Here is a 57,671-nt window from a genome sequence, read left to right as displayed (position 1 = left end):
TTTCCTGACGAAGCATTTCCATACATCATGTACACTCATACTAACCATGGATCTATTCCTGAAGGCAGAGGAGTTAACGATCTACATTGGCACGAAGAATTACAAATTACTTTAGTGACCAAAGGGAAATTAACTATACAAGTCAACGGTATTGATTATGATTTAGGAACTGGCCAAGGGATTTTTATCAATAAGAGCGTTCTTCACATTGTTACGCATCTAACTCATGATGGTGAATACGTGAGCTTCAATTTTCCAGAGAAGCTGCTTGCCTTCTATTCAGATAGTGCCATGGAAAAAAACTATGTACTTCCCTATACGAATTCTTTCCTTTTATCATTAGAAATCAAAGGAAACACTGAGTGGCAAAACCAAATACTGCAAATCCTTTGGGAGATGAAGAAGGAATTTGAAATGAAAAAAAACTGGGGATGGCAGTATGAGATCTCCATCAAAACGGTTCAGTTATGGTTAATCCTAATATCCAATATTTCGTTATCTTTAGACGAATCCTCCAAATACATCAGACTTCAACAAGAGAGACTTCAGTTAATGCTGAGCTATATCCATCAAAACTTTTCAAATAACATAACTTTGAATGAAATTGCTGACGTAGCACATTTGAGCGTTTCGGAGTGCACTCGAAGCTTTAAAAAAAGTCTTCATATGACTCCCTACTATTACCTGATTAAGTACCGTATTAAAAAGAGTTGTGAATTATTAAACTCTAAAGAATATACGATAACCGAAATTGCCCGGAGAGTTGGTTTCAACCATGTAAATCATTTTATCCAGTCATTTAAAAAGCATCGAGATGTTACACCTAATGAATACCGTAAAATGAGAAAACAACACACAGCATTTTAAAGAAACAAACCTTAGCTGTTTAGCTCCATAGACTTTGTAAAAGCAGCGGAAACAGAAGAGAAAAGGAAAATTTTCATTTACCTATTGAAAAACTTATAATACCGAGTATAATACTTGGTATAAGAGAAAAAGCTTATTTGGGTGATCAATCATTATTTATTTAAACTTTTAGTGGTTGAATCAAAAAACCTTTGTTATAATGGATATGAAAAGCTTTTCATTACAAATATAAGGTGAAACAACATGAAATCAACCATTAAAGATGTAGCCCGAATGGCCAATGTCTCAATCAGTACCGTCTCAAGAGTGTTGAATAATCCGGATATTGTTGTTAAAGACAAGCGCGATAAGGTATTACAGGCGGTCCAGGAGCTGAATTATTCGCCTAATGCTTTGGCAATAGGCCTGATTCACAAACGCACGAAAACGTTGGGCGTTCTGATACCAGATATATCCAACTTGTTTTATGCGGAAGTGATCAAGGGTATGGAAGATGCGGCCCATGAAAGTGGTAATAACCTGATCATATGCAATACGGATAATAATGAAGAGCGAAGGCTGTCCAGTCTGAAAGTTTTAAGCGAAAAGCAGATCGATGGCATCGTGTTCACCAGTGAACCTATATTTCCCGATAGCTATGAAGTATTCAAACGCTTAAATATCCCTATTGTTCTTGCTGCAACCCACAGTCTGGAGTATGATATTCCATCGGTCAAGGTCGATGACGAGCAGGCAGCCTATGATGCGACTGATTATTTGATCAAGAAGGGTCATACGAAGATTGGAATGATCAGTGGTTCAATGCTCGATCCGATATCCGGTTTGCCAAGAATTCAAGGTTTTCTGCGTGCTCATAGAGTACATAACATCGAACTTGTTCCGGAGAATCGCATTGAATATGGCAAATACCTTTTTGAAGACAGCTACAAGGCGATGAAAGCCTTACATACGAAGTTCCCAGAGATGACGGCTGTTTTTGCGACTAGTGACGAAAGAGCGATTGCAGCAATTTCCTATCTGCATGAGCACAAGGTGAAAATACCTGATGAAGTTTCGGTAATCGGCTTTGACAACACGCGGATGGCGGGAATGTGTTACCCGAAGCTGACTACAGTCGCTCAGCCTCTGTATGAGATGGGGTCGCAGGCAATTAAAATGTTGGACAGCTTAATAAATGGCGTTCCGTTGGATGAAATGAGGTCCTATATGAATCACTGGATCGTGGAACGGGATTCGGTCAAACAATTAAACGGTTCTTAGCAATGGAGAACGGAAGCTGGAAAGGGGTTCTGATGAAGAACCTTGCATTTTCTGAAAAGCTTTTCAGAGAAGCTTTCATTCTTTTTTATAAAAAATGAACACAAAACTAATCTGGAGGTCTGAAAACAAATGATGAACAAATTATTGAACACAGCATTGATCGTATCGATATCTGCGGGGCTTGCTGCCTGCGGCGGTGAAGCTCCTGCCAAACAAGCTGCTCCTCAAGACAGCAGCCCAACCAAAGAAAGCAAACCATCAGCTGAAAAGGTGAAAATTGTATTCGGACAAGGTGCAGATCAAACCGAGGGAACGAAAAAGCTGGTTGCGGCGTTCCAGGCAAAGTTTCCTAATATTGAAGTGGAATTGCGCGAATTCCCGAATGACTCCTCGCAAACACATGATCAGCTCGTAACGATTTTGGGTGGCAAATCGGCGGAGGTGGATGTTATCAATCTGGACGTGGTCTGGCCAGCGGAGTTCGCACAAGCCGGATTTATCCTTCCGCTTGACCGGTTGATTAAAGACGATAATGTGGACCTAAGCAAATACCTTAAAGCAGGAGTCGAATCCGGATATTTCAACGGCCAGCAATGGGCGCTTCCACGTTATAATAACTCAGGGTTGTTGTACTACCGGAAAGATTTGGTGAAAGACGTACCAAAAACCTGGGATGATCTGATCAAGCAGGCAGAGCAGTTGAAGGGCCAAGGTGGTACTCAGTACGGTTTTGTTACGCAAGCGAAGCAGTATGAGGGATTATCGGTCAGTTTTACAGAGCTAGTTAGTGCTTATGGCGGTAAAATTATCGATGATAAAGGCAATGTAACTGTCAACAGTCCAGAATCACTAAAGGGATTGAAGCAGCTGGTGAAAATCGCCAAGTCTCCTGCAGTACCGTCGAATCTGAACACCTTTACGGAAAAAGAGACCTTGACCGCATTCATGGAAGGAAGTGCTGTGTTCGCCCGCCATTGGCCGGCATTATACGCACAAGCGAATGATCCAAAAGTATCCAAGGTAGCTGGCAATGTTGGCATCGCTCCACTTCCTTCAGGAGATGCGCGTTCAGCGGCTGCACTCGGAGGCTGGCTCGCAGCCATTAATAAATACTCCAAGCATCCGAAGGAGTCATGGGAGTTCCTGAAATTTATGGTCAGCGCTGAGGGAGAGAAAATAATTGCTATCAACAGCACGCAAACACCTACCTATCTGCCACTGTTTGACGATGCTGATGTGCAAAAAGCAAGCCCATTATTTGCGAATCGTGATTTTGTTAACGGTTTGAGCAGCGCGATTCCAAGGACAATTACACCGCAATATGCGAAAATCTCCGGCATTATCCAAGTGGAGGTGTCCAAAGCGATTGCAGGCGAGCAAACACCGGAACAGACTTTAACTAACCTGGAAGCACAAATCAAGCAGGCGATTGCTGCGAAGTAAGATAAAGAGGCGAAATATAATAGAATGGAGGGTCATACAGCAGGATGACTCTTCATTTTTTCCTGTTACGATACGGCTAAAGGCAGGTGACTCCGAAATGTTCAAACGAATCGGTTTAACGAAAGAAAGCAGGACGGCCTATGTATTGATTTTGCCAGCAGTGCTTTTAATTTGTGCTATTGCGATTTGGCCCGTTATGCGCTCCTTCTGGATCAGTTTATATGATATTCGGCTTAACGATCCGACTAAAAGCGAGATTCATACCCTGTACGCGTTGGATATGGAGAAATACGCAGAAACGTTACCGATATTATTAAAAACACTGGAGACCGAGGCGGGTGCAGGTGGCCAAGCAGGGATCGAATTAGAGCCGTTAAGATTGAAAACGGAACAAATCCGCAAGGAATTGGAGACAGACCCGGCGATAAAAGACAGGTATGAGAAGATTGATCGGCTTTTATATGATTTTAAACCGGTGCCAGCGCAGCTGAAGTACATGAAGCTTGATAATAACAAGGCAGAAAGCGTGAAATCTGAGCTAAGTGTCATTCACAGCAGCTTGGTGCAGTTGAAAGAAAAGGGAATGATGAAACGGCCCGACGATGCGATTGGATTAACGAATGCACTCCAAGGAACCTTTATCGAACCGAACTTTGTCGGCTTGGGCCATTATAAAAAATTTCTGACGGATAGTCGTCTATGGCAATCCATCGGGAATACCTCCTTGTTCACGGTGTATGCCGTTTCGATGGAAATGCTGTTTGGTCTGCTGATCGCACTCCTGATCAATCGTTCTTTCCGCGGGCGCGGTCTTGTGCGAGCGGCCGTTTTGATCCCTTGGGCTACGCCAACTGCTATTTCCGCTATGATCTGGCACTTTCTCTACGATGGTCAGAACGGTATTGTGGCCAAGCTGTTTGCTGAAGCAGGCTTTATACCGCAAATGAGTACATTGCTGTCTACCAAGTCGGGAGCGATGTTCTCTATAGTTTTGGCGGATACGTGGAAGACGTCACCCTTTGTCGCTCTGCTGCTGCTGGCTGGACTTCAAACGATATCCGGCTCCTTGTATGAGGCAGCCCAGGTTGATGGAGCGACTCGTTGGAAGCAGTTCATTCATATTACGCTGCCCTCTTTAAAAACCACGATCCTCGTTGCGGTCATGTTCCGTACATTGGATGCCTTCCGTGTATTTGACCTGATTTATGTGCTGACAGGTGGCGGACCCGCCAATTCGACGGAATCGATCTCCATTTATGCTTACAAAACAATGTTTTCCGAGCTTAACTTTGGCGCAGGCTCAGCATTGTCTGTTATCGTGTTTCTATGTATCGCCATCATATGTATGATCTATGTAAAAATATTAGGCGCCGATGCAGTCAGCAAACGCAGGAGTTAGGAGGTATGCATAATGGTTAAAAAAGCAGGCTTTCTTTTCTATTTAGGTGTCACGGTTTTCGTGGGGGCGGCCATGTTTCCTTTCATGTGGATTTTCCTGGCCTCCATTAAGCAAACTGCGTATCTGTATGGAACGTATGCTTTTGATATATTCGTGCCTGGTTATACATGGGATAACTATGTTCGCGTTTTCGTTAATCATCCGTTTGGCCGCTATTTGATCAACAGCTTTTCGATAGCAGGCCTGACTATGATTTACAGTCTGATCGTCGCGTCCTTTGCGGCATATGCGATTGCCCGGCTTCACTTTTGGGGGAAATCTGTCTTTTTGGGCGTACTGCTTGCTGTTTCGATGTTTCCGCAAATTGCTACGATTTCTCCGATTTTTTTGTTTATGCAGGCTACAGGTCTGCGAAATACTTATTTGGGACTTATCATCCCTTATACGACGTTCGCGCTGCCGTTATCCATTTGGTATATGACAACCTTTTTTCAAAAAATACCGTACGAGCTTGAGGAAGCGGCCAAAGTCGATGGGGCATCGATTATGCAAACCTTTTGGAAAATCCTGCTTCCTCTCGCAGCACCTGGGCTGTTTACGACTGCGATTATTGTGTTTGTTGACGCCTGGCATGAATTTCTTTTCGCTTTAACGATCAATTCCAAACAAGACATGATGACAGTGCCTGTAGGTATTGCGATGTTCCAGGGGGAATTTACTTTTCCATGGGGCGAGATCTCGGCAGCAGCCATAACGGTAACGATACCGATCGTCATCCTGGTGCTAATATTCCAAAGACATATTATTTCAGGCCTAACCTCCGGAGCAGTGAAAGAATAAAGCGCCGGAAGCCGCCAAGAGGAGACAAAACAATGAAAAAACCTAACATTTTATTCATGATATCACACGATACAGGTCGGTATTTGGGCTGCTACGGCCGAACCGTAGAAACTCCATCGATAGATGCTCTGGCGGAAAAAGGGGTACGCTTCGATCGATATTTTTGCCCCGCTCCCCAGTGCAGTCCGAGCCGTGGAAGTATATTGACCGGATTGTACCCGCATAACCATGGGATGATCGGTTTGGCCCATTTGGGATTTTCAATGCATCCGGGTGTAGCGACCTTGCCTAAGGAGCTCGGCAAACAAGGCTACGAAACAGCATTGATTGGCTTCAGCCATGAAACGATAGACGAACCGGACAGCCGCTTAACCTCGTCCACCTCCAAGCTTGGTTACGACAAGGTACTGCCGGTTCCTGGAGACAGAGGACCTCAAGTCGCTGACAGGGTCTTGGACTATTTACATGAAAAAGCTGAAGCCAAGGATGAAAAGCCTTTTTTCGCGTCAGTGGGCTTTTTTGAAACACATCGGGATTTTGATGAATATGAAGCGGTCGCTGACCCGGTGGATAGAGTAGTGCCGCCATCTTACCTGCCGGATACACCTCAGGTTCGGGAAGATTTTGCGCTGCTGCACGGCTCCGCCAAAGTGCTGGATCAAAGCATAGGCCGCATACTCCGTGGATTGGAAGAAAGCGGGTTGAGCGATAACACGCTTGTGATTTATACGACTGATCACGGCATTGCCTTCCCGAGAGCGAAGGGGACGCTGATGGATTCGGGCTTGGAAACGGCTTTAATTATGTATTATCCCGGACAAATAGCCGGGGGACTTGTCATGAATCAGCTGCTTTGTAATATAGATTTAATGCCCACATTGCTTGAATTTGCGGGGGCGGAAATTCCTCAGGGGCTTGATGGAAGCAGCTTTCTCGGTTTGTTTAAGTCGGACACACAAGTAAAGCCAAGAGACCATTTTTTTTCCGAATTGACCTGGCATGATCAATACCATCCGATGAGAGGCGTTAGAACGGAAAGCTATAAATATATTCGCAACTTTGAAGACGGGCCTTCTGTCTATCTTCCACTAGACATTCACCGCAGCCTTTCGGGGCAAGTCGTAAGGGAGGAATACTACACGCCTAATGTGCCGGAGGAGCTGTATAGCTTACAGGAAGATCCTCTTGAAACTAACAATCTTGTCCACGTTCCGGAATACCAGCAGGTATTGGAAGAGCTTCGAGACAAGGTGGATGTTTGGATGAAGACTACGAATGATCCTCTCCTGAATGGAAAGGTGACAGGCCTTGCAGCACCGGAATGGCAGGAGCAATTGGATAACGGTTCCGCTTATGGAGCTAAAAAGTAGCGACGAGAGTATACTACAACACAACATAATACGGTACGAACTAAAACCTCTGTAATTTCAGAGGTTTTTAGTTTGATCTTGTAAAAGGAGATTGACACATAAAATGAGATCCTTTGATATTATTTTGGGTGGATACATGACCATTGATAATGGTTTGATACAAATAGATTCCCGTTTAGCGCTGGAATTGGATATTGCTTTTATTTCAAAATTGATGGAAACAGATTACGGAAATTGTGGAAAGATCCTAATAATGTAGTTGGACAAGGGACTCCATCTAATTGTTGTTGGAAGAGTAATTTATTAAAGGAAATAACACTTCGGCATAGAATACATATTAAAATTAGCAGAAATCCATATTATTCCATTCCAGCGTGATGATTACAAGTAACTTCAAGAGATACTTATGATTTGACAAGGTTAGAATGAATAAACAATTGAAGGGATGATGTGGATGTCACAAATTTCAAATGTATTTCAAGGAAACGCCTTGAAGGGGATATGTTCGGTATACGTGCCTGTTAGCAGCCCGATCAAGTCAGCACAATGGTGGCAGCAGCATTTTGGATTGGAATATGCGGTACCTTTCAATCCTGCGGAAGCTCAAGCAATTATGAAGCTTGCTGATGGACAATGGCTGCATTTGGTCGAAACGGAGGATGAGGTTGATAGCCAATTCCGTAATAAATTGGGCAATGAAATGTTCAGGCTCACCTTTGAGGTGAGTGGCATAGAAGTGCTTCATGACCACCTGAGCTCAAGTGGCGTAAGGATCGAACAGCTTCATGACCGCGGCAGCTGCGGCTTCAACTTTGTATTTTTCGATTTGGATGGAAATAAGTTTGATGTTAACGAAGTTGTCCTTGTTCATGGAGCCTTTGAGGATGAGTTCATTGAATAGAGCGTGTGGCTGCTCATATATTCTCCTTAACCCAAGGGTTGAGGGGAATTAATACTTGCAAAATGCAAATAATTATTTTATACCCATTCATGAGGTGAGCTGCAATGGATAATACTCGTGAACTATTTCAAATCATGACACGTCGTTTTGGCTTTCTCAATAAAAATTGTTGTTCTGCTGGTGGTTTCGATATTTCATTAGTTCAAAGTCACATCCTGTACGAGATAGACCGTGAGCATAAGCCATCCATCCAGCAGATAGCAGAAGCATTGGGAACCGATATTACGACCTTCAGTCGCCAGATTCAAGCATTAATCAAAATGAATCTGGTAAAAAAGTTACCTGATCCTGACGACAGAAGGGTGTATGTTCTTTCATTAACGACAGAAGGCAAATACGTAGCAACGACGATTGACCAACAGATGAATGCCTATCTGTATGAAGTTTTTTCACACATGAACGATTTTGAAAAAGAGACCGTCATTCGCTCGATCCAGCTTTTAAATGATGCCATGGCCAAATCCAGCCAATGCTGCACAACCCCTTTGGGGTAATTTTTTTCGTTAATACTTGCAAAGTGCAAATAAAAGTTGGAGGGTCCATACGGTATGACAAAATAAAATAGAAATGAAAAAACAAATTCCGTGTAAAACAATGTGAATAAGGGGCTAGTATTTTGAGAATCAATGTGATATTGTAATTTTGTAATCAAAAATACAATATGTAAATGGAGGCGTATATGGCTAAGAAAAAGCCAAGTATCGTAATCTCCATAAGATTGGACGATACGGCACTTCAAGCGGTAGACCTGCTCGTTGATTCAGGATTGGAGACCAATCGATCGAGGGCTGTTTCTCACTTTGTCAATGTTGGTATTCAATCTTCGGAGGAGCTGTTGCGCAGGGCTCAACTACTTGCTGACCACGTTCAGCAATTGCGCAATGAGATGGTCGAGGCCGTTAAGCTGAATAATCTGGAGAAGGTTACCCAACTGATTCATCAGGACTCTACTCTTGTGAACGCTACGAATAGCAAGGGAGAAACAGCTGTTCTTATGGCTGCCTATATGCGTGCGAACGATATCAAGGAGCTGCTTATCGACAACGGTGCACAGCTTGATGTGTTTGAAGCTTCGGTGGTTGGCAATACAGGGAGGGTTAAGGAATTGCTCGAGCAATCGCCCGAACTCATCTCCGCATATAGTCCAGACGGATTTATGCCACTGTCAATGGCAACGCATTTTGGAAATGAGGAAATTGTCAAATTGCTTCTTGAACTGGGTGCAGACGTTAATGCCAGAAGCAAGGACGGAAGCCTGAACAACACGGCGATCCATGCAGCGATTCTCGGCAATTACGAGCATATCATCAAGCTGCTGATCAGCCATGGCGCCGATGTCAACGCCAAATGTGAAGGCAGTATCCGACTAGGCTACAGCGCACTTCATGTAGCAGCCTACTTCGGTCGTGAATCATTAATCAGAATATTTCTGCAGCACGGAGCAGACCGAACTGCTGTGAATGCGGATGGTCAAACGCCTTATGAGCTTGCTGTAAGTAAAGGACAACAAGCAGCAGCCGATGTGCTGAGAGAATAAGGAAACTTGTAGTATATGGACAATAGGATCACTCCATGCTATTATCCTACTAAATATATCGGAATAATAAATTTAATATATGAACTCTACCGGACAGCCGGAGAGACGCGAATGAGAACAAGGCGTCTTTCTGGCTGTTTATTATGTTGTTTAAGGAGCGTACTTACGAATGAATTATAGAAAATTAGGTCGAACTGGCCTCAAAGTGTCCGAAGTCAGTCTGGGAACGATGGCTTTTGGTCGCTGGATCGATGAGCAGGCCTCAGCAGCTGTGCTGGACCAGGCGCTCGAAGCCGGCATTAATCTAATAGATACCGCCGATGTATACGGATCTGGCATGGATCTTGATGATCCCAACCGGACTGGGGAATCGGAAGCGATCCTGGGCCGGCTTTTGAAGGGGAGAAGGAACGATATTGTGCTGGCTACGAAGGTGCAGGCACCGGTCGGTACGGGTGTGAATGACTCTGGCTTAAGCCGCTATCACATTTATCGTGCGCTGGAAAACAGCCTTCGTCGGTTACAGACCGATCATATTGATCTGTACCAGGTGCATGGATTTGATGCGGCTACTCCAATTGAAGAGACGCTTGGCGTTCTGGATGAACTGGTTAAGCAGGGGAAAGTCCGATACATCGGGTGCTCAAATTATGCGGCATGGCAGCTTGCCAAGGCACATGGAATCAGTGCGTTGAACCGGTTGAGCCGGTTCGAGAGTGTACAGCCCGAATACAGTCTGATCTCACGAGGTATTGAACAGGAGCTGGTCCCCTTCGCTGAATCGGAGAAGGTTGGCATGATTGTCTACAGTCCGCTTGGCCGTGGTATTTTGACCGGTAAATACAAGCAGGGAGAGCAACCGCAGGAAGGTACACGATTGGCAGCAGGAGAGCAGCGACTGAAGCTGCTTTTGCAGAAGAATCCGGCTTATGAACTCGTTGAAGCCATTCGCCCGCTCGCTGAAGCGCGGGGCTGGACATTAGCACAGTTTTCACTCGCTTGGGTACTTAGTCACAGCTATGTATCTTCTGCAATCCTGGGTGCTTCTAAGCCTGAGCAAGTCCGTGATTCGTTGCGGTTTGCAGATCAACGTCTGACTATTGAAGAATTGAACACGATCGACCAATTTTCACGAAATATTTCATTAATTCGTTAGGAGGATGAATCATTATGAGCAATTCCAATCAACCACGTCAACTTCATCTCGGTCTGTTCCTTTTCTCGACCGGTTATCATCCGGCAGGCTGGAGACTTCCTGAATCGGTAACCGATGGTGCTTTCGATCCCAAGTTCCTGCAAGCAGTGGCCCAACGTCTGGAGTCAGCGAAGTTCGACTTCTTTTTTCTTGGAGATGCGCTGGCATCCAGTGCGGATATGCAGTATCAATTCCCATCCCAGATGGTCAGGCTGGAACCATTCACCATGATTGCTCATTTAGCCGCAGTAACAGAAAAAATCGGCCTAATCGTGACCGCGAACACGACATATGCAGAGCCTTATCACATTGCACGGATGACCGCTTCACTTGATTATTTGAGCCGAGGACGAACAGCCTGGAACGTCGTTACGGGAGCCGATGCCCGTGCAGCGCAAAACTTTAGCCGGGACAAGCATTGGGATAATACGAAGCGCTATGATTACGCTGATGAATTCGTACAAATCGTGAAGGATTTGTGGGATACCTGGGAGGACGATGCTTTCGTAAGAGACAAGGCATCTGGCGTCTTTGTCGATGAAAGCAAGGTTCACGCGATTCATCATAAGGGTGACCACTTCTCTGTTGCTGGACCGCTTAATGTGGCGAGACCACCACAGGGACAGCTTCCACTCTTATCTGCTGGTACCTCAGAACGGAGTCAGGAGCTGGGTGCACAATTCTCTAATGTCATCTTTACCGGACAATTCCTGTTTGAGGAAGCCCGCACATTTTATGCTGGAATTAAGAGCAAGCTGGCCAAGTACGGCCGGAAACAGGACGAGCTGTTCATTATGCCCGGATTGGTACCTATTGTCGGCAAAACTGACGAAGAGGCGTATGCCAAATATCGGGAGCTAAGCTCTCTTCTTGTTACAAATTTTGATTTGAAGCCATTGTCTGCACGTATCGGCATTGATCTGTCCGCGTATCCGTTCGATGGTCCGCTGCCGGATCTGGCACTGTCTACCCTGCCTGGAGTAGGGGCGAGACCCTTCATACAGCTGGCTCAGAACGCATCAGGTCATGACGATATTTCAATTCGCGAATTATTCCATTATTTTGCAGCTACGGTTCGTGGACATCTGCTTCTGGTGGGTGGACCTGAGCGAATAGCCGATCAAATCGAGTATTGGTTTCAAAGAGAGGCTGCGGATGGCTTTAACCTGTGCGCGCCTTACATGCCTGATGGCTTGAATCTGTTCATCGACCTTGTCGTGCCCGAGCTGCAGAGACGTGGATTGTTCCGTACGGAATATGAGGGAAGCACGTTCCGCGATCATTTTGGACTGGCGCGCCCGGAGAATCGTTTCGCTCGTAAAGACCTGTTACAGCAAAGCTAAATCATAAGTGAATACTTAGGGCAACCCCGTCTCAAAGGAGCATGGGATTCAAGGTGCAAGGGAGGCTAGAGATGAACAACAAGAAATCAAAACGCTTTGGTATCATTCTCATCGGACAAATTGCACTCGCGCTGCTCCTTTTAGGTGCTATTGAGCTAGTTGTTCGAATGGGGATCGTAGGGAAACTGTATTTGTCGGAGCCGACAGAGGTTGTGAAGCAGATTTATGTGCTGCTGACCCATAGCGAGATTTATCATCATCTTCGTGTGACGATGCAGGAATTTTTCATCGGTTATTTGTTAGCTGCAGGATTAGGTATCGCTACTGGCATGTTTCTTGTACTCGTACGACATGCGGAGGAATTACTCAGACCGTTCCTGTCCGCGCTGATGGCTGTGCCGAAGGTTACCATCATTCCGCTCATTATGCTGTGGATGGGTATTGGTATACCACATAAGATCGCTGTCGTGTTTCTGTTTTGCTACTTTACAATTGCATTCAGCACGATTACCGGAATCAAGCAAACGGCAGATAATCATCTCAAGGTAGCGCGAGTGTTTCAGGCCTCCAGATGGCAAACGATTATCAAGGTTATTTTACCCTCGGCTGCACCAACGATTTTCGTGTCCCTGCGGGTTTCGGCAGCAACCGGAATTGTAGGGGCCTTATTCGGCGAGATGATCGCATCGCAGGATGGTTTGGGGAATATTCTGGTCAAGGCGACGTCGTTGTATGACACTGCGCAGGCTTTTGCCATTATTACGATTGTAACGGTCGTCTCGGTAGCTATTATCGCACTCATCGATCTGCTGGAGAAAAAGGTAGTCCTCAAGTGGAAGTCAAACTGAAGTTTTACGGAAATTTGCAGATTTATTCACACATAGGGAGAGATCATAGGATGGTTAAAAGAAACAAGAAACGCATGGGAACTATGTTGATGAGTCTGTTTGCCTTAATCCTGTTCGCAGGCTGCGGAAACAACGCAACTAATAACGCAAGTCCGGCAGCTCCAGCTTCCGGGGGTACATCCTCCAATTCAACCGCAGCTCCCGCTGCCAGCAGCCAACAGCTGCAAAAGGTTAAGTATGCGGCCTTCAACGGAGTGAGTGGCATGGCCGTTCAATTCGGAGCAGAGAAAGGGTTCTTTAAGGAAGAGGGTCTGGACGTTGAATTCATTTCGACCCAGAATCCAGTTCCGGGTCTGACGAGCAAGGATATCGATATTGCCGATCTCGCCACAACACAAGCTATAGTAGCAGCGGGCAAAGGGGCGCCTCTCAAGATCGTGTCATCTATGTTCCGCACAAAAGGTGCATTTTATTTGATCGCACGTCCAGAAATCAAAAAAATTGAGGATCTAAAAGGTAAAAAGGTAGGAGCTGCTGTTTTTGGCTCAGGCCTTGATGTGTATACACAAGTGATTTTGAAAAAGCATGGTCTTGCTAAAAATGATGTTACTCTGGTTGCGAATGGTGTAAACGATGCTGCGTTCGCCAGTGTGACGTCTGGACAAGTAGATGCCACCATCATACATGAACCGTTCGTGTCACTCGCTGAGCTTAGCGGTAAGGCAACTCTGCTGGCCAAGGGCTGGGATTATCTTCCAAACTTTCACACTGGCGTTCTGGTATCCCACAATGACTTCATTGCCAAGCATCCTGATGCCGTCGAGAAGCTGCTGCGCGCTTATTTTAAATCCCAGGAATATGCCAAGAGCCATCTCGATGAGTATAAGAAATTTTTCCTGACGCAAGTGAAGATTGACCCAGCCGCGGTTGACAAAGCATTCGAGCGTGAGATGGTACTGTGGGAGAACAAGCCTGACGTGGACAAGCAGTCCCTGCAGGAAACTCAACAAACTCAGCTTGAATTAGGCTTCCAGGATCAAATATATGATATTGACAAGATTCTTGATCTTCGTTATGTGCCCAAAAAATAATTAGGAAGAGGAGGTGGGCGTATGGCGGGGTTCTCCATCAACCATATGTCGATGGTATACGGCGAGACTGCGCCGGCGGTAATACTATCTGATATCAACCTGACTATTGAGGACGGAGAATTTCTTTGCGTTCTTGGACCCAGTGGCTGCGGAAAAAGCACATTGCTGGAGATTCTGGCAGGACTGCAGGCACCTACTCAGGGAGATGTGCGATTCGGTGACAGTCCTCTGGAAGGTACCGATAAGCGGAGAGGGGTCGTTTTTCAGGATCCCTCGCTTTATCCGTGGCGCACGGTGCAGCGTAATGTCGAGCTGGGTCTGGAGATCAGAGGAACGGATAAGCGCGAACGAAGTGCGGCCGCTCGGAGATACCTGGAAATGGTAGGGCTCAGCGGATTTGAGCACAAGTATCCCCATCAGCTGTCAGGCGGTATGAAGCAGCGGGCGGGTCTGGCACGCGCCTTCGCTAATCGCCCTGAGGTGCTGCTTATGGACGAGCCGTTTGGTGCAGTAGATCATCTCACCAGGCTGCAGCTGCAGGACGATTTGCTGCAAATCTGGGAATCCGAAAAAAAGACTGTAGTTTTTATTACCCATGACGTAGCAGAAGCCGTCTTTCTGGCGGATCGTGTTGTGATCTTATCCCCACGGCCTGGACGAGTTAATGCCGTATTCCAGGTCCCTCAGGCTCGTCCGCGCAAACGAGATGATGCCGGGCTGCTGAAGATTCAAAACGACATCTATGCATCGCTTCATCAAGTAAAGACAGAAGACAGCATTGAATTTACGATATAAACCGAAGGGAGTTAAGAAGAACATGTCAAACATTGTAAACGTCGATTGGGTGCGTTCAAAAATCTTGGCAGGAGATACGGTCATTGCCGATGTTCGCTTTTCGCCGAAAGAGCCGCTTTATGGGAAGGAAGCCTATGAGAGAGGTCATTTGCCAGGTGCAGTATTTGTTGATTTTAAACGTGATTTGACCGATTCCCCTCAGGAGCACGGAGGGCGCAGTCCGATCCCGTCGTCAGAAGATCTGGCGAAGACTTTTGGAAATCTGGGGATCGACCGATCAACAACAGTGGTTGTTTATGAAGATGTGAATGGACCGGCAGCTTCGCGTTTATGGTGGCTGTTAAAATATGTAGGCGTCGAAGACGTACGCATACTGGATGGCGGTTATGAGGCATGGGTTCAAGCAGGCCAACCCGTGACAAGCGAACAGCCCATATTGACTTCACGTACGCTGGAACCTATCGTCCAAGAACACCTGCTGGCTGATGTTAACGCCGTACGGGCTGCTATCAAAGCCAATGGGACCAAGCTTGTCGATTCCCGTGATTCCAATCAGTATCTGGGTCTGGAAGCCCCGTTCGATCCGATTGCCGGACATATCCCGAGTGCATTGAACTACTTCTGGAAGGACGGACTGGAGCAGACCGGAAATTGGAAAACCCCAGAAGAACTGAAGGCGCACTTCGCTGGGCTGGAGCGAGAAGAAGAGATCATTGTTTATTGCGGCTCGGGCATTTCCGCTACGCCTAATGTCCTTGCGCTGCAGGAAGCGGGCTTTACGAATGTGAAGCTCTATGCAGGCAGTTGGAGCGACTGGATTAGTTATGAGGACAATCCGATTGCGACAGGGGAAGAGTAGAGGAAGTATCTTTAACCCGCATGGATATATACAAATAGCCATTTACACAGCCTGATGGAGGTTGTGTGAATGGTTATTTGTGTCTGACCTCATTCAACATCTGTAAATATCACATTTAACGTTATTCATATACTTTTACATTATTATTTGCAGTAATTAGCATCCTGATCTGTCGTATTTCTAATTCTGGATTACATTTCTGACGGTAGAATCTGTTGATCATGTTTTGTATATTTACAAATGCTCGATGAGCTACTAGACGAGAAGAGGTAAACGGTCAGGACAATGAAAAAATTTGGATGTATCAAAAGGTTATTGTGGTCTCCATAAGGAATATAAATAGGACATTGTAAATTTAGGAGCTGGGCAAATGGGAGCATTATGGACAGAGGAAATGATCTTGGATGACCTGCTTCAATCATTTCATCGTTTCTTCGGTTTGGATGTAATTGAATCGACTCCAATCAAACGAGGCTGGCTTAACTTAAAATGGAAAATAAAAACGGAAGCCGGGGATTTTTTACTCAAACAATATAACAAGGAACGATATAAAAAATATATACCAGAGGAGCTGTTGTTTGCGTTTTCTCAACAGGTTAGATTGTATAACCAAGGTTTAGCATGTCCCAATTTGTTATCGTATAGAGAAAAAACATTGTTTGAATCGGATCATGGAGAACTTTTCATGGTGATGGAATATTGCCAGGGCAAGCTAATTGAGCCAGGTAAAGCCAATGCTCATCAAATATACGATTTAGGTCGAACTACAGGAAAAATGCATCGGTCGTTAAACGATGGGACCATTGGTATTAAAAATAGTCCTCAGTTTATCCCTCCCAGCCGTGAGGAACGTTTAGCACATTGGAATTCAGTTTGGGTACAAACAAAGGAATCCGGTAAAACTCATTTACTTGCCAATATAGAAACACAAATAAAAGCAACGGAAGACATGCATATGGAGATCCTGGAGCTGCTTCAATTGGGATGGGCACATCGTGACCTGTGGGTCGATAACCTTTTATTTGATGACAACCGTTTAACGGCAATTCTGGATTTTGATCGACTCAAATATGACTATCCGCAGCTTGATGTAGCTCGGGCTGTGATGTCCTGTGCCGTAGATGATCATTTAGAGGTCTCACTGGCTGAAGCATTTATGGAAGGGTACAAGGAGGAACGCAACGTGGCAGAGGGTTACTTAACGTATTCCTTACAGTTGTTATGGTATATGGAAAGTACATGGTGGATTAATGCTAACATGGATCAGCATAGTGTACCTCCCGCTCGGTTTGCAAAGGAAATGATTTGGCTAGCTGAAAATCAAAAGAATATACAGACTTTGTTAGCAAATATGTAGACGATGCAACACAATGAGGAGAAAAGCGTGCACGTGATTGTGGAAACTGTTTATGTAGAAGCTTGCTTTCGGGTTAGCTTCTTTTTGGTTTACTAAAGTAACTGGACGCTGAGATAGTCTAATAGAATAAGCTGCCGCGTTGAAGAGGTGGAGTGACTCCTACTGGCTTGACAGAGGAAATCGTATTTAATATATTTTATTTATTTTGACTGTTCGGAATAAATAATTTATATGGAAATACTGCTGCAAACTGAAGTGTGAAGCTGACAACTGATAGTAAGCAGGCATTGGAAGAGGAAGGAGGACTACGTTGACAACGATTCGAGCTGTCTTGAAACGAAAAAAAATAATACTTTGGATTGGGTTGTCTTTGATTATCCTTACATGCCTGCGCTTGCTCTGGATTCATCTTTTTATGACTTCGGATCATTACAGAGTAGTGAATGGGCAGCTCGATTTGAGGGATTGGGATGCGACAGCAGCACGCACCATCACACTGGACGGCCAATGGGAGTTTTATCCGCATGAATGGTTGATAAATAATAAGGTGAATGCAGATACACGTGATAATAACAGAACCCTCATTCAAGTGCCAGGAAGCTGGAATGCAGGGATGCAGCCAGAAGGGAGCACACCTTTTGGATATGGATCTTATCGTTTACAAGTTCTAGTCAACAAGGATGATAAGACGGATTACGCTATTTCCATTCCAAGCGTTCGCAGTTCGTCCGAGTTTTATTTGAATGGCAGATTGCTGGCACAATCCGGACAACCGGCATCGCTTAAAGAAAACTATACGCCTCGGAATGTTCCCTATTCAGCATCTTTCACAGGGGATCATACCGGTGTAATCGAGATCGTCATTCAGGCGGCGAATTATGACGATTCACGAAGCAGCGGCATCATCCGATCGATGAAATTTGGAACCGAACAAGCAATTCAACAGGATATTCAACTGTCTATCGCGATGCAGCGGCTGATTTTCGTTGCGTTTATGATTCATGCTGTGTATGCGATCATATTATATTTGATCGGATACCGCGATCGAAGATTGCTTTATTTTGCTGTATTGATCCTATGCGCAATTGTTGCATTTGCCGGAAATGGCGATAAAATCCTTTTAAGCTGGATTGACCTCTCCTATGAATGGGATTTTAAGCTGAAGGCTTTGTCCATGCTCGTCGGGGTCTACTCGTTGATTCAATGCATCAAGCAGCGATTGTCCCCATTTTGGAGTAATCAGGGTTTTACAGGCTACTCTGTGCTCTGTGGAATCGCAGGGCTCATGGTACTAAGTATGCCACTTGAATATTTGATGCCCCTGCAAAACGTGTTGAATTTAATTGTGACCATTTCTTGCCTGACCGCGTTTGTAGTCATTCTACGAATGACGCTTGAGGAAATTGAGACTAATTTTTATTTACAGCTGGCTGTTGTTGCGTTTATGAGCAGCATTGCGTGGGAATTTATTCTTATTGCTACCGGGATCAAAGTCATATTTTATCCGTTCGATCTGATTGTGGTGATGATTGCATGTGCATCGATCTGGTTTAAACGCTACATTCATATTTTTGCAGAAATGGAAAAGCTAGCGGCCAAGCTTCAGAGGACTGACAAGCTGAAGGATGAATTTCTGGCCAACACCTCCCATGAATTGCGGAACCCGCTGCACGGCATACTGAACATCTCACAAGCAGTTCTGGACAGAGAAAAAAGCACATTGAATGACAAGAGCATTAAGGATCTTGAAATGGTGCTTACCGTAGGACGTCGTATGTCGCTTATGCTCGGCGATCTGCTGGATATGATGCGTCTGAAAGAGAATAGCATTATGCTAAGAACCGAAAATGTTTCTATTCAGAGGATTGCTGCCGACGTCATGGACATTCTCCGTTTCATGACAGATGGAAAACCGGTTCAACTGAAAAATCAGATTCCTGACAGCTTCCCTCTTGTTATCGCAGATGAAAATCGGCTCATTCAAATTTTGTTTAATCTGCTGCATAATGCAGTGAAGCATACGATTCAAGGGGAAGTGTCCATCCGGGCTCAAATGAAAAATAATAGCGCGAATATCTATATTATGGATACAGGCATTGGAATAGATGAAGAGATGCAGCAGCGAATATTCGAGCCCTATGAGCAGGCAGATCCCGACCAAACAGCAATTCGCGGAGGATTCGGACTTGGGTTAAGCATTTGTAAGCAGCTAGTTGAGCTGCACGGAGGAACGCTGAAGGTCAGTTCGGTACCGGGTCAAGGCTCGATATTTCATTTTGACCTGGCGTTGTCGGCAGCCGTAGTTGGAAGTGAAGCGCAAGCAAGTGATGTCGAGCTATTCGCAATGCAAACAGAAGTCGCAGCTACTACCGTTCACCACTCACAAGTTAGGGGTTTAAGCTCTGAATCCGGAACAGGTAAAATCAGAATATTGGCGGTAGACGATGATCCTATCAACTTAAATGTATTGATGAATATATTTTCGCTAGAATCGGATTATGAGATCGTCACTGCGATAAGCGCTCAGGATGCTTTAACTTTACTGGATACCAGGGAATGGGATTTGGTCATAACGGACGTTATCATGCCATATATGTCGGGTTATGAATTGACACACCGTATTCGGGAACGATTTGATGTCTATGAGCTTCCCATTCTGCTATTGACCGCCCGTATTCGCCCCGAGGATATAGAAGCAGGATTTCTCTCAGGAGCCAATGATTACGTGACCAAACCAGTGAACCCAATCGAGCTTAGGGCCAGGGTAAGGGCGTTAACCCACTTTAAGAAATCCGTTAACGAACGATTGAATATGGAGGCTGCATGGCTGCAGGCACAAATAAAACCGCACTTTATTCTTAACACATTAAATGCTGTATTGGCATTGAGTGACATTGATACAGACAAAATGCGAAACCTGGCTGAGGAATTCACTATGTATTTGCGATCGAGCTTTGACTTCCAAAACTCGGATCGATTCGTACAGCTTGAGCATGAGCTTGATCTTGTTCGCTCTTACCTGAATATTGAACAGGAACGTTTTGGAGACAGGCTATCCGTTGTCTGGGAGGTAGATGAGGGCATTCAGCTGGAAATTCCACCGTTGTCGATTCAGCCGCTTGTTGAAAATGCGGTTATTCATGGCGTATTGAAAAATACTCAAGGGGGAACAATTCATATTCAAATCACTGATCACGGGCAGTTTGTAGAAATTCGTGTTGCGGACAACGGTGCAGGAATAAATAAGGAGAAGCTAGGTCACATTTTGAACGGTAAATTCAATAAAGGCTTAGGAATAGGATTGCGTAATACGAATCTTCGATTGAAGCAGCTTTATCGAACAGGTCTTACAATTGAAAGCGAGCAGGGTCAAGGCACGGTAGCTTCGTTTGTTGTGACGAAAAACTAAAGTCCGTGCTTGCTCTGGATGCCTCTCTCCAGAGCTTTTGTTATCTAATTAGCTGTGTTACTATAATTGGAAATACAAGTAAATAAGAGGTGGCAAATCCATGGGAAATGACAAGCTCACTTATGCAGAAACCGGTATTAATATTGACGATACCGATGCTGTCAAGCAAAATATGGCTAAAAGTCTGCAGACGAACAATAGTCGCGTATTAAACTCGCTGGGTGCGTTCGCGTCACTGTACGATTTTAAATTTCCGGAGTACGATCATCCCGTATTGGTCATGAAAACCGAGGAGCCTGGGTCTAAGCAAAAGCTGGCTTTTCAACATGGACGGGTACGTTCAATTTGCTACGATATGATTAACCATTTGATCAATGACATTATTGTTATGGGTGCAAAACCACTTGCAGTTCAGGACGCAATCATTAGTGATGCTGTCGATAAAGAAACCATCAGCGAAATCGTCGACGCTGTTTCTGCAGCTTGTAATGAACAGGATTGTGTGCTCACTGGTGGCGAGACATCGATTCAGCCGGGAGTGCTGGAGAAAGGCTCCTATATACTCACATCCAGCATTGTTGGCATCGTCGACAAATCAAAAATCATAGACGGGTCCACCATACGCAAGGGAGATGTTATTGTAGCTGTCGCGTCTAATGGTGTTCATACGAATGGGTATACACTTGTTCGGGCTATAATGGACAAGCATCCTGAAGTTCTGAACCAAAGAGTGGGCGAGGAGAGCTTTTTGGAAGCCATTATGAAGCCACACTTATGTTATTACAAACCTCTGAGAGATTTGTTTGAGATGGATGGACTTCATGGAATGGCTCATATTACAGGTGGCGGTATTGAAGGAAACTTGAACCGTGTAATTCCCGAACAGTTGAACGCGCTCATTGACTTATCCCGTATTGATATTCTGCCTGTATTCCATACCATTCGTAATATGGGGAACGTGGATGAGCAGGATATGCTGCGCACATTCAATATGGGTGTTGGCATGGTGCTGGTTGTAGATTCAGAAATAGCCCACAGTGTGATGGAGCACGTAGCTGCATTCGGATTGAAAAGTTATGTTATCGGTGAAATCGTTGGGGGAAATAAGCAGGTTGTGTATCAACAAGAATTACAATGGGATTAAATCTGATGATCAAATTTATTTAAATAATCATAAATTCCAAAAATATGAATTACTAACGAACAATTTGACCATATTAACTTTGCGGTAATACTTCAAGGAGGTATGTTCAATGACAGACCAACAAACGAACGAACATGAACAAAGCGCAAGGACACAAGCCCAAAATGCTATGAATCAAGCATTACACGCACTGAATGAAGCCAGACATAGCAATGTCGATCAAGACCAGGATGTTCAGGATGCCGAAGAACAGCTGTACAAAGCCCGACAAAAACATATGCAGGCTGAAAATGCGGAGAGCGAAGATACGCTTTCCTAAACGTTACGCACCACAAAAGAGTAAAGTTTGTAATAAAAACAGCGGATATCCCCGTACAGTATCACTTAACAGTGACTATGCGGGGATATTTTCTGCTGTCTTCATATGATTCCACGAATAGGACTGTTTACACTGGATTCGGGACCAGCTAGCTTGTAAAATAAGCTTCAGAAAGCGGGGGAGAGCCTCATGCTCAAGGAACGTATCGAGCTTCTGTGCAAGAAAAAGCAAATATCGCGGAAAGACCTCGTGGAGGGACTCGTCACGCAGTCTCATTTTGCCAACATTTTGGCAGGAAGGTATCCATTTGCCGATGATTTGGCAGAGCATATCGCGGGCCGTCTCGGCGTCCCCGTTACCTATTTGACCAAAGCGGCGGCAACCGATGAGCCTACGACGCAGCGGGCGGAGAGCATTTTCCAGACCATGTCAGGGCAGAACGTATCCGAAACTTACGTGGATACTCTGGATGATCGCGACGATGCACTCGTCGTCGAGCTAACGACTTCTTTAATGAAAGCCGTTTATTACCAACAGATGAACAATCAGAGCGCTTATGACTATTTGCATCAGTCCTACTTGAACCATTATTTAGAGAAATACGGAAGGTCTGACGAAATTGAACTGCCGCTGCCCTTGAAAAAAGCGCTTTTGCTATATAGAATCCAGCATTTTCGCTCCAAGAGCAGCTACTCCGACGTGCTGAACGATGTGAATCGCTTAAACAGTCTTGTGGAATCGGGGACGGAAATATGGCTGACGACACAAAATATCAGGATGGAAGCGTGTGTTCTGCTGAAGCAATACGAACAGGCAAAGCAGGTGTTCGAGCAGACGATGCAGCAAATCGTCGATGATCGATTGTTTCATCGTCTATCCGGGCTGTATGTGGCTTACAGCGGCTACTGCTTTGCGATGGGGCTTATGCAAGAAGCATTACGTGCTCTTTCAATGGCCGAAGCTAATCTAGTTTATTTGCAGCAGCCTGGCGACGTGTTCACGACAATTATGAACAACCGGATCGTTATGTTAACGATGACGGGAGAGTCGGATAAAGCGTTGGACGAAATCGCCCGATTCGAGTCCATACTCGCCAATGAGCCAGTGGAATCCCAACAGCTGCTCGAGCCGGTTATAACCATTTATCGCTGTGAAGCCGCTTTTGCCCAGAAAAATTGGGGAATGCTTACACAAGGAATTGAGCGGCTGCGCATCTCCCACACGGGCACGGATCAAAGAATGGCGCTGGCCTTTTATGAAAGTCAAATGGCGCTCGCGCTAGAGGATATGGAGATATTTCAAAGCCGGGCACTGGAATGTTTGCCCTATTTCGAAGCTACTCAGCATGCGATGCGTCTCGAGCAGCTCTATGAATCATTGGCAGTCGTCTCTGAGGAAGGTCGTCGTTACAAGGAATCATCTATGTATTATCGGAAGCTTGTGTATTTGTTAAGAAATAGTGGAGGAGGGGGGTCTTCCAGTCCAAATTAAACAATAATTTAAACAAAACTTTGGAGCGACAGGGACCCATGAATGATGTATTAGACCCAAATTTTTGCAAAATAAGCGCTTTTTGAAAAAAAGCGAAGCGTAAACAACAGAAAAACTTGCCTTATCCCTGACTTGTTTGTATGTCGCTGATACTATTGTCGGCTTAATGACGGTCGTTTACACTTAATATACAGCGACAAATCAAACAATGAGAGGCGTGATGCGTATGTTCGGATTCGGAAAAAATAAAAAACCGCAGGATGCTTTGGAGCAGGCAGATAATCTGATGAATAAAGGATTGACGGGGCTGTTTATGAAAAGCACGGTTTCCAAGGAGCATAGGAATCTCATCAACCAAAGCCTGGAATCGGCGAAACAGGCACAATTAGCATCAAGCGGCACCGTGCCGATTAGCGCAACTGCTATTGTTGTATCGGTAACAGACACAGGCAAGCTCATCAATTTCGATCCGGTCGTTGTTCTCGTGTTGAATGTGATAGAGAACGATGGGAGCACATCCCAGAAGACATTGGAAACAATCGTATCGAAAATCCAAATTCCGCGTGCGGGAGATCGGGTCGGCTTGGGCCACAACCCCGCTAATCCATCAGAGCTTATGTATATGGGACTGCTGCCATAAAGGCTTCGAACTTACTATTAAAGGAAGAGTCGCGTAAATCGTGACTCTTTTTAGTTTTTCATAGGACTATAAATTCACGTATACAAAATGAAAGGTAATTTACTAATACGAAAATAATTGACTTAGTTTGTAAATATGTTACAATAAATGCAGCTAATTTATGGAGATGATTTAGCTAAAATAATATGGGAGATGATCTTATGCCAATTATCAATATTGACTGCTGGGAAGGCTTCAACGAAGAACAAAAGAAAGAATGGATTAAGGAATTGACTGTTGTCACGAATAAGCTGTTCAATATCCCGCCTGATAAAATTTTGGTTATTTTACGCGATACTCCCTTGGTAAATTGGGGACAGGCAGGTGCAATAGCAGCTGATCCTGACTTTCTGGAAAACAGTCGAATCACTGAACTGAAATTGGAAGCTTAATCGCTTGCGAAGAAGAAGCCCCTTCTCAATTTGACATAAAAGGGGCTTATTATTCAGTCCTTTATCTGATCGTTATGGCCGCAAACAAATGATGCTATCCGGGTTAGTTGCGTTGCTGCTCATTACGCCAACTTTGGGTTTAGTGAAAAACCCGTCCAGTTTAATTGTACTTCGTGCGGTACAGGGCCTGGCAGCGGCAGCATTCGCTCCCGCTGTACTTGCCTATGTGGTGGAAATGTTCCCTGCGGATAAAAGGGTAACTACAATCGGGTTTGTAATATTCAGGAGCAACTCTTGGTCCGATTGTTGTACTGAACCTGCTAAAGCTGGGAAGCTATTTTCTAACATTTGAAGCATTGGCGGTTGTGTTAGATCAATGGAAACAACAACGTACGATCAACCGTATCGGGAATGAAATATAAATGCTATTCACCTGAAAAGGATGACTATGCTTGGTTGATCGTAGGTCCAGGAGGGAAGATAATTACATTTGAACGAGATATTATATGGAATAACGGTCGGGTCACAGAAAAATGGTTACATGATAGCTGGATTCATAAATAACTATGGAACTGCCGATTTACATGAGTTGTTACTGTTGATTGTCAAAAAAATTGCCAATTATTTCAGTCAGAGGACCGATTAATTGGCAATTTTTGTATGGATTTCAGTTTATGTGTTATAAGCTCGTTCTATTGGAGGGAGGGCTTTGGCAGCACGTTCCATATAGGATTGGAAGGCTTTCAGCTCACGAGGCAAATGTGTTTCGTAAGGCTCCTCCCATCCGGACCATTCTCCGCTGGCATAACCGTTATAGTGGATACTCTGGAGCGCAGCAGCAATTTTGGCAAAATCAAGATCGCCTTCCCCGATCGGCTTATGCTCCTTGTGCTCTGAATCAAACGATGCATCGTGAAAATGAACATGTCCGATCCAGGGTCCCAAATGGGCGATCACATCCGCTGGATCAGCAAGTCCACGACGTTTCGTGTGCAGAACATCCCATAGGGCAACCACATGTGGATCATTGACTGCCCGTATCAGGCTGGCCATCTGTGCAGGCTCTGCCCAATCATCATGGGTCTCGATCCCAATGGTAATCCCAAGCTCCCGGGCAGTAGGAAGAATTGCCTTCAACACGCTTACGATGGTTTCCAGTGTTTGCTCGCGTGTGCTGCCAGCAGGAATTTTGCCGCCGGCTACCCGAAGGAGGGGGGCACCCACATCGGAAGCGAGCTTTATATAATCCAAGGCCGAAGCGATTTCTTTGTCAGAATCGGGCCGTGAGCATATAATCGAAACGCCAAGGCAGACGATTGGTATTCCACTCTCTGCTGCAAGACGTTTCCATTCTGCTCTTTGCAGTGAGTCCGCAGAAAGCTCGACCCCATGTGCGTGTCCGACGCCGACCCGCAGCTCCAGTCCTGAATAACCATAGGTTGTGGCAGTCTCCATCAATTCGGAAAGTGTGAGATTTGTTCCTGAAAACGAATGAACAGCGTATTGCATCAAAATAATTCCTCCTTAGCATGGTTTGGATATGTTTGCATATGATCGATCAGGCTATTTGCGTCTCGAATGACGCCAAAGTAGAAACAGAAAGTAAGGTCCGCCGATGACGGACACGATTAAACCTGCCGGAATTTCCAGAGGTGGGAGTAGTCCGCGACCGAGCGCATCGGCAATCAGCACCAGCAAGCCACCGAGCAGTGCTGCTACGGGTATCAAAATACGATGTCTGGCACCGACAAGCCGCCTTGCCATATGCGGTGTAATAAGACCAACAAAACCGATCGTACCAGCAGCCGCAACAGCAGCAGCGGTTAGCAGAACAGCCATGACCAGCAGCATAACGCGGGTTCCCTCCAGATGAATACCCAAGCCTTTGGCTGACAGATCCCCTAGTCTGGTAATATCAAGCCGCAGCCCCATCAGCCAAGCCAAGGGAATGACGACTGCTACCCATGGCAGCATATGAAGGACCTGGTCCCAAGTTCGACCCCAGAGGCTTCCACTAAGCCAGATTAAGGCTGCATTGACATTCGGCAGCGATTTGGACACCAGCAGCTGGATGCCCGCAGAACAAAAAGCGCTGATTGCGACACCTACCAATGCCAGTCGAACGGGAATAACTCCATGACGGTAGGCCAACGCATATACCGCGCAGGCAGCAATAATGCCGCCCATAAATGCGGCCGTAGTTAATGTGGAGGGCGCTGAGTGGGGAAGGAGCAGCGTAACGATAACTGCTGCCAGACCTGCACCCCCGGTTAAACCCAGCGTATCCGGAGCAGCCAACGGATTTCTCATCACACCCTGGGCGATAACGCCGGCTACTGCGAGACTGGCACCTACAAGGAGAGCCAGCGCTACCCGGGGCAGCCGGTAGCTGATAATGATCGAGCTTAGCTGGGGATCGCCCGAGCCTGTAACCATACGAAGTAATTGCTCTGGGCGGATCCGCACATCGCCGATGGCGATGTTAATCACTACACTAATCACAACAGCGAGAATGAGGAGCACAATAATGGCGGGGCGCCGGCGAACTGTGCTGTCTCGAATAACGGATTTGCGTAGTGAGTTGGAGGCAGGAACCGACATTATTTCGCCTCCTTTTTACGTCTTCTAGCCAGGTAAATAAAAAAAGGAGTACCGATCAAGGCAGTGACCACGCCTACGGGTGTTTCATAAGGAAACACGATATAGCGAGAAGCCAGATCAGCGAACACCAGCATGATCGAGCCGAACAGTGCAGATAATGGAAGAACAAGTCTATAGTCAACACCGATCAAATATCTGACGATATGAGGGACAATCAGACCGACAAAACCGATCGGGCCGGCAATGGATACCGAAACACCGGCCAGCATGATCACCACAATCGCCATAAGGCTTCTCGTAATCATAATTCGCTGTCCCAGCGCACGAGCCAGCTCCTCTCCCAAGCTGAGCACAGAGGCCGCACGTCCGAAGGAGAAAGCAGCAAGCAGGGCAGGTATACTCCACAACATGATCAATTCAGCATGCTCCCATTTCCGCGACGACACCGAACCGGCTAGCCAGAACAGCACTCTATCCATTTGTGTCTCGTTAAAAATAATCATTCCTTGAGTAAGCGCAGAGAGTATCGCTTGAACGGCAACTCCGGTAAGCGCCAGATGAACCTCCATATGGTTACCCTTGAAAGCTGAAGCCATAGCATAGACGACCACAGCCGCACAAGCCCCGCCTACAAAAGCCGCATACACCATATTGCCGCTGGAAAGAAAGGGAACCTGAACGGTCAGAAACACGACCGCTGCTGCTGCTCCGGCATTAATCCCGAATATGCCAGGGGATGCCAGCACATTGCGTGTGACAGCCTGCATCAAGGCACCGGCGACCGCCAAATTGGCTCCAACAAAGGCCGTCACGATCATCCTCGGCATTCGCACGTTCTGGAGAATGATATGTGCGCGTGAGCCGTCGTTATGGAAGATGGAGGCCCAGATGGTCGAGAACGGCATGATGGTTGACCCCAAAGAGACGGATAAAAACAAGACAAAGAACAGGATGATTACCCCGGCTATCGAAAGCCATACGGTTTTGCTGATTTGCTGCGGGGTAGATAAGGATGCGACATGTTCTGCTGGACGGCTCACTTCAATACCTCCTTCCTGACAAAAGTAACAAATGACCTGTTCATAATCCGATATACGGCCTGTTAGTAGTTATTGCAGCTTCAAAATCTCTTTCTCGGTTTGATCCAGCATCACATTAGCGCCCTGTACGCTGCGGCGAAGCGACCATGCATATCGATCAACATCAAACATTTGTTTGGTTTTGACTGCCTTCAATTCCTGCCATAAAGGGTCCTTATGAACGGGTCTGTTGCCATCCTTATCCTTCAAATCCACATCACCCGACATTAAAATAACGATATCCGGATCAAGCTCCAATAGTTGTTCTATTGACATTTTCACATTGCGATCGACTGTACCGAATTTGGGGTTATTATTCAGTAAATAGTTAAACCCAATCGTACTGAGCAGCTGTGATGAGAAAAACTCAGCATGACGTACTGTCATTTCCGTATCCGTGTTGCCGATCAGCAGCACGCTTTTCTTGATGCCGGCTGCTTTGGCCTGCAGTGCTTTCATCTTGGTTTTATGGGCTTCGAGTACCTTGTCCATTTCACTTTTTTTGTCCACCGCATTGCCTATCGTAGCTGCTGCATCCAACGTCTCCTGATAGTTGGCATTAAGATTTTTGAGTGAAAGGGTAGGAGCAATTTTCGATAATTCTGCATACACGTTTTTGTGGCGATCGGTATCGGCAATGATTAAATCGGGGTTCAGCACCTTAATTTTCTCCAGACTTGGCTGGGAGCGCATACCGACGGCAGTGTAGCCTTCAATCTTTTTAAGTGCATCCGCCACTATCAGATTAGGCTTGTTGTCGTCAGCAACGCCTAGAGGCTTCAGCCCTACATCAAGAAGCGCATCAATAAAACCAAGCTCTAGAACAACAATTCTTTGCGGCGAGCCCTGAATCGTGGTTTCACCTAGATCATGCTTAATAATCCGGCTACCTTGAGGAGATGCTGAAGTGTCCTTATTCGCGCTTACTGCACTGCCTGATGATGAAGTACCTGCAGTTGGTAGTGTTGGAGCTGGGTTGGTGCTTGAAGTCTGATTGCTGCCTGCGCTGCCGCAGGCAAGCATTAGTATAGCCATCAGGACATAGGTGATGGCGATACCAAGCTGTCTTCCGTATCTCATTCTTGATCCCCCTTATATAATAATGATAATCATTCTCGTTGATTATACAGGCAATTCGTTGATCATGCCATGACACAAGGGGGATTAATTACATGGATTATTTTTAGATGAGCGGCCTTCCACCTGAACCGGCTAACAGGGCGACCGCTTCTTCCAGCTGTCGATCAATTGAATCCGGTGCGTAAATCAGCCATTGATTGAAGTTCATGAAGAACACCCTGCCAGCCTGAACAGCCGGATAACGAAGCCATGCCTCAGTGGCCTGAAGCCGCTTCATGCCAGCTCTTGCCTCCTGCTCTGACTTTACCACAAGCAGCAGGTAATCCGCCTCGTAATCACCGATCTCCTCAGCAGAAGCGGCTACCCAGACCAGTCCGGTCCCAATATCATGCTTATCGATTTGTCTTTTCAGCTTTTCAGGGGGGCGCATTTGCAGGGAACGATAAAAAACATGACCCATATTGCGTGCACCGTAAATGCGGAGCCCATTGGAGGTAAAGGTGCATATCGCAACGGATTTACTACTGATAGCGCCCCCAATTTTTTTGCGTGCGAGCTCTGCTCGCTGTTCGTGGCGCTCCCGCCATGCTCTGGCTGCCTGCTCCTTATCGACCAGCTGGGCAATTTCCTGTAGATGATGGAAGATATCCTTTTGCATCCAGGGAATCACAATAATAGGTGCGATATCGCCAATGTTGGTTCTCGCCTGAAGCGATATATTTTCTTTGCACATAATCATATCCGGCTTGGCCCGGATCAGCTTCTGTCTCCAGATGTCCCAGGACTGAGAGCTTTCCAGCGGTTCGGGCACCCGGTCCGTAATCGTATTGGGGCCTTTATCGATTCTGGCCGCATAAGGGACGATGCCAAGTGTGTATAAATGATCGGTGCAAGCGTAGGATAGCGAGGCCACATTGCTATGGTGATGCTTCAGATATACGGAGGGTGCGACGCCATACTGGGCTTTGAACCGACGGCTGAAATAAAATTCATCCTTATAGCCGACCTCACGTGCCACATTGCGAATCTTGTCCTGTGAGAGCAGCAGCAGCTCCTTGGCCCGGTTCATTCGCAAGCCGGTTAAATATTCAATCGGACTTTTATCCATCTTTTGCTTGAACAGTGTCGAATAATAAGAGGGGTTCAAGCCTGCCAGATCAGCCAGCTTATCCAGAGTGATATCCGTGTGATAAGCATCCTGCATATAGCGTACCGACTTTTCAAACGCATTCCATGTATCGATCGAAACAACGGTCTGTGCTTCTTTAAGCAGCATACGTAAAATCGCGTACATATAGATCGACTGCTGCAGCTGCATGGCTACATCCAGAGAATGGTGATTATCGTAAAGAAGCTTGATAAGCCTGTACAATAACGCGTGCTGATGTATCGCAATTTGTCCTTGTATCGGAAAGGAGCGTTCTTTTTCATACCCTCTATATAAAGTCGTGGATTCGGACTGGCGAAATAGCTCAAAAGCGACCCGATACAATCTTAGCTTAGATGAGTGCTTACTGCTGATAGCAGCCTTCATACCGGGAAGCAGCAGCAACGCATGCTTGCTTGAAAGCTGCAGCATCTGATCATTCAACATGATTTCACCGCTGCCCCCAACAATAAATAATAGTACATGATGGTGAAGCTCGTCGACTTCTTCACACTGATAAGAACCGTTATCCAGATATTCGATAGTGCTGACCTCAAGGAGCGTTTGTTGGAACAAGGTCTCGATAGCTGCTTCCGTATTATGTATATCCTTACTCATTTGGTTGTCCTCCCAGACAATAATGAGAATAATTCTCATTTAATATGGCTAATTGTACAGCAAGCAGAGCTTTCTTTCAATTCCCTATAAAGACTCGTTTGTGTGAATGATCGATTCATTTGGTGCCTTTTCTTATGCTGCTCCAGCTGCTATAGCTTGCTTTGGTACAAATGCCCATAAAATGGGCGTTTGAATCAGTAACAGATGCGGAGAATTTCCATAGATTGGAGATATGTTCAGTTCAATCCTTCCTTCCTTCATGGTTGTATCTGTGATCAAAAAAATTATAGGAGGCTTTTACAATGAATCAATTTCAAAATGATCTTCAACAATTAAGTGTTTCCCAGTTTCAGGCTGGAGAGATGACACCTTGGAACCAGCAAGGCCAGTACCCGGGAGTTCAATATCCAAACGGCGTCAATCAGGTGGATCCGTCACGGTTGTGCGTTGGCTTCGGGGGCTTTTGCGTAGGTTTTTGCGGTGGTTTTTGTGTTGGCGGTTGTGTAGGCTTTTGCTCCGGTTTCTGTGGCGGCTTTCGTTGTGGTGGATGCGGCGGCTTCCGCTGTGGCGGATGTGGAGGCTTTCATCGTTGTCGTTAACTTAATTGTTTCAAGGCTGTTAATTACAACGGCTTCGGCTGTGGAGAAGAGCTCGCCCCTTACAACGACATGTTGTCAGGGGCATTTATTCATTACAGGCAAGGCATGTGGGACGAATTAACGTACATACAATAGGGAAGAGAGGGTTTCACAATAGGGTAATTCGTAACAATTAGGAGGAGACAAATGACAAGTCTAACCCCTGCTGCACGCTTGAAGCTTAAGGCTGACACGTTTTTTCTCCCGGTTCCGAACGACGGTGTGTACTTCCGTAATAACGTAGGCTCATTCCGCATGGAGGGCGGAATGATCGACCGATGGATTGAAAAGCTGGCTCCTATGTTCAGTGGAGAACATACATTGGCGGATTTGACAGACGGATTGTCGTACACGCACCGTGAACGGGTTTATGAAATCGCGAATGTGTTATACCAACAAGGCTTTGTTCGAGATGTAAGTAAAGACCTAACGCATCAATTAACGGACGGGATTATTCAGAAATATGCTGCTCAAATCGCCTTTTTAGAAAGCTTCGACGATTCCGGAGCCTATCGTTTTCAAGGTTATCGGCAATCTGAGGTATTGGCGGTCGGGTCAGGTCCAATTTTCGTGGCATTGGTTTCTGCGTTAATGGAGTCAGGGCTGCCCAAGATCCATTTATTAATAACCGATTCAACACCGACGAATCGGGAGCGGCTTGCAGAATTGGCAGAGCATGCCCAGCGTACGGATCCTGATGTGGTTCTTAAGGAAATCATGAGGCGAAAGGAAGGAATGGACGGTTGGAGGGACGTTATTCAGCCTTTCCAATCGGTTTTGTATGTGTCTCAAGAGGGAGATGTAGAGGAGTTCCGGCACCTCCATACAGCTTGTAAAATGGAAAAAAAGCTGCTGCTGCCAGCAATGTGCCTGCATCAGACAGGAATGGCAGGTCCGGTTGTGCATCCGGATGCAGAGGGGTGCTGGGAGTCAGCGTGGCGTCGGGTCCACCGGCCAGCCGTATATAAGGATTCGGAGCTGCATGCCTACTCATCCACAGCTGGAGCGATGCTTGCCAATGTAATTGTTTTCGAGCTGTTTAAAACCGTTACCGGGGTTTCAGAGCAGAGAAACTCGTTTTTCTTGCTGGACCTGGAAACGTTGGAAGGCGGCTGGCATCCATTCATACCCCATCCTTTGATTCATGGATTTGAGGAGGTCCGAACCGTTCAAGCAGCAAAGTCTCAGCTGGAGCTTCAGCTTGAAGGAAGTGTAGAAAGCCCAGACAAAAATGTGTTGCTCACTTATTTGAATCGCCTGACTTCGGCACAATCGGGGATTCTTCATATTTGGGAGGAGGGGGATTTGAGGCAGCTCCCGCTCTCGCAGTGTCGTGTTCAGGCGGTTGATCCGTTATCGCAGGGGCCTGCCGGACTGCTGCCGGAGCGGATCGGTACAGGATTGACACACGAGGAAGCGCGGCGGGAATCGGGTCTGCTTGGGATTGAGGCTTATGTATCACGATTGGGCGACATCATTCTAAATACGCAGGAAGTTGTCGGAATCGGTGCAGGGGTGACGGCTGCGGAAGGGATTTTACGCGGATTACAAGCTAATTTGGCTGAGCAGCACACCATACAGCAGGTTCAGAAGCAGGCTGTCACTCGGGTACAGCTGATTAGGGTTGAGGATCAACGGTGCAGATATTATTTACAAGCTTTGAGCACGATGAGACGAGATCCGGTGATCGGTTTGGGAGAGCCGGTGTCGGGATTCCCGTCCGTATGGGTTGGCACAGGCGAATACTGGTACGGCAGTACTGATTTAAACATAACCATGGCGCTGCGGAAGGGACTACAGGCTGCACTTCAGCAGGTGCAAAATAACTCCACCTACCCTGCGAATCAGGTTCTGGAGCTGGGAGCTTCTTCCGTGAGGTTTGAAAATGAAGCTGCGATTGATCTTGTAATTCCTTCAAGTGAAGGAACCTTACACAATCAAGCTGTACAGGATGCTTTACAAATATTGAAAAAGAACGGTAAGCAGCTTTTCGTTGTGGATCTGGCCGTGGAACCGTTTTTGAAAGAAGAGCTTAAAGGAGTGTTTGGCGTGCTGCTGCGAGAGGGGGAGTCCCGGTGACCAGAGAGCTGGCTATTATTGGAGAGGGAGGGCTGGCGGATCTTGTTACTCAAGAGCTGTCCACCTTATGCCGGATTGTGCGTCTGAACGACTTTAGGGGAGATGTGTCGAAAGAGGTCGATTTCGCTTTGGTGCTGCACGATGCATGGCATCCCTCCGTTCATCAGGAAGCGGAAAAGCTTTTCCGAAAAGCAGGTATTCCATGGCTGCGAGGCTTTGTTGCATTCGGGGAAGGTGTGATCGGACCGCTAGTCCGACCTGATTTATCCGGGTGTACACAATGTGCTGATACTCGTCGTCTCATGGCGGGACGTGACCGCAAGGAGGTGTGGATGCTGGAGCAGCGTCTGAAGGGCGGCGGGAGTTTTCGTGACGCCTGGTCATCAAGTACTGGGCTTTCGCAGCTGGCACAACTGGTTGTGAAAGAGTCGATGGATGTGCTCCAGGGCAACCCTTCCCGCTTGGGAGAACGAGTGTTTTTCATGGATATGAAAACATTAAGGAGCACAAGCCACTTTTTTCTGCCGGACCCACTCTGTCCATTTTGCAGCTATATGCCTGAAGATACACCAGCAAGGGCCCGCATCTCTCTTCAATCAAGTCCCAAGATTAGCAAATCAAGCTACCGAAGCCGGTCGTTAGAGGAGCTTGCAGGTTTTCTGGTAAAAGATTATCTGGATTATAAGACCGGCTTTTTGAATGGAAAAATGGTTGATCTCATGTCGCCTTTTGCTGATGTGAGCGTTAATCTACCTATGTTCGACCATGATGAGGCTACAGCAGGCCGCACGCACTCGTATGCGGAGAGCGAACTGACAGCTATTATGGAAGGCTTGGAGCGATATTGCGGTATGGCGCCGCGCGGTAAAAGGCCGATGGTCAACGACAGTTACCGTAATCTGGCGGAGCATGCCCTTCATCCTGCTACGGTAGGCTTGTATGCGAAGGAGCAGTATGAGCGGCCTCATTTTCCTTTCAAGCCATTTCATCCTGACGAGCCGATCGATTGGGTATGGGGCTATTCGTTTAAGCGGCAAAACCCAATATTAATTCCGCAGCAGCTTGCTTATTACAGTTCGAGCTGCGGTCAAGGATTTATCTATGAAACGTCCAACGGCTGCGCATTGGGAGGAAGCTTGGAAGAGGCTATATTTTACGGCATCATGGAAGTGGTGGAACGAGATTCTTTCTTGTTGACCTGGTACGCACAGCTGCCGCTCCCCAGGCTTGATCCTTATTCTGCAGGTGATATGGAACTGGAGCTCATGATACAGCGGATGCAGACGGTAGCCGGATTCGATGTGTATTTGTATAACGCAACGATGGAAAATGGAATTTCAAGTGTGTGGGCAATAGCCAAAAACATCAAGTCCAAGGGAGTCAATCTGATTTGCGCTGCAGGAGCTCATCCGGACCCCATACGTGCTGCGAAAAGTGCGGTTCATGAGTTATCGGGGATGACGTTGACCTTGGATGGAAAGTTCGAAGAAAACCGGGAGCAGTATACACAAATGCTCTATGACCCATCCTTGGTGACCGGTATGGAAGACCATTCGATGCTTTACAGCTTACCGGAAGCAGAAGGTCGTCTGCAATTTTTGCTTGAAGATAACCGACCGCTGCGGACATTTCAGGAGGAATTCGATCAGGCGCCAATGCATTCGGATTTGACCGATCACCTGAAGGACGCTCTTCAGGCGTTCCACCGCCTGAATCTTGACGTGATCGTGGTGGATCAGACAACACCTGAGCTACAGCGTAATGAACTATACTGTGTGAAGGTGCTGATTCCAGGGATGCTTCCGATGACGTTCGGCCAACATCTCACCCGTGTGACAGGGTTGGACAGAGTGTTAAAGGTACCGGCGCTGCTCGGATATGTCAAACAGCCGCTGCTCTCGAACCAACTCAATCCACATCCGCATCCGTTCCCATAAAACGATTGAGGGGGAAGGAAGATGAGTCTGGAAACATTCCTGCGTAGTCTCCATGAGGATACTAATGAGTCCAGACCGCAGGACTGGCAAGTCGACTGGGATGACGCACCGCTGCCATATAAGCTATATCGCAGATTGCCAGTCTTTCCTTTATCCTTGGAAGTACCGTTGCAGCTGTACAGTAACCGGTCGCCTGCCAGTCCCGATCTGACCACTATCGGTCATTTTTTATGGCATGTATACGGCCTTACCCGATTGAGCCAATACCCCGCTGCTCCTTCCATGGAACCAGCGCTTGGCTCGCTGCAGATGTACAGACGTTTTGTCCCTTCCGGCGGAGGGTTGTATCCGAATGAGCTGTATATATATTTGAAAACTAAGGAAGCTCCTGTCGGCATGTACCATTACGATGTGGCGCACCATCGGCTGGTATTGCTTCGTGAGGGGAACTTTGATTCCTACTTGAATCAGGCTCTTGGCAGTCGATGTGAGATATCGGGTTGTTTTGCAACGGTTTTGGTTTCCGTGATGTTTTGGAAAAACTTTTATAAATACAATAACTTTGCTTATCGGTTACAAGGATTGGATACGGGTGTATTGATTGGTCAATTACTTGAAGTAACCCGACAGTATGGTTATAAATCCAGGGTGTATTATCAATTTCTGGATCGGTCGATTAATCATCTGCTTGGGATATCGGATCAGGATGAAAACGTGTACGCGGTGATCCCACTTTCGACGAAGCCCATGACATCTCGGTTGCACGACAGGAGTGATGAAGTGGGGGAGAGCTCTGCGGTTCAACTGTGCAGGGAGCTGCCAGCAGTTCGTCATGAACATTACGTGCGGTCGGTTAAAGTCAAAGCGTATCCGATGCTGACCCAGATGAACGAGGCGTCCATGCTGGATTCCATGAGCTCGTTAAGATATGTTGGAGAGACGAAGCATGCAGAAAGCAGACTACAGTCCGTATATATGCCCCACGTGAGACGGCTATCCTATGATTTGACCTCGATTTGCCGAAATCGGTATTCACCAGAATCGGATTTCGTATTGAGCAGGGTGACCCATTCCGACGTGGCGGCTTTGCTGCAGCAGGCGACGGCTTCTTTATCTTATTATCATGACCTGAATGCTCCCGATGAAAATCCTGCAGCCCGCATGTTCTTGTACTGTTGTTTGTATAACGTTGAAGGCATTCCTGATGGCGCCTATCGCTATGATAGCACAGCCCATATGCTGTGTCGGGTACGTCCGGGAGATCATCGGCAAAGGCTGCAGCTTGGAATGTCGATGCATAACGTCAACTTGTTTCAAGTACCCCTCTGCCTGCATGTGGTAAGCGTACAGGACTACAACAAATCGGTGCTGGGGTATCGGGGATACCGCATTCAACAGATGGAAGCAGGGATGCTTGTACAAAATTTACTGTTAGCGGCGTCCTCCATGGGTATGGGAGGGCGGCCGTTGCTTGGATTTAATACTGCTATTTGTGATGAGCTGTACAAGTTAGCTGAGCATGGAAGAACGAGTCTGATTCAGCTCCCGATCGGTCACCATCGTCAGCGTCCTCGTTTGGAGGGAGATTTGCACAGTTAATACAATCAGGGGTACATGAAAAGTCGCCTAGCTTGAATCGCGGCTTTTTCGTTATGTTATCCGGTTTGATTGCGCTCATTTGGCTCTGGAGAATGCCAATCGCTTATGGAAGCAGAATGCACAGGTGAAGTTCTACACAGACGCTGTCTCCGTTGATTTGGCTTGCCCGAAGATAGGCAAGAAAAAGCGTACGACTCGGAACGCCGGTCTTCTCAGCTGACGCGAAAAGGGCTTTGCCCAGGGCTTGCAAGGCTTGGATCGCCTCAGGTACGATCATAGCAGGACTATGCATTCTTGATTGCATGGGAAACACTCCTTGATGAATCGGATAGGAGCCGATTGTCCGGTCCTTCACTACGATGACGAATGGATTCGCTGGAATGTGACAAGTCAGCAAGAAATGAAGGAGAATCAACAAATATCGGGGTATTCTGTCACATCGTCAGGGGGGTTCCCAAATAACTCGAGGCGCCGTAGCTCTGGCACAGCAAGTTTCAGGACGTGCACAGGCTGCGCAGTCAGCACTCGTGAACGGATCCGTTGGAGTGATCGCGGCTCCTCGTGGAAGACTGCTCTATGTACTCGAATTTACAATGAGGAATGGGAAGATAACCGAGGTCGATTTGATTTCCGATCCTGCACGTATCAGGCAGTTGGATCTGGCGGTATTGGGCGATTGGTAAAGAACGATTAAAACTAAAATCTACACTGTCCGCTCCTGTAGGAAAGCTTATACTGAAGATATCAACGAACAAGGAGGACATATACATGAAAAAAAATATTTTGAACCACACCGTCACCGCATATAAGGGTGGAACAATCTTATAAATTGTAAAGTTGTACCCCCTATGTGTTAGTTAATCAAACACGAAGAAGGGGTAATCCATGCGATTTCCAATTAGAAAATTTTTCTCTTATTACAAACCCTATACAAAATTATTTATGGCTGTATTGGCTTGTACCTTTATCGTATCTGCTGTGACCTTGGTATTTCCGCTGCTGGTTCAGTACATTACGAAAAATATTTTGGCAGGCGACCTGTCGTCTGCGTTGGGTAAAGTGTACGGGATTGGCGGGCTGATGATAGTTTTGGTCGCGATCCAGAATATCGGAAACTATTTTGTCGATTATAAAGGTCATGAAGTCGGTGCTCGTATGGAAAGTGATATGCGGAGTGAGCTGTTCGCACACATGCAATCCTTTTCTTTTGATTTTTACGATAAAGAAAAGACAGGGAAGCTCATGTCCCGTATAACCAATGATCTCCTGCTGCTCTCCGAACTGTACCACCATGGCCCGGAAGACTACGTCAAATATCTTGTCCGCTTTATCGGAGCATTTGTGATTTTGTTCTCAATCAATGCCTCATTAACGATTGCGATATTCTGTTTCTTTCCACTGCTCGGTGCCTTATCCTTGTTTTTCAATAAGAGATTGAACAGAGCCTTAATAACAAACAAAGAGCGAATCGGGGAAGTATACGCGCAGGTTGAGGATAGTCTGTCTGGAATCCGCGTAGTCAAATCGTTCACCAACGAGCACATGGAGATCGAAAAGTTTAATCGTGAAAATTATCGTTTCCTGGGTAGCCGTAAGAAAACGTATAAGGCAGAAGCGTATTTTTTCAACGGTGTCGAAACTATTATTCAGCTGATTACGATTACGGTAATCATCTTTGGAAGTGCCAGTATTGTTGGCAGCACGCTGGAATTAGCAGATTTGATCACGTTTCTCCTTTATATCAGTTTTATGGTTGAACCTATTCAAAGGCTGACGCATATGAGCACACAGCTGCAAGAAGGAATCACAGGCTTCCAACGGTTTATGGAAATGATGAATCAGAAGCCGACGATTGTCGACAAACCGAACGCCTTGACGCTGCGAGAGGTGTGTGGGGAAATTGAGTTCAAGCAAGTATCTTTCCGATATGAGGATCATTTAAATCATGTATTGGCAAATCTGTCACTTCGCGTGCAGCCGGGAGAGTACGTTGCTCTAGTAGGACCGTCTGGAGCGGGAAAAACGACCCTGTGTTCGCTCATTCCTCGTTTCTATGAAGCAACCAGTGGTGAGGTGCTAGTGGACGGGATCAATGTCCGGGATATCGATCTACGATCTTTAAGAGGTCATATCGGCATTGTACAGCAAGAGGTTTACCTGTTTGCGGGAACGGTTATGGAAAATATCCGTTATGGAAACCCATGTGCAAACGATGATGACGTTATGAAAGCTGCCCAGCTCGCCCACGCCCACGAATTTATTATGAGCTTGCCTGACGGCTATCACTCCGAGATCGGACAACGAGGCGTCAAGCTGTCTGGCGGTCAAAAGCAGCGGCTAAGTATCGCACGTGTATTTTTGAAAAATCCTGCTGTTCTCATTTTAGATGAAGCAACGAGTGCGTTGGATAACGAGAGCGAGAGTATTGTCAAGGAATCGCTGGAATCATTAGCAAGAGGGCGTACAACGCTTGTCATTGCTCATCGCCTATCCACGATTCGCAATGCGCAGCGAATTGTTGTATTGACGGAGGATGGAATTGCGGAGCAAGGCACGCATGATTCACTGCTTGCGGGCGATGGCGTGTATGCACAGCTGTATGCCAAACAGTTTGAATTAGTAACATAGAAGCTACACTCAAAATCGGTTTTCCCTTAACGAAGAGGGGGGCCGTTTTTTTTCGCGATCCAACGCTGAAGGTTTATTGTCTAATGGTTCTTGTTATAAGATTGTAAATTTGGACAAATGTCCTTTAATAGAGGCAGCCTTCGTTGTTTAATGGAATTCAAGCACGATACAAAAATAGTCAGCCAGCCCTCCCTGATCGCACACCACGTCGTTAGGTTGATAGCGGCGAATTTCCCACTGGGCAAACAAATCTGACGGCATGCTGCCAAGCATGTCGTTCAGCCAGCTGTGCTTGCGCATCAGGCCGCGGATCATAGACTCGTCCACTATCAAACCTCCTCATATCAATGTCTTTTCAATATTGTGCCAATATCAGATCGGACTATGCTGTTTAGCACCTCGGCTTCATCCTGTTTTGTCTGCCTCACCTCCGTTAGCACGATGCATGTGAATACCTAGCAAAGGTGAATTCAAGGTTGAGCATGTGTTGGGTGATGGGCATTTGCTGATTATTGCTTATTTATATCCGGGTCAGTTGATCAGCGATATTGAGATCGCCTTGGGAAGGCCGTATGTATGCCGGATTACGGCTGTGAATAAAGCTGCGGTGCTTAGGATAAGGGCAGATGTTTACCGCAAATGGATTGCGACCGATATTCACTTTTTGTTATATCTGACCGCTCAGCTGTCTGGCAAGCTCTATGCGTCTGCTCAGTGACACCGATTCGTAATGCATCTGTATAACCATGCATGAAAAGAATGGCATCTCCCGACAACAAATCCATGAAAATCGAGCTGAATCTTTGAATCGAACCGATATCACCAACCGCGAGAATGTTTTCTTTGAGGTAAGTGAGCGGGCTGTCGTGATGGCTGGGATCGAATTCAGACTTCATTTTTTTGAGATCGATCAACGAACCCAGAATTTCCGATTGAATCATATCGACATCGGTTAATCCATTCATATATATCAAAGCGATGGGCCATTCGTTGATCAAAACCATTGTTCTTACAATAAGGTCTGGACTGCTCCCCAATGCGTTCTGAACAGTTTGAATATTTTTTTCCAAGTCCATATCCAAGTAGTCCTGAGTATTCAATATTGGCTGAATGGAGCACAACTCCCATTTTCCAGAAATTTGATAGTTCTACTGTGACCCGGGGGACAGTGAAAAATACATTTCCGCTAAAAGCAGTTCAGCGTATAAAGCGTTCCTTAGTGGCCTGGAGCTTTGATAACAAAGAAAACAAAATGCTGTCCCTTGGTCTGGCTGATGGCCTCAGGGACAGCTGATTTTTAATGTCTTTTAAATAGTTTGGATTACCAAGGCAACGCATCTTCGAGATGGAAGAAGCCGCCTGTTGGACCATTCTCAGGTAGTGTTGCGGCCAATATGCTCGAACGGCTGCCTTCCACCTCATCATATTGGGCCTTGTCGCCACCGAGTCGTGTGCGAACCCAACCGGGATGAATCGAATTAACTTTGATAGGTGTGTCTTTGAGTTCTTCGGCCAAGTGAACCGTGAAGGCGTTTAAAGCTGATTTGGAGGCATTATAAGCAAACGTTTTAACGGAATAAATAAATGAGTTAGGATCTGAATGAAGGGTGAGTGACCCCAGTATGCTCGATAAGTTGACAATACGTCCAGCAGCAGATTTGCGAATCAGAGGTAAAAGAATTTGTGTCAGCTCAACTTGAGCAAAGAAATTGGCATCAAATGTATCCCGCAATATCTTTATAGGCAGAGTGCTTGTTCTGTTAACAACGTCGATGGACACATTTTCTTGATCCAGCATAATTCCGGCATTGTTAATCAGAATATCCAGCTTACCATAGTTCTCATCGAGATATTTATAAGCAGCCACATGATCTTCATGAACATTCACATCGATTTTAATACTTTCAACCTTCAGGCCATCTTGTTTCAATTGTCCAGCGACTTCAATAGCTTTATTGGCATCACGAGCACCAATCACTACCGTTGCTCCTAATTGAGCCAGACCACGAACAGTCTCCAACCCAATTCCCCTTGTTCCGCCAGTTACCAATGCCACTTTTCCGGTTAAATCCTGTGCTTTTGTCATTTTATTATTCTCTCCTTTTGATTACTAATTATGTGATTGGGGGATATTGTGCTCAAGAACATGCAGCTCTTTTGGGAATGATCATTCTCTTTTGTCTAAAAAAAATTATTTGTTTACTTTTCTAAAATTTTCATAGAAACATTGGCTATACGATACAGCTTTTCTTTGCTTATCGATGTACGTGACTTAACTCTCAGCCCTAAAAGCGTATTTTGCAAGGATTCCGCCAGCTCTTTGGCATCACAATCAGACGCAAATTCGCCGTTATGCTGTCCCCACTGAATAATATCTGTGAGCAGCTGCTCTTCATTGGCAAAGCCCTTAGTTGCGATCGAATCTGCATCGGCATCATGTGTCGCCAGTTCAACCGCTGCTGTAACAAACAGGCAGCCGAGAGGGGTGTTCTCATTTTTATCAATAGTAAACTCAAAAATATAATGTAGAGCCTGGGCAGCCGATTCAGCTTGTTTTATTCTTCTTTCAAGGTCCTTACCCATGATTTCACCGTAACGATTCAAAGCTTTGAGAAACAAGGTATGCTTGTCGCTGAAGGTGTCGTATATACTTCTTCTATGAATTCCCATATGTTCGACAAGATCAGACATCGAGGTTTTTTCGTAGCCCTGTTCCCAAAAGAGCTGCATTGCCTTGTGAAGTACCTCAATCTCGTCGTATTCTTTACTTCGCGCCATTCATATCCCCCTCCGAAAAACATCATATCATTACGGGAACGATCAGTAAAGAATTATTTTGAAATCAACAATGGCAATTATTTTGTTACCCATGATTGACACTGGATAATAATGTATAGTACATTGATTATAATAGTAAATTTTACGAATAAAAGGAGAGGTTTTTTTGGCACATATTTTGATGATTGAGAGTTGGGTAGGAGCGAGCGGCAACCTGCTGCCACCACTTTTGAAGTCGCTGGGGCACACATATACCTTTGTAACTCGCAAGCCTGAGCATTACCAAAGTGCTCTCAGTACAGAGAAACATCCAGTACTCAAGTATGCGGAATCCGTTCTCATTACCGAAACGAATGATATTCCTGGCTTAATTGAATTCCTGCGGCCTTATCGTTTTGACGGTGTCATTACGGTCTGCGATTATTACATCGAGGTTGTGAGAGAAGTAGCCAAAGCCTTTAAGCTGCCATCTCCTTTCCCAGACAAAGTGAAGACCGTACGACAAAAACATCTTATGCGTCAGGCGCTCGACCGAGCTGGACTTGCAAATCCAAACTATCGACTCGCACATAGTTGGGCAGAGGTGGATCAGGCTGCAGCTGCAATTGGCTATCCATTAGTTCTGAAGCCAGTAGATCTTGCATCCAGTGCATTTGTGAGCCTTATTCAAAATGGAAAGGAATTACAAGACGCTTACAATGCACTCGAAGCATTCCCGCTCAATTTTAGAGATCAGGAAAGAGAGTGCACTTATCTCCTTGAGGCGTATATGAGAGGTGAGGAGGTTAGTGTAGAGAGCGTCTCCTATAATGGCGAGACTACGGTGTTGGGCATTACGGATAAATCGATTACTGGTACTCCTTATTTTATCGAAAATGGCCATATGTTCCCCGCCCAGCTGAATGATGAAACACATTCGGAGATAAAGCAGTTTGTTCAGGAAGCATTGCAAGCTGTAGGCTTTGATCATGGAGTTGCCCATACGGAGGTGAAGCTTACGGCAGAGGGCCCGCGGATCGTTGAAATCAATCCAAGAACAGCAGGTAATTACATCGTAGAACTCATCCAACGGGTCACAGGTATCGATTTGCTCCAGGCCTTTGTTGAACTCTCTTTAGGCTTAAAGCCTGTTCTCACAATAAAAGATAGTGGTGTTGCCAGTGCAGCGGCCCTGTTTCTCGTTCCTTCCCAAAGTGGCACGATAACTCATATTCAAGGGATTGAATCATTGGAGTCCGATGTGCATATGGTTCGCTATAGGATCGAAAATTGTATTGGCAAATTTATAGAAGCTCCGATCGATAATGCCTGCTATTTGGGGCACGTGATCACGCAGGATACGGAGGGCTTTAACGCCAGATTGTATGGAGAAGAAGCGCTCAAACGAATAATTTTGAGCTTTGACAGTAAAGGGGAATGAAACGAATGAACATGAATGCTCCGTACACAGTGAACGATTTGCGAGAAGCTATTTTAGCAGGCAAGCTGGGACCAAAGCCGGATACCTTGCCGGTTACAGGCTCATCCAGCATATACCAGACCACTCAGTTTCCTTCGTCGAGGATCAAATACCACAATTATTATTTGCTGCTAAGAGTGGAAGGTTATTTTGGAGCGTGCTCGCATACAGCTGAACAATTGAATATGGAAGCTGCAGCCCAATTCTCAGGGTTATCCCTCGATACTGTCATACGAGATGAGAGACTTCCCGTGCAAATCGCGGCGATGGATGCATATCTTGGTGTCGTGTATCCGCACCTCAACCAGAGTACTCAAGTTTTTGATATTCCTGCGGGAACACCTATTCAAAAAGCGAAGCTGCGCGATGCTCTTATCGCAAATATGGCTGACATCCAAGCCTTTCACAAAGTGGCTCTTATTGGTGTGGTCAATCCTTTGGTGGAGGCCATCCAACAACGCGGGGGAGTTTGTTTGCCTTGCGATTTGCAGCTTAAAGAAACACAGTCGGGAGAAGCCGTGGAAAAGGATATGGACAAAGTGCTGGATCATGCCGACAGTGTGATTTGCACGGCCATGACTTTGGGCAATGGGACGTTTGACCGTATTCTGGAGCGCGTCAGAGAAAGACGGATTCCCCTGATCATCTATGCACAAACGGGAAGTGCTGTTGTGGCTCAATTTATGAACAAAGGCGTGACTGCGCTGATTGCCGAGCCCTTTCCCTTCACGCAGTTTAGCGCCGGTGCTTCACAACTCTATGGCTACACAAGCAGACAGGAGAAGAAAGACGTCAATGAATATTAAATTAAATACGGATAACTTCCTGCATACGAATCCTTCCCTCTATTTGGCATTTAACGGAGATCATGACCAAAGTATGGCGCAATTCATACATAAGCTATTAATCGAATATAAGGCCGGGAAGAAGGTACTGGATATCGGAGCTGGGCCCGGGCGAGAGGTTGCCTATCTGAATCGTGCCGGATACGAGGCTGTTGGCCTGGATAATTCAGAAGAAATGCTTTCATGGGCTAAAGAGCATTATCCTCAAATGTCATTTGTATACGGGGATCAGTCCAACTTTTCGTTACAGCAGCAGTTTGACGCCCTTTATTGTGTGGGAAGTACGTTTTTGTACAACTTCAGTAATGAAGATGTGCTTGCGAGCTTGCATTGTTTTCGTAAACATCTGCATACAGGGGGACTTCTCTATCTTGACATGCGAAATGCCGCCTTCTTCCTGACCCCGGAGGGACAGCGGTGGTTAACCGAGGAGCTGGTTGAGCAGAGAAAGGTTCATGACGCTGTTATCACGCTTCAAACACGCTTTCGTATTGATCTGGCCAATCAAATGCTGGATCGCGACTATTGCTGGACGGTTACGGGATTTAAACCCATTGTTGAGCACTTAAGACATCGACTCTTATTCCCGCAGGAGCTTGTACACTATCTGACTTCAAGCGGCTTCCGCGTTCTGCAGCTTTTTGATCAACCGGCACCTCATGTGAACAAATATGAGGGGGATCGCCCTTTAATCTACAGTCAGGACATGCTGGGAAGACGTATGCAGATCATTGCACAAGCGATCTAGAAAGAAAGCGATATAACAGCAAACAATAAAGCAAATACATTCAAATCATTTATCTGCATAACTGTGGAGTGGAGGCCATTATGAAAAAGTTATTATCCATCATTGTATTAAGTGCACTCATAACAGTAATGGGGTGCAATGACAATAAAGCTGCAACGGCAACCAGCACGAACGGGACTAATCAACCGACGAAACAAGAATTGGTTGTAGCCGGTCAAGAAATTGCAGCAAGCCTGGATCCGGTCAAACCGCTTACCTCAAGCTATTTAAGAAACATCGGAGCAGGGGAAGCACTTTTTAAAGTCACTGCCAAGGGTGAAGTCGAACCCTCGCTTGCAGAAAGTGCAGCAGAGATCGATCCGACTACATGGGAGATTAAATTAAAACCTAAAGCTCGCTTTTGGAGTGGTAAAGCGATTGACGCTTCGGCTGTGATTGCCTCACTAGAGCGATCAAGATCTCTTGATCTGCAAACGAAGCCTTTTCTTGATGAGCTTACCTTTACGAAGACGGACGATTACACAATACGTGTCAAAACCAAGCGCAGCCACCTGCAGGTGCCGCTAAACCTTTCTTACTACCAGACAATTATTCACAATGCAGATGCCAAACATGATGCTGTGGATACGATGGATCTTTCCGGTATGTATAAAGTGGTTGAATTTATCCCCAAACAGAAAATGGTGCTGGAAGCTAACGGTAACTATTGGGGCAAGAGCCCTATCATTCCAAAAATCGTGTACGAAGAAATCAGCGATGAGCAGACAAGGGTGCTTTCCGCATTGAGTGGACACAGCCAGGTGGTGTTAAATATTCCGACAACGAGTATGACCCAATTCAAAGGGAATAAAGAGATAAAGCTATCGGCGACTCCGGCGGCCAATACGCAAACGATTTATATGAATCTGAGCAAGCCTCAGCTGAAGGATGTTAGAGTCAGGCAGGCATTGTCGTGGGCCCTGGATCGGAACGAATTGGTTGTGCTTGCAGCGGAAGGCCAAAGTGTTCCGATTACGACATGGTTAAGCTCCAACCCTGCATTTGAAAAAGCACGAAATACTGTGTACACCAAGTTTGATCTGGACAAAGCTGCGCAGCTATTGGAGGAGGCAGGATGGAAAAAAGGACCCGATGGCATCAGATCCAAGGATGGCAATCTCTTAACCTTGCGCTTGATGACCTGGGGTGGCGACAAAGCATTAGGAGAAGCTCTGCAAAACCAATGGACCCGTATCGGTGTCAAGGCGGAGGTGCAGCATGGTGATTACAGCTTGATCCAAACGGCACGTAAATCCGGGGATTGGGATGCATCGATTGAAGCATGGAATACGTTCGGGGATGAGCTTACTTTGTTGACCGGTCAATATGCGCCTGGAGGAAGCGCTAATTTCGGCGGCTATAATGATGAAGAAACAAATACATGGCTCGCACAATTGGGAGAAGCGTCTGACACGGCAGCACGCCATGAGTTGGCTCTTAAGATCAATGAGAGGGTCGCGCAGCAAGCGCCTGTTATTAGCTTATTTCCGCGTCCGCAAATTACTGCGGTTAGCCAAACGCTACATGGCTTTGAGGATCACTTTAGACAATTCGAGAATGTAGTGAATGCCAACCTGTCATTAAGCTCGAAATAGGCGGTATGGCTATGTATACATTATTTTTACGCAAGATGCTGGAAGCTTTCATTACGTTATTTTGCGCAACGCTTATTATTTTTGCTTTGATTCGATTGGCTCCAGGCGATCCTGTAGAAATACTTCTGGGCCATCCTGCAGAGGCTGCCATGAACCACACACAGGCTTATGATGAGAAGGTCTCTCAGCTGCGCGCACAGTTGGGATTGGATCAGAGCATGCTCGTACAATATACAGCATGGGTTGGGCGCATGCTGCAGTGGGACTTGGGCACCTCGATTCATACAGGCAGACAGGTCAGCGCTGAAATCGCAGATCGACTTCCTGCAACTGCCATACTTTCTGTATCCGCTCTGTTTATTCAAGTTGTGCTTGGGCTGTTTTTGGGAACGATCTCCGCTCTTAAGGCGGGTAAGCCTTACGATAACATGATCAGACTTGCCTGCGTAGCGCTGGCTTCCACACCGGCGTTTGTCATTGGGTTGTGCTTATTATCGCTGTTTGCCGTGACGATGGGTATATACGAAATTAGCAGTGAAGCCAGCTTGACAAGGCTATGGCTTCCCGCACTTACATTAGGCCTTATTGGCGCTCCGCAATTAATTCGAATTATGAGAGCCAATATGCTGTCTGAGTTCGGCCAGATCTATGTACTATCAGCCCTTTCAAGAGGATTGGATCAAAGACGGGTTGTCAAGCATGCATTAAGAAATGCGCTGCTTCCAGTCATCACAATGGTGGCCCTTTCCTTTACAGCATTGATTAGTGGTGCCGTCGTCATCGAAAGCATATTTTCGTGGCCTGGACTTGGAAAATATGCCTTGGACAGTATTTTGCTTAAGGATTATCCAGTCATTCAAGGCTATGCTTTTGTTATGGTTTTGTTAGTGGTGCTCATTCATTTATTCGTTGATGTCGTGTATGCGCTTGTAGATCCTCGAATCCATCATCAAGGGAAAGAGGGAGCTGAAAAATATGCCTAGCTCGACGAAACCGATCAGCCTGATTGTAGGAGTCGTTATTCTATGTATATTGGCTGTACTCATTATGGGTGCGCCATTATTTACCCCTTATGATCCCTTGAAGCAGAATGCAGCTGAGCGTCTGGACAAACCAAGCTTCCAGCACCCTATGGGCACGGACCGCTTTGGCCGGGATGTCTTCTCGCGAACTCTTTACGGAGGAAAAACCACCTTGATCTCGTCGGTTTTTGCTCTATGTACAGCTCTTTTGATCGGACTTTTGGTAGGCGTAGTGGCTGGCATGTACCATGGCTCTATTCTGGATATCATTCTGATGCGGTTGATTGATGTGCTGTTAGCCTTTCCCTTTATGGTGCTTGCCATGGTTATTGCCGCTTTATTCGGTACAAGCCTTGTTCATCTTCTGCTTGCTGTTGTATCGGTATGGTGGGTCTCCTTTGCGCGTTTGACTCGCAGTGTTGTTTTGCATGCGAAGAATGAAACCTCCTTTGCTGCAGCACAAGTACTCGGAGCCCCCAGCAGCATCATTATTTTCCGGGAATTACTGCCAAAAGCGATCAGTCCAGTACTCATATTGGCTACTTTTGAATTAGGCAGCTTGATTTTATCCATTGCAGCTCTTTCATTCCTTGGACTCGGCTCACAACCGCCAACTCCTGAATGGGGCAGCATGTTGGCTGATGGGCGCGTTCATTTTTTGCAAGCTCCGCATATACTGATAGGGCCCGTTTTCTTTATCGTGCTTACGGTGTTGGCTTTTAACTTAATTGGCGAAGGGCTGCGAGATCGGCTGGACCCGTATGAGAAATTGGAGCTATAGTCATGCTTGCGAGATTAGTATTGCTGCACAGAGCTTTGGAGAGGAGCGAACATGTCGGATAAGCAGGGCGAGAAGATATTGCAGGTCAATAGCCTGCAAGTGACCTATAAGCATAACCAGCAATCCATTAATATATTGGATGATCTTACTTTTGATTTGAGAAAAGGCGAGATTCTTGCTTTGTTAGGAGAAAGCGGTTCAGGGAAATCAACGATCGCCAAGGCCATCACGGGGCTGCTTCCCCCTTCTGCATATATAGCTGGTGGAACCTTGCAGATGGGCTCCACGTTGAACGCGGATTTGTCTGGTAAGACCATACAATGGGAGCAGATTAGAGGAAGAGGAATCGCAATGCTCTTCCAGGATGCCCGGCAAGCACTTAACCCAGTTCTGAAAATAAAAGAGAATTTTAAAGAAAGCCTGCTCTTTCATCGGCTTGCTGCTCCGGATGAAGTTGCTTCCATAAGTTCGCGATTGCTGAGCATGCTGGGCTTTAAGGATGCGTCAAGCATCCTGGAATGTTATCCATTTCAACTCAGTGGCGGCATGTGTCAACGTATTTGTCTTGCTCTGGCATTGTGTCTCAAGCCTGCCGTTCTTGTTGCAGATGAACCGACCTCTGCGTTAGATACAGTGAGTCAAAAAGAGGTGCTTGATTTATTAAAAAGGATGCAGGAGGAGCTTGGCTTAACCGTTCTGCTAATTACCCACGATATCGCCGTGGCGAATGCCATAAGTAATCGAGTGATTGTGTTGAATAAAGGAGTAATTGTAGAAGAAGGGGATACCAGATCCGTATTATCGAAGCCCCATGCCGCCTATACTCGACAATTGATTAAAGCCCGATCACAAATTGTGCGGTCTTCGCGTGAACGTGAACTGCTGAAGCAGCATCGCGAACCGTTGCTCGAAATTATTCAGCTGGAAAAAACTTTTAATCGGACAAAGCGTGTTCTGCATGATGTTAATCTAACGTTGAATCAGAAGGAAATATTAGGAATTCTCGGACAAAGTGGTTGCGGCAAATCAACTTTAGCTAAGTGCATCATCGGCTTGGATTCTCCGAGCGGAGGACGTGTGTTGTATCGTGGTACCGATATTAGCCGGCTGCAAGGCCAACAAAAGCGGGAAATTTGCAAGCAAATCCAATTCATTTTCCAGGATGCCAGAGCTAGTCTTCATCCAGGGCGTAATGCGCTGCAGTTGGTACAGGAACCGCTACAATACCTGCATATCGGAGCGCGTAAAGAACGGGAAGCGATGGCAGCCTTTTATCTGAATGAAGTGGGCATTGTCGGGGATACACAGACTAGGCGGCCTCCTCAGCTAAGCACGGGTCAATGTCAGCGTATAGCTATTGCAAGAGCGTTGGTTGTAAAACCAGAGATTCTGATTTGTGATGAAGCGGTATCCGCTTTAGATATGAGGGTGCAAGCTCAGATATTGGCGCTGCTGCAGCGATTACATAAGCAATTTGGATTTTCGATTCTTATGATATCACATGATATTCGAGTTCTTCGCTCCTTTTGTGACCATATTGCAGTTATGAACAATGGAAGCTTCAGTGAAGCCAAACGAGCAAGCGAGCTGCTTCATGAAAGTAAGCAGCCGCATACGCAGTTACTGCTCAAATGTGCGGGTGACATGGAAGAAGGTCTTTATTAAGGAAGGAATGATAAGCTATGATCACCAGTATTCTTGAGACCATTGGTAATACGCCGCTCATCACGATTCCCAACACCAATAAAGCGAACGAAGGTCAAGTACTGTTTAAATATGAACGATTCAATCCTGGAGGAAGCATCAAGGACCGACCTGCGGTTTATATCATTAATGAAGCTGAGCGCAGAGGATTGCTAAAGCCAGGAGGCACGATCATCGAGTCTTCAAGCGGCAACTTCGGTATTTCCCTTGCTATGATCGGTGCGGCCAAAGGGTATCGTGTCATCGTTCTGGTAGATCCCAAAACGACAAGTACTAATTTGGCGTTATTAAAATGTTTTGGCGCAGAGGTCATTGTTGTGACGGAAAAAGATGATTGCGGCAGCTATCACAAAACAAGAATCGCCTTAGCCAACAAGCTGGCGCAGGAAATAGCAAATTCGTATCGGCCTGATCAGTGCTTTAATCTTCTTAATAGTGAAGCACACTTTAATAACACAGCACGTGAGATCATGGAAATGTGCTCGAACACCCTTGCGGTCTTTATTACAGCGGTGAGTACCGGTGGGCAATTAGGCGGCATTTCAAGGTATCTAAAGGCGATTGCGCCTGAGGTGCAAGTCATTGGCGTGGATGCTGTAGGTTCTGCCATATTTGGAGGACATACGGATTCGTATCTAATACCAGGGGTAGGTTTGGGTTGGACTCCGGTTAATCTGAACATGGCGAATATTGATCGTGCATACAAAATTACGGATGAGCAGGCATTTCTCACGGCTCGAGCGTTTGCCCGTCATGAAGGGATTCTAATGGGGCCCTCTAGTGGAGCCTGCGCATTGGTTGCTCTCAAGCTTGCACAAGAACTGACACCGGATAAACGTGTAGTCTGCATGATTTCCGATGGAGGGGAGCGTTATATACAAACCTTGTTTAATGATGAATGGATGGAACAACAAGGCTTTGCGACTGCAGCTGATATTGAAACGATCCGCACGATGGCTGAACAGCTGCAGCCTTGGAGCACGTGCCCTGCTGATAGTGCCAACTATAGATCAGACTTAATTGACGGTTTGGAGGTTCCAGATTCCACGCTACATATAAATACAGAGATACTAAACCGGGTCGATTACCATCAGGGGAATTCGATTCTTATAGACTAATCAACCATCGTATGAGGAGAGCGGCTTCGTCTACCGTTCGAACTGAAGACGAAGCCCCGACCTCGGTTAACCAACAGCGACTACACATAGGAGACAACAGGCCGGAGGATATTTCTAATGATCATAAACAAGGCCATTTCAGCGCCTTTCGTACGCTTGTATACACTTGCTCTATTATTCTTTAGTGCCAATTCGATCCTTAATGTCATTGTGCCTATACGAAGTGAAGTATTGGGTGCAAGCAATAGTCACATCGGATTCATTATGGGCGCCTATATGTTCACCAGCATGTTATTTCGTCCATGGGCTGGTCATCTGGTCCAGAAGCATGGAGCTATCCTTGTGCTTCGTTTCCTGTTGATCGTCAATGGTTTGGCCCTAGTTCTGTATACATGTACCGGCTTGGAGGGGTACTTGGCTGCTCGTTTAATGCAGGGGGTGTGTACCGCATTTTTTTCAATGGCACTTCAGATCGGCATTATTGACGCGCTGCCAGAGGAGCAGCGCTCTCAAGGCTTGTCGCTGTATTCGCTATTTACGTATATCCCGACGATCATCGGCCCCTTGATGGCAATCGGGATTTGGGATCATGGTGGTATGAGCGGTTTTACAATAACAATGGTTGTTATTGCGCTGGTTACGGGAATGTTTGGCTACAGTGTTCCCATACATTCAGTCCGACCGCAGGAAAACACCCCTAAAGAAATAACGGGAATGCGAGCCCTCCTGAGTCATATCGTGAGCAATCGCCCGTTGCTGATTTGCAGCTTGCTGATGATGATTGCATCCGTCGTGTTCGGAACTGTGACCGCATTCATCCCGCTGTATGCACGGCAAATCTCATATGGACATGCCGGACTTTATCTGATGATACAGTCTCTAATTGTTGTTGTCGCCAGGTTCGCGCTCAGTAAACGTATTCCATCTGACGGCAAATGGCATGCATGGTTTGTTGGAGGCATCTGTTTGATTGGAGCTATTGGCTCATTATTGTTGTCGTTATCACTGGCATGGGGGCCGATTGCTTGGTATGCCGCAGCGGTTCTCATTGGCATTGCCCAGGCGATCCTGTACCCGACACTAACCTCGTATTTGACATTTGTACTGCCGGGAGCCTCTCGCAATGTATGCATTGGACTGTTTATTGCAGCAGCCGATCTTGGTGTTTCCATGGGTGGCATGGCTATGGGCCCGATAGCGGATCGATTCTCATATAGCACGATGTATGCAGTAAGCGCAGGATTGGCGGCTATTGCCGTATATATAACGCTGAGGAACCGAACGATGGAAAGTCGGATGCAGGAAGCTGAATCCAGATGAGATAGGAGGAACGTGCTAATGAAGCAAGGAAAAGGGGCTCTAATCGTATTAGCGGATGCAGCCAGGAGCACGGAAATTAAAGATTTTGTATTAGCGATGATGAGCGATTTGTATCCGCGAGGTTCATACTATGAGAATCCGCATGATCTGGCTTTTTTTGAAAGAGTGTACATACAGCCTGCGCATGCTGGTTTTTTCGTAGCTGAGGATACGAATGGCCGCATTATCGGTACTGCTGCTGTTCGAATGTACGATAGGCGGTTTCCTGAGGTAGAACCCTTTTTAGGGAGTGGACCGGTTTGTGAAATCGTCAAGTGCTATATTCACCCGGAAAGTCGAAGAATGGGAATCGGAGGTCGTCTGTACAAGGAAGCTGAACAATTTGCCAGAGAAGTCGGTTACAATGAAAGCTATTTGCATACTTCGTTGTACTTGCCCGGTGGTTATCCGTTCTGGCAATCCCGAGGCTACAGCGAATGTTATAGGGAATCAGAAAACATTGTGCATATGAGCAAGAGATGGAGCGAATCCGATTAGCAAAGCCATGAATCTTGTAATCACGATGAAAAACATGAAACGCATGAAACACCTTGGCTGTTGCTGCTTTGGTTGTTGTATGCTAACCGCACCTAATCCGTGTGGTTGGATGAAATTCAAAAAAGGGCAGATCGAATGCAATCATTCGTCTGCTCTTTTTTGTCTGTATGAAGGGTTTAATTCCCTTTATCTGGTAATAATCCCTCTGGACGCAACCTTGCTTTGAAAAGTGCCTTCAGTACCGGCGGCACTACGAGGAATATAAATAGAGTTCGGAATAACTGGTAGCAGGTTACGAATGAGAGATCTGCGTTAACCTCTTTTGCTATTATGCCCATCTGATCCATCCCGCCTGGAGATAAGCTTAAAAAGCTGGTTGACAGCGGTACTTCATGCATGAACGCCAGCAGGAGACTCAGACCGATGGAGCAAGTCAGCAATGCAGCTCCGCTTAATAATGCAAGCACCATAATTTTAACTTTATTGTTCAGATTTTCAGGCTTTAGCATAAGTCCCAAATAACCGCCAATTAACAATTGTGAAATGCTTACAAGTGACGGGGGCAGAGCTGGTCCTGAAAATCCAGACAGATGCAGAGCGATTGTTGCAACCATCGGTCCGAGCAAAAATGCTGTGGGAAATTTAATTTTTTTCCAAAGTAATGCAAACCCTGTACATACAACGGCATACACCACAATGTGCGGAAATAATCCACTCCAGCTCGCGGTGGCGGTTGAGCCAGCAACAGGAAGAGAATGGTGGAGTGAGCCGAATAATGGGCTAAAAATCAGCAAAGGGACAAAGAATACAATCATGATGACACGCGAAATTTGCAAAAAGGTAATCACCGTCAAATCAGTTCCTTTGAGTTCCTCAGCTAAAGCGATAATTTGACTCAAGCCCCCAGGGATGCTTCCCATCAAAACAGTAGGGAAATCCAGACCGGAAAATTTGGCTACCAACCAGGCAATTAGGCAGGAGCAGACCAGCAGCAGTGCAGTGAGCAGCACCATAGAGGGCAGTTGCTTACCGATTTGTGCAAATGTCTCCAGTGTAAATGAGAGCCCCAGCATGTAGCCAACAATAATCATTCCCGTATCACGCAAGGACCCTGACCAATAGGGCTTTACTGTTTTGGACAGTCGGGATCCGGCAAAAACCGCAACCATAGGACCCAGGAGCCATGGAATGGGGCAATGAATCCATTGAAATAAATACCCACCAATCACAGCAAGCACCCCGGAATAAAGCAGCTGTACCCATTTTTTATCGGCCGAAAGAGAAACTCTCATAGCATCATCACTTCTTTTCGCTCGATTGTGGTGTCCAAAGCGTCATGCCTTGGCAGCCTCGTTCAACATGCAGAAACCAATGAGTTCATTATATGACTGTTAAGTTTTCAGTGTCAACTCCTTTATTGACCGTGTCAGGAAAGCATGTCAGAATAAAATAGAGAGGTGAGGGTATGATTGATCTTGAAGAAATGAAGAAGCGGCAAATTTTACATACAGCCAAGGCTGTTTTTATAGAAAAAGGTTATTTCTCCGCTTCGATGAAGGATATTGCGGATGCGTGCGGCATGGCCAAAGGCAGTATTTACAAAATATTTGATTCCAAGGAAGATTTGTTTACGGCTGTATTTGAGGATTGTCATCTCATCATGTTCGAGCAAGCCAGAGAGCTGGATCGCCAACAGGGTGATGTAACGCCTATGGAGAGATTGCGGCGCAGAATTGAATTTCAGCTCCAATATACGCTTGAAAATTACTTTTTTCTGAGTGAGTTCAAGGAGCTTCCTATCACCAGTAATGAGAAGTTTGTTACAGTCTGGAAGAAGAAACGTGCCACCATGCTTACCTGGCATCGGGATTGTTTTTATGAAGCATACGGAAATCGTATTGAGACCTATATTTGGGATATTGTGGCTATATTTAGAGGTCAGCTGAGAGAGTATATCACTTACGCTCATCAAAAGGTGATTGCTCTTCCGATGGCTGAACTAGCGCTTTTCTTAGTTGAACGGATGGATGCCATTGTTAATGATATGCTTCTTAAAGAGGGCAAACCTGTGCTCAATGAGTCAAGTATTTACTTTAATCATATTAACCCCATTGACTCCCACACTAAGGGCCAAACGATCCATGATTTTCTGCTTGCTTTGGCATCCCGTATTCAGCAGCTTTCAAAGCCGGAGCATGTACGCCAGGAGCTGCAGGAAGTGGTCGATTTGCTGCAGCGGGAATTTAAACAGGACGTCCCTAACAAGACACTGGTTCATGTGTATACCACTTTTCTTGAAACTGTGGTTGAATTGCGGCCGTATGTGAGACAACTATACTTAATGAAATAAAATAACATATGGTTTGAATTCTAGGTCAAGCATGAAGCAGTGATTACAGCTAAAGGAGTGGTTCAATTGGTTGATCTGAAATGGATTGAAACCTACAAATCTTCCGCGTGGACTCGATCAAATGTGTCAGAAAGTAAAAGAATGGGATGGGAAGCTTGATACGATCAACCCAAGCTACAAAGTAAAACATGCTGGCTTTGGGTGGCTGAACGCGAAAGAGTGGTTTGCTCTTGTTGATATGCATTTGCGTCATCACTTGCGTCAAAAGTGGGAACTAGAGGAAAGCTATAAGCAGTGAATGTGCAGCTGCTTTTGGGCAAGAATACGCTGGGTATGACAGGCTGAAGCAGAATTCCATTTGATAAATGGAAAGTGTTGTGCTATTATAAAAACCATCATAAATTGCGATGAAGAGAAAAAATACGAAGGCTCTTATGTCCAGAGAGCAGAGGGAACGCTGAAACCTTTGCCATAATCCTTGTATGATGTCGTCTCGGAGCTTTTGCTCGAAAGTTGAATTCAGCATAGATTCAATGAGTAGTCTCAAACGGAGTGGCACACGTTATCGTGCAGCAGGTAGGAGAAATCTTACCTCATGAGGCTGGAATCGCAAGATTCTTGGCAAATCAGGGTGGTACCACGAAAAGTTCCCCTTTCGTCCCTATAGGATCGGCAGTTATTTTCTGTCGCCTTAGGATGAAAGGGGTTATTTGTATGTACACCATATCAAAGCGATGAAGAGAAAAAAATACGAAGGCTCTTATGTCCAGAGAGCAGAGGGAACGCTGAAACCTTTGCCATAATCCTTGTATGATGTCGTCTCGGAGCTTTTGCTCGAAAGTTGAATCCCGCATGGATTCAGTGAGTAGTCTCAAACGGAGTGGCACACGTTATCGTGCAGCAGGTAGGAGAAATCTTACCTCATGAGGCTGGAATCGCAAGATTCTTGGCAAATCAGGGTGGTACCACGAAAAGTTCCCCTTTCGTCCCTATAGGATCGGCAGTTATTTTCTGTCGCCTTAGGATGAAAGGGGTTATTTGTATCTACACCATATCAAAGCGATGAAGAGAAAAAAATACGAAGGCTCTTATGTCCAGAGAGCAGAGGGAACGCTGAAACCTTTGCCATAATCCATGTATAATGTCGTCTCGGAGCTTTTGCTCGAAAGTTGAATCCCGCATGGATTCAGTGAGTAGTCTCAAACGGAGTGGCACACGTTATCGTGCAGCAGGTAAGGAAAACCTTACCTCATGAGGCTGGAATCGCAAGATTCTTGGCAAATCAGGGTGGTACCACGAAAAGTTCCCCTTTCGTCCCTAGGTCGGCAGATGTAATCTGTCACCTTAGGATGAGAGGGGTTATTTATATT

The 57,671-nt window shown here is 46.0% G+C and carries 51 protein-coding genes and 1 pseudogene (1 of these 52 running past the window's edge); 41 read left to right on the top strand and 11 right to left on the bottom strand.

From position 1 onward, the window contains the following. From LRL21_RS33465 to LRL21_RS33355, 23 genes and pseudogenes are all read left to right on the top strand, one after another. Positions 1-867, top strand: partial view of an AraC family transcriptional regulator gene (locus LRL21_RS33465; RefSeq protein ID WP_240420146.1) — the 3' portion only. The gene continues 30 nt to the left of window position 1, outside the view; 867 of the gene's 897 nt are visible here — the last part of the coding sequence; its start codon lies beyond the left edge, outside the window; its stop codon occupies positions 865-867. Between the two features lie 243 nt (positions 868-1,110). Beyond that, positions 1,111-2,127: a LacI family DNA-binding transcriptional regulator gene (locus LRL21_RS33460; RefSeq protein WP_240420145.1), complete on the top strand. Its 1,017-nt coding sequence runs from the start codon at positions 1,111-1,113 to the stop codon at positions 2,125-2,127. A 129-nt stretch (positions 2,128-2,256) separates the two neighbouring features. Further along, positions 2,257-3,570 carry an ABC transporter substrate-binding protein gene (locus tag LRL21_RS33455; protein ID WP_240420144.1) on the top strand — a complete coding sequence of 438 codons (1,314 nt, stop codon included), beginning with the start codon at positions 2,257-2,259 and terminating at the stop codon, positions 3,568-3,570. Between the two features lie 97 nt (positions 3,571-3,667). Then, on the top strand, positions 3,668-4,969 hold the full coding sequence (locus tag LRL21_RS33450) for a carbohydrate ABC transporter permease (RefSeq protein WP_240420143.1): 1,302 nt from the start codon (positions 3,668-3,670) through the stop codon (positions 4,967-4,969). 12 nt (positions 4,970-4,981) lie between these two features. After that, positions 4,982-5,809 carry a carbohydrate ABC transporter permease gene (locus tag LRL21_RS33445; RefSeq protein ID WP_240420142.1) on the top strand — a complete coding sequence of 276 codons (828 nt, stop codon included), beginning with the start codon at positions 4,982-4,984 and terminating at the stop codon, positions 5,807-5,809. Between the two features lie 32 nt (positions 5,810-5,841). Next, positions 5,842-7,179 (top strand): sulfatase family protein, encoded by a 1,338-nt coding sequence (locus LRL21_RS33440; protein ID WP_240420141.1) that lies wholly within the window; start codon positions 5,842-5,844, stop codon positions 7,177-7,179. A 454-nt stretch (positions 7,180-7,633) separates the two neighbouring features. Next, positions 7,634-8,080 (top strand): VOC family protein, encoded by a 447-nt coding sequence (locus LRL21_RS33435; protein ID WP_240420140.1) that lies wholly within the window; start codon positions 7,634-7,636, stop codon positions 8,078-8,080. A 104-nt stretch (positions 8,081-8,184) separates the two neighbouring features. After that, positions 8,185-8,634 (top strand): MarR family winged helix-turn-helix transcriptional regulator, encoded by a 450-nt coding sequence (locus LRL21_RS33430; RefSeq protein WP_240420139.1) that lies wholly within the window; start codon positions 8,185-8,187, stop codon positions 8,632-8,634. Between the two features lie 185 nt (positions 8,635-8,819). Beyond that, positions 8,820-9,677, top strand: coding sequence for an ankyrin repeat domain-containing protein (locus LRL21_RS33425; protein WP_240420138.1), 858 nt, complete (start codon positions 8,820-8,822; stop codon positions 9,675-9,677). 169 nt (positions 9,678-9,846) lie between these two features. Continuing rightward, positions 9,847-10,833 (top strand): aldo/keto reductase, encoded by a 987-nt coding sequence (locus tag LRL21_RS33420; protein ID WP_240420137.1) that lies wholly within the window; start codon positions 9,847-9,849, stop codon positions 10,831-10,833. A 14-nt stretch (positions 10,834-10,847) separates the two neighbouring features. Then, a complete protein-coding gene (locus LRL21_RS33415; RefSeq protein WP_240420136.1) occupies positions 10,848-12,215 on the top strand; it encodes an LLM class flavin-dependent oxidoreductase in 1,368 nt (455 codons plus the stop codon). Between the two features lie 71 nt (positions 12,216-12,286). Continuing rightward, positions 12,287-13,063, top strand: coding sequence for an ABC transporter permease (locus LRL21_RS33410; protein WP_240420135.1), 777 nt, complete (start codon positions 12,287-12,289; stop codon positions 13,061-13,063). A 50-nt stretch (positions 13,064-13,113) separates the two neighbouring features. Next, the gene (locus LRL21_RS33405; protein ID WP_240420134.1) at positions 13,114-14,154 is read left to right on the top strand and encodes an ABC transporter substrate-binding protein; all 1,041 of its coding nucleotides are present in this window, start codon (positions 13,114-13,116) and stop codon (positions 14,152-14,154) included. Positions 14,155-14,175: 21 nt separating this feature from the next. After that, a complete protein-coding gene (locus LRL21_RS33400) occupies positions 14,176-14,949 on the top strand; it encodes an ABC transporter ATP-binding protein (protein ID WP_240420133.1) in 774 nt (257 codons plus the stop codon). A 22-nt stretch (positions 14,950-14,971) separates the two neighbouring features. Then, positions 14,972-15,808 carry a sulfurtransferase gene (locus LRL21_RS33395; RefSeq protein WP_240420132.1) on the top strand — a complete coding sequence of 279 codons (837 nt, stop codon included), beginning with the start codon at positions 14,972-14,974 and terminating at the stop codon, positions 15,806-15,808. 370 nt (positions 15,809-16,178) lie between these two features. Further along, a complete protein-coding gene (locus tag LRL21_RS33390) occupies positions 16,179-17,165 on the top strand; it encodes a phosphotransferase (protein ID WP_240420131.1) in 987 nt (328 codons plus the stop codon). 310 nt (positions 17,166-17,475) lie between these two features. Next, positions 17,476-20,574, top strand: coding sequence for an ATP-binding protein (locus LRL21_RS33385; RefSeq protein WP_240420130.1), 3,099 nt, complete (start codon positions 17,476-17,478; stop codon positions 20,572-20,574). Between the two features lie 100 nt (positions 20,575-20,674). Beyond that, a complete protein-coding gene (purM, locus tag LRL21_RS33380; RefSeq protein WP_240420129.1) occupies positions 20,675-21,718 on the top strand; it encodes a phosphoribosylformylglycinamidine cyclo-ligase in 1,044 nt (347 codons plus the stop codon). A gap of 109 nt (positions 21,719-21,827) precedes the next feature. Next, positions 21,828-22,037: a hypothetical protein gene (locus LRL21_RS33375; protein WP_240420128.1), complete on the top strand. Its 210-nt coding sequence runs from the start codon at positions 21,828-21,830 to the stop codon at positions 22,035-22,037. A gap of 189 nt (positions 22,038-22,226) precedes the next feature. After that, complete coding sequence (locus tag LRL21_RS33370) at positions 22,227-23,528, top strand: helix-turn-helix domain-containing protein (RefSeq protein WP_240420127.1); 1,302 nt, start codon at positions 22,227-22,229, stop codon at positions 23,526-23,528. A 208-nt stretch (positions 23,529-23,736) separates the two neighbouring features. Then, entirely contained in the window at positions 23,737-24,168 is a 432-nt protein-coding gene (locus LRL21_RS33365) for a hypothetical protein (RefSeq protein ID WP_240420126.1), read from the top strand. A 200-nt stretch (positions 24,169-24,368) separates the two neighbouring features. Beyond that, positions 24,369-24,599: a tautomerase family protein gene (locus tag LRL21_RS33360; protein WP_240420125.1), complete on the top strand. Its 231-nt coding sequence runs from the start codon at positions 24,369-24,371 to the stop codon at positions 24,597-24,599. 58 nt (positions 24,600-24,657) lie between these two features. Then, positions 24,658-24,951, top strand: a pseudogene (locus tag LRL21_RS33355) (MFS transporter); the annotation flags it as partial. A gap of 320 nt (positions 24,952-25,271) precedes the next feature. Here the strand turns inward: LRL21_RS33355 and LRL21_RS33350 are convergent. The 5 genes from LRL21_RS33350 to LRL21_RS33330 all read right to left on the bottom strand — a co-directional run bounded on the left by LRL21_RS33350 (position 25,272) and on the right by LRL21_RS33330 (position 31,124). Beyond that, positions 25,272-26,108: a sugar phosphate isomerase/epimerase family protein gene (locus LRL21_RS33350; RefSeq protein ID WP_240420255.1), complete on the bottom strand. Its 837-nt coding sequence runs from the start codon at positions 26,106-26,108 to the stop codon at positions 25,272-25,274. Positions 26,109-26,162: 54 nt separating this feature from the next. Then, the gene (locus LRL21_RS33345; RefSeq protein WP_240420124.1) at positions 26,163-27,200 is read right to left on the bottom strand and encodes a FecCD family ABC transporter permease; all 1,038 of its coding nucleotides are present in this window, start codon (positions 27,198-27,200) and stop codon (positions 26,163-26,165) included. Next, on the bottom strand, positions 27,200-28,240 hold the full coding sequence (locus LRL21_RS33340) for a FecCD family ABC transporter permease (RefSeq protein WP_240420123.1): 1,041 nt from the start codon (positions 28,238-28,240) through the stop codon (positions 27,200-27,202). Before LRL21_RS33340 ends, LRL21_RS33345 begins: the two co-directional genes overlap by 1 nt. A gap of 69 nt (positions 28,241-28,309) precedes the next feature. Next, the gene (locus tag LRL21_RS33335) at positions 28,310-29,359 is read right to left on the bottom strand and encodes an ABC transporter substrate-binding protein (RefSeq protein WP_240420122.1); all 1,050 of its coding nucleotides are present in this window, start codon (positions 29,357-29,359) and stop codon (positions 28,310-28,312) included. Between the two features lie 103 nt (positions 29,360-29,462). Beyond that, positions 29,463-31,124 (bottom strand): AraC family transcriptional regulator, encoded by a 1,662-nt coding sequence (locus LRL21_RS33330; RefSeq protein ID WP_240420121.1) that lies wholly within the window; start codon positions 31,122-31,124, stop codon positions 29,463-29,465. A 302-nt stretch (positions 31,125-31,426) separates the two neighbouring features. On the opposite strand from LRL21_RS33330, the gene LRL21_RS33325 reads away from it, so the two are divergent. The 4 genes from LRL21_RS33325 (at position 31,427) to LRL21_RS33310 (ending at position 37,377) form a co-directional block, all read left to right on the top strand. Next, a complete protein-coding gene (locus tag LRL21_RS33325) occupies positions 31,427-31,723 on the top strand; it encodes a heterocycloanthracin/sonorensin family bacteriocin (protein ID WP_240420120.1) in 297 nt (98 codons plus the stop codon). Positions 31,724-31,909: 186 nt separating this feature from the next. Further along, a complete protein-coding gene (locus tag LRL21_RS33320) occupies positions 31,910-33,841 on the top strand; it encodes a putative thiazole-containing bacteriocin maturation protein (RefSeq protein WP_240420119.1) in 1,932 nt (643 codons plus the stop codon). After that, on the top strand, positions 33,838-35,778 hold the full coding sequence (locus tag LRL21_RS33315) for a TOMM precursor leader peptide-binding protein (protein ID WP_240420118.1): 1,941 nt from the start codon (positions 33,838-33,840) through the stop codon (positions 35,776-35,778). The genes LRL21_RS33320 and LRL21_RS33315 overlap by 4 nt, the downstream gene beginning before the upstream one ends. Positions 35,779-35,799: 21 nt before the next feature. Then, the gene (locus LRL21_RS33310; RefSeq protein WP_240420117.1) at positions 35,800-37,377 is read left to right on the top strand and encodes a SagB family peptide dehydrogenase; all 1,578 of its coding nucleotides are present in this window, start codon (positions 35,800-35,802) and stop codon (positions 37,375-37,377) included. 103 nt (positions 37,378-37,480) lie between these two features. Here LRL21_RS33310 and LRL21_RS33305 read toward each other — a convergent pair whose 3' ends face one another. Further along, positions 37,481-37,774: a carboxymuconolactone decarboxylase family protein gene (locus LRL21_RS33305; RefSeq protein WP_240420116.1), complete on the bottom strand. Its 294-nt coding sequence runs from the start codon at positions 37,772-37,774 to the stop codon at positions 37,481-37,483. 130 nt (positions 37,775-37,904) lie between these two features. Here LRL21_RS33305 and LRL21_RS33300 point away from each other — a divergent pair, with 130 nt between their 5' ends. Together LRL21_RS33300 and LRL21_RS33295 are read left to right on the top strand one after the other, a co-directional pair. After that, positions 37,905-38,060, top strand: a complete 156-nt coding sequence (locus LRL21_RS33300; RefSeq protein WP_240420115.1) for a hypothetical protein — start codon at positions 37,905-37,907, stop codon at positions 38,058-38,060. A gap of 202 nt (positions 38,061-38,262) precedes the next feature. Beyond that, positions 38,263-40,005: an ABC transporter ATP-binding protein gene (locus LRL21_RS33295; RefSeq protein ID WP_240420114.1), complete on the top strand. Its 1,743-nt coding sequence runs from the start codon at positions 38,263-38,265 to the stop codon at positions 40,003-40,005. Positions 40,006-40,152: 147 nt separating this feature from the next. Here the strand turns inward: LRL21_RS33295 and LRL21_RS33290 are convergent, their stop codons facing one another. The 4 genes from LRL21_RS33290 to LRL21_RS33275 all read right to left on the bottom strand — a co-directional run bounded on the left by LRL21_RS33290 (position 40,153) and on the right by LRL21_RS33275 (position 42,783). Then, the gene (locus tag LRL21_RS33290; protein ID WP_240420113.1) at positions 40,153-40,332 is read right to left on the bottom strand and encodes a cyclic nucleotide-binding domain-containing protein; all 180 of its coding nucleotides are present in this window, start codon (positions 40,330-40,332) and stop codon (positions 40,153-40,155) included. A 284-nt stretch (positions 40,333-40,616) separates the two neighbouring features. Further along, positions 40,617-41,081 (bottom strand): spore germination protein, encoded by a 465-nt coding sequence (locus LRL21_RS33285; protein WP_240420112.1) that lies wholly within the window; start codon positions 41,079-41,081, stop codon positions 40,617-40,619. 245 nt (positions 41,082-41,326) lie between these two features. Next, positions 41,327-42,091: an SDR family oxidoreductase gene (locus LRL21_RS33280; RefSeq protein ID WP_240420111.1), complete on the bottom strand. Its 765-nt coding sequence runs from the start codon at positions 42,089-42,091 to the stop codon at positions 41,327-41,329. A 113-nt stretch (positions 42,092-42,204) separates the two neighbouring features. Then, positions 42,205-42,783: a TetR/AcrR family transcriptional regulator gene (locus tag LRL21_RS33275; protein ID WP_240420110.1), complete on the bottom strand. Its 579-nt coding sequence runs from the start codon at positions 42,781-42,783 to the stop codon at positions 42,205-42,207. 166 nt (positions 42,784-42,949) lie between these two features. Between LRL21_RS33275 and LRL21_RS33270 the strand changes: the two genes are divergently transcribed. The 10 genes from LRL21_RS33270 (at position 42,950) to LRL21_RS33225 (ending at position 53,951) form a co-directional block, all read left to right on the top strand. Then, positions 42,950-44,203 carry an ATP-grasp domain-containing protein gene (locus LRL21_RS33270; protein ID WP_240420109.1) on the top strand — a complete coding sequence of 418 codons (1,254 nt, stop codon included), beginning with the start codon at positions 42,950-42,952 and terminating at the stop codon, positions 44,201-44,203. Between the two features lie 5 nt (positions 44,204-44,208). After that, positions 44,209-45,048: a Rossmann-like domain-containing protein gene (locus LRL21_RS33265; RefSeq protein ID WP_240420108.1), complete on the top strand. Its 840-nt coding sequence runs from the start codon at positions 44,209-44,211 to the stop codon at positions 45,046-45,048. After that, positions 45,038-45,835: a class I SAM-dependent methyltransferase gene (locus LRL21_RS33260; RefSeq protein ID WP_240420107.1), complete on the top strand. Its 798-nt coding sequence runs from the start codon at positions 45,038-45,040 to the stop codon at positions 45,833-45,835. Before LRL21_RS33265 ends, LRL21_RS33260 begins: the two co-directional genes overlap by 11 nt. 80 nt (positions 45,836-45,915) lie before the next feature. After that, positions 45,916-47,469 carry an ABC transporter substrate-binding protein gene (locus tag LRL21_RS33255; RefSeq protein WP_240420106.1) on the top strand — a complete coding sequence of 518 codons (1,554 nt, stop codon included), beginning with the start codon at positions 45,916-45,918 and terminating at the stop codon, positions 47,467-47,469. Between the two features lie 11 nt (positions 47,470-47,480). After that, positions 47,481-48,452 (top strand): ABC transporter permease, encoded by a 972-nt coding sequence (locus LRL21_RS33250; protein WP_240420105.1) that lies wholly within the window; start codon positions 47,481-47,483, stop codon positions 48,450-48,452. After that, positions 48,445-49,272: an ABC transporter permease gene (locus LRL21_RS33245; protein WP_240420104.1), complete on the top strand. Its 828-nt coding sequence runs from the start codon at positions 48,445-48,447 to the stop codon at positions 49,270-49,272. The genes LRL21_RS33250 and LRL21_RS33245 overlap by 8 nt, the downstream gene beginning before the upstream one ends. A gap of 51 nt (positions 49,273-49,323) precedes the next feature. Further along, positions 49,324-50,937, top strand: a complete 1,614-nt coding sequence (locus tag LRL21_RS33240) for an ABC transporter ATP-binding protein (RefSeq protein ID WP_240420103.1) — start codon at positions 49,324-49,326, stop codon at positions 50,935-50,937. 17 nt (positions 50,938-50,954) lie between these two features. Further along, complete coding sequence (locus LRL21_RS33235; protein WP_240420102.1) at positions 50,955-52,094, top strand: cysteine synthase family protein; 1,140 nt, start codon at positions 50,955-50,957, stop codon at positions 52,092-52,094. A 123-nt stretch (positions 52,095-52,217) separates the two neighbouring features. Next, on the top strand, positions 52,218-53,414 hold the full coding sequence (gene cntE / locus LRL21_RS33230; RefSeq protein ID WP_240420254.1) for a staphylopine family metallophore export MFS transporter CntE: 1,197 nt from the start codon (positions 52,218-52,220) through the stop codon (positions 53,412-53,414). A gap of 18 nt (positions 53,415-53,432) precedes the next feature. After that, complete coding sequence (locus tag LRL21_RS33225) at positions 53,433-53,951, top strand: GNAT family N-acetyltransferase (RefSeq protein ID WP_240420101.1); 519 nt, start codon at positions 53,433-53,435, stop codon at positions 53,949-53,951. Between the two features lie 176 nt (positions 53,952-54,127). Here LRL21_RS33225 and LRL21_RS33220 read toward each other — a convergent pair whose 3' ends face one another. Further along, positions 54,128-55,243, bottom strand: coding sequence for an AbrB family transcriptional regulator (locus LRL21_RS33220; RefSeq protein ID WP_240420100.1), 1,116 nt, complete (start codon positions 55,241-55,243; stop codon positions 54,128-54,130). Between the two features lie 173 nt (positions 55,244-55,416). Here LRL21_RS33220 and LRL21_RS33215 point away from each other — a divergent pair, with 173 nt between their 5' ends. Next, on the top strand, positions 55,417-56,301 hold the full coding sequence (locus LRL21_RS33215) for a TetR/AcrR family transcriptional regulator (RefSeq protein WP_240420099.1): 885 nt from the start codon (positions 55,417-55,419) through the stop codon (positions 56,299-56,301). Positions 56,302-56,386: 85 nt separating this feature from the next. Beyond that, a complete protein-coding gene (locus LRL21_RS33210; RefSeq protein WP_240420098.1) occupies positions 56,387-56,599 on the top strand; it encodes a hypothetical protein in 213 nt (70 codons plus the stop codon). Positions 56,600-57,671: the final 1,072 nt, after the last annotated feature.

The sequence above is a fragment of the Paenibacillus periandrae genome (genome assembly GCF_022458865.1).
In the GTDB taxonomy this organism is placed as follows: domain Bacteria; phylum Bacillota; class Bacilli; order Paenibacillales; family NBRC-103111; genus Paenibacillus_S; species Paenibacillus_S periandrae.
The sequence above is the reverse complement of the archived record's forward strand: the minus strand, read 5'-3'. Positions and strand labels throughout refer to the sequence as shown.

Bases quoted from the DNA above. Each gene is read 5' to 3' on its own strand.
- LRL21_RS33445 (WP_240420142.1), top strand. From the start codon at position 4,982: ATGGTTAAAAAAGCAGGCTTTCTTTTCTATTTAGGTGTCACGGTTTTC.
- LRL21_RS33420 (WP_240420137.1), top strand. From the start codon at position 9,847: ATGAATTATAGAAAATTAGGTCGAACTGGCCTCAAAGTGTCCGAAGTC.
- LRL21_RS33320 (WP_240420119.1), top strand. From the start codon at position 31,910: ATGACAAGTCTAACCCCTGCTGCACGCTTGAAGCTTAAGGCTGACACG.
- LRL21_RS33425 (WP_240420138.1), top strand. From the start codon at position 8,820: ATGGCTAAGAAAAAGCCAAGTATCGTAATCTCCATAAGATTGGACGAT.
- LRL21_RS33330 (WP_240420121.1), bottom strand. From the start codon at position 31,124: ATGAGTAAGGATATACATAATACGGAAGCAGCTATCGAGACCTTGTTC.
- LRL21_RS33225 (WP_240420101.1), top strand. From the start codon at position 53,433: ATGAAGCAAGGAAAAGGGGCTCTAATCGTATTAGCGGATGCAGCCAGG.
- LRL21_RS33345 (WP_240420124.1), bottom strand. From the start codon at position 27,200: ATGTCGGTTCCTGCCTCCAACTCACTACGCAAATCCGTTATTCGAGAC.
- LRL21_RS33360 (WP_240420125.1), top strand. From the start codon at position 24,369: ATGCCAATTATCAATATTGACTGCTGGGAAGGCTTCAACGAAGAACAA.
- LRL21_RS33460 (WP_240420145.1), top strand. From the start codon at position 1,111: ATGAAATCAACCATTAAAGATGTAGCCCGAATGGCCAATGTCTCAATC.
- LRL21_RS33395 (WP_240420132.1), top strand. From the start codon at position 14,972: ATGTCAAACATTGTAAACGTCGATTGGGTGCGTTCAAAAATCTTGGCA.
- LRL21_RS33450 (WP_240420143.1), top strand. From the start codon at position 3,668: ATGTTCAAACGAATCGGTTTAACGAAAGAAAGCAGGACGGCCTATGTA.
- LRL21_RS33390 (WP_240420131.1), top strand. From the start codon at position 16,179: ATGGGAGCATTATGGACAGAGGAAATGATCTTGGATGACCTGCTTCAA.
- LRL21_RS33335 (WP_240420122.1), bottom strand. From the start codon at position 29,359: ATGAGATACGGAAGACAGCTTGGTATCGCCATCACCTATGTCCTGATG.
- LRL21_RS33430 (WP_240420139.1), top strand. From the start codon at position 8,185: ATGGATAATACTCGTGAACTATTTCAAATCATGACACGTCGTTTTGGC.
- purM (WP_240420129.1), top strand. From the start codon at position 20,675: ATGGGAAATGACAAGCTCACTTATGCAGAAACCGGTATTAATATTGAC.
- LRL21_RS33405 (WP_240420134.1), top strand. From the start codon at position 13,114: ATGGTTAAAAGAAACAAGAAACGCATGGGAACTATGTTGATGAGTCTG.
- LRL21_RS33435 (WP_240420140.1), top strand. From the start codon at position 7,634: ATGTCACAAATTTCAAATGTATTTCAAGGAAACGCCTTGAAGGGGATA.
- LRL21_RS33280 (WP_240420111.1), bottom strand. From the start codon at position 42,091: ATGACAAAAGCACAGGATTTAACCGGAAAAGTGGCATTGGTAACTGGC.
- LRL21_RS33275 (WP_240420110.1), bottom strand. From the start codon at position 42,783: ATGGCGCGAAGTAAAGAATACGACGAGATTGAGGTACTTCACAAGGCA.
- LRL21_RS33370 (WP_240420127.1), top strand. From the start codon at position 22,227: ATGCTCAAGGAACGTATCGAGCTTCTGTGCAAGAAAAAGCAAATATCG.
- LRL21_RS33250 (WP_240420105.1), top strand. From the start codon at position 47,481: ATGTATACATTATTTTTACGCAAGATGCTGGAAGCTTTCATTACGTTA.
- LRL21_RS33440 (WP_240420141.1), top strand. From the start codon at position 5,842: ATGAAAAAACCTAACATTTTATTCATGATATCACACGATACAGGTCGG.
- LRL21_RS33285 (WP_240420112.1), bottom strand. From the start codon at position 41,081: ATGGACTTGGAAAAAAATATTCAAACTGTTCAGAACGCATTGGGGAGC.
- LRL21_RS33415 (WP_240420136.1), top strand. From the start codon at position 10,848: ATGAGCAATTCCAATCAACCACGTCAACTTCATCTCGGTCTGTTCCTT.
- LRL21_RS33325 (WP_240420120.1), top strand. From the start codon at position 31,427: ATGAATCAATTTCAAAATGATCTTCAACAATTAAGTGTTTCCCAGTTT.
- LRL21_RS33215 (WP_240420099.1), top strand. From the start codon at position 55,417: ATGATTGATCTTGAAGAAATGAAGAAGCGGCAAATTTTACATACAGCC.
- LRL21_RS33400 (WP_240420133.1), top strand. From the start codon at position 14,176: ATGGCGGGGTTCTCCATCAACCATATGTCGATGGTATACGGCGAGACT.
- LRL21_RS33220 (WP_240420100.1), bottom strand. From the start codon at position 55,243: ATGAGAGTTTCTCTTTCGGCCGATAAAAAATGGGTACAGCTGCTTTAT.
- LRL21_RS33240 (WP_240420103.1), top strand. From the start codon at position 49,324: ATGTCGGATAAGCAGGGCGAGAAGATATTGCAGGTCAATAGCCTGCAA.
- LRL21_RS33365 (WP_240420126.1), top strand. From the start codon at position 23,737: ATGAGAGGCGTGATGCGTATGTTCGGATTCGGAAAAAATAAAAAACCG.
- LRL21_RS33245 (WP_240420104.1), top strand. From the start codon at position 48,445: ATGCCTAGCTCGACGAAACCGATCAGCCTGATTGTAGGAGTCGTTATT.
- LRL21_RS33265 (WP_240420108.1), top strand. From the start codon at position 44,209: ATGAACATGAATGCTCCGTACACAGTGAACGATTTGCGAGAAGCTATT.
- LRL21_RS33310 (WP_240420117.1), top strand. From the start codon at position 35,800: ATGAGTCTGGAAACATTCCTGCGTAGTCTCCATGAGGATACTAATGAG.
- LRL21_RS33255 (WP_240420106.1), top strand. From the start codon at position 45,916: ATGAAAAAGTTATTATCCATCATTGTATTAAGTGCACTCATAACAGTA.
- LRL21_RS33375 (WP_240420128.1), top strand. From the start codon at position 21,828: ATGACAGACCAACAAACGAACGAACATGAACAAAGCGCAAGGACACAA.
- LRL21_RS33350 (WP_240420255.1), bottom strand. From the start codon at position 26,108: ATGCAATACGCTGTTCATTCGTTTTCAGGAACAAATCTCACACTTTCC.
- LRL21_RS33260 (WP_240420107.1), top strand. From the start codon at position 45,038: ATGAATATTAAATTAAATACGGATAACTTCCTGCATACGAATCCTTCC.
- LRL21_RS33295 (WP_240420114.1), top strand. From the start codon at position 38,263: ATGCGATTTCCAATTAGAAAATTTTTCTCTTATTACAAACCCTATACA.
- LRL21_RS33235 (WP_240420102.1), top strand. From the start codon at position 50,955: ATGATCACCAGTATTCTTGAGACCATTGGTAATACGCCGCTCATCACG.
- LRL21_RS33455 (WP_240420144.1), top strand. From the start codon at position 2,257: ATGATGAACAAATTATTGAACACAGCATTGATCGTATCGATATCTGCG.
- LRL21_RS33410 (WP_240420135.1), top strand. From the start codon at position 12,287: ATGAACAACAAGAAATCAAAACGCTTTGGTATCATTCTCATCGGACAA.